The 43,464-nt window shown below is 67.3% G+C and carries 30 protein-coding genes; 14 read left to right on the forward strand and 16 right to left on the reverse strand.

Going from position 1 to position 43,464, the window contains the following annotated elements:
• From B2Y21_RS08455 to B2Y21_RS08470, 4 genes are all read left to right on the forward strand, one after another.
• Positions 1-302, forward strand: a 302-nt coding sequence (locus tag B2Y21_RS08455) for an HlyD family secretion protein (protein ID WP_349679419.1), incomplete at its 5' end; no start/stop codon positions are given.
• A gap of 12 nt (positions 303-314) precedes the next feature.
• The gene (locus B2Y21_RS08460) at positions 315-3,536 is read left to right on the forward strand and encodes an efflux RND transporter permease subunit (RefSeq protein ID WP_292058861.1); all 3,222 of its coding nucleotides are present in this window, start codon (positions 315-317) and stop codon (positions 3,534-3,536) included.
• Positions 3,533-4,150 carry a cation transporter gene (locus B2Y21_RS08465; protein ID WP_292058863.1) on the forward strand — a complete coding sequence of 206 codons (618 nt, stop codon included), beginning with the start codon at positions 3,533-3,535 and terminating at the stop codon, positions 4,148-4,150. The genes B2Y21_RS08460 and B2Y21_RS08465 overlap by 4 nt, the downstream gene beginning before the upstream one ends.
• Before the next feature lie 92 nt (positions 4,151-4,242).
• Positions 4,243-5,076, forward strand: a complete 834-nt coding sequence (locus B2Y21_RS08470; protein WP_292058865.1) for a Ku protein — start codon at positions 4,243-4,245, stop codon at positions 5,074-5,076.
• 3 nt (positions 5,077-5,079) lie between these two features.
• On the opposite strand, the gene ligD is transcribed toward B2Y21_RS08470, so the two are convergent.
• The 4 genes from ligD to B2Y21_RS08490 form a co-directional block, all read right to left on the reverse strand.
• The gene (ligD, locus tag B2Y21_RS08475; RefSeq protein ID WP_292058867.1) at positions 5,080-7,611 is read right to left on the reverse strand and encodes a DNA ligase D; all 2,532 of its coding nucleotides are present in this window, start codon (positions 7,609-7,611) and stop codon (positions 5,080-5,082) included.
• Positions 7,612-7,662: 51 nt separating this feature from the next.
• The gene (locus B2Y21_RS08480) at positions 7,663-9,342 is read right to left on the reverse strand and encodes an alkaline phosphatase D family protein (RefSeq protein ID WP_292058869.1); all 1,680 of its coding nucleotides are present in this window, start codon (positions 9,340-9,342) and stop codon (positions 7,663-7,665) included.
• 11 nt (positions 9,343-9,353) lie between these two features.
• Positions 9,354-11,912, reverse strand: coding sequence for a TonB-dependent receptor (locus B2Y21_RS08485; RefSeq protein WP_292058872.1), 2,559 nt, complete (start codon positions 11,910-11,912; stop codon positions 9,354-9,356).
• Positions 11,913-12,109: 197 nt separating this feature from the next.
• Positions 12,110-14,344, reverse strand: coding sequence for a TonB-dependent receptor (locus tag B2Y21_RS08490; RefSeq protein ID WP_292058874.1), 2,235 nt, complete (start codon positions 14,342-14,344; stop codon positions 12,110-12,112).
• A 198-nt stretch (positions 14,345-14,542) separates the two neighbouring features.
• On the opposite strand from B2Y21_RS08490, the gene B2Y21_RS08495 reads away from it, so the two are divergent.
• Both B2Y21_RS08495 and B2Y21_RS08500 read left to right on the forward strand, forming a co-directional pair.
• Entirely contained in the window at positions 14,543-16,051 is a 1,509-nt protein-coding gene (locus B2Y21_RS08495; RefSeq protein ID WP_292058875.1) for a carboxylesterase/lipase family protein, read from the forward strand.
• A gap of 9 nt (positions 16,052-16,060) precedes the next feature.
• Complete coding sequence (locus B2Y21_RS08500; RefSeq protein WP_292058877.1) at positions 16,061-16,771, forward strand: TetR/AcrR family transcriptional regulator; 711 nt, start codon at positions 16,061-16,063, stop codon at positions 16,769-16,771.
• Between the two features lie 13 nt (positions 16,772-16,784).
• On the opposite strand, the gene B2Y21_RS08505 is transcribed toward B2Y21_RS08500, so the two are convergent.
• From B2Y21_RS08505 to B2Y21_RS08525, 5 genes are all read right to left on the reverse strand, one after another.
• Positions 16,785-17,537: an acid phosphatase gene (locus B2Y21_RS08505; protein WP_292058878.1), complete on the reverse strand. Its 753-nt coding sequence runs from the start codon at positions 17,535-17,537 to the stop codon at positions 16,785-16,787.
• 1 nt (position 17,538) lies between these two features.
• Positions 17,539-19,215: an alkaline phosphatase D family protein gene (locus B2Y21_RS08510; RefSeq protein WP_292058881.1), complete on the reverse strand. Its 1,677-nt coding sequence runs from the start codon at positions 19,213-19,215 to the stop codon at positions 17,539-17,541.
• A gap of 100 nt (positions 19,216-19,315) precedes the next feature.
• Positions 19,316-22,012 carry a TonB-dependent siderophore receptor gene (locus tag B2Y21_RS08515; protein ID WP_292058882.1) on the reverse strand — a complete coding sequence of 899 codons (2,697 nt, stop codon included), beginning with the start codon at positions 22,010-22,012 and terminating at the stop codon, positions 19,316-19,318.
• Positions 22,013-22,141: 129 nt separating this feature from the next.
• Positions 22,142-23,125 (reverse strand): FecR family protein, encoded by a 984-nt coding sequence (locus B2Y21_RS08520; RefSeq protein WP_292058884.1) that lies wholly within the window; start codon positions 23,123-23,125, stop codon positions 22,142-22,144.
• Positions 23,122-23,622, reverse strand: a complete 501-nt coding sequence (locus B2Y21_RS08525) for an RNA polymerase sigma factor (RefSeq protein WP_292058886.1) — start codon at positions 23,620-23,622, stop codon at positions 23,122-23,124. The genes B2Y21_RS08520 and B2Y21_RS08525 overlap by 4 nt, the downstream gene beginning before the upstream one ends.
• 267 nt (positions 23,623-23,889) lie before the next feature.
• Between B2Y21_RS08525 and B2Y21_RS08530 the strand changes: the two genes are divergently transcribed.
• Positions 23,890-24,807, forward strand: a complete 918-nt coding sequence (locus B2Y21_RS08530; RefSeq protein WP_292058888.1) for a hypothetical protein — start codon at positions 23,890-23,892, stop codon at positions 24,805-24,807.
• 12 nt (positions 24,808-24,819) lie between these two features.
• Here B2Y21_RS08530 and B2Y21_RS08535 read toward each other — a convergent pair whose 3' ends face one another.
• The gene (locus tag B2Y21_RS08535; RefSeq protein ID WP_292058890.1) at positions 24,820-25,416 is read right to left on the reverse strand and encodes a TetR/AcrR family transcriptional regulator; all 597 of its coding nucleotides are present in this window, start codon (positions 25,414-25,416) and stop codon (positions 24,820-24,822) included.
• Positions 25,417-25,560: 144 nt separating this feature from the next.
• On the opposite strand from B2Y21_RS08535, the gene B2Y21_RS08540 reads away from it, so the two are divergent.
• A complete protein-coding gene (locus tag B2Y21_RS08540) occupies positions 25,561-26,277 on the forward strand; it encodes a lysozyme inhibitor LprI family protein (RefSeq protein ID WP_292058892.1) in 717 nt (238 codons plus the stop codon).
• A 12-nt stretch (positions 26,278-26,289) separates the two neighbouring features.
• Here B2Y21_RS08540 and B2Y21_RS08545 read toward each other — a convergent pair whose 3' ends face one another.
• The 4 genes from B2Y21_RS08545 to B2Y21_RS08560 are packed head-to-tail and all read right to left on the reverse strand — an operon-like array spanning position 26,290 to position 28,762.
• Entirely contained in the window at positions 26,290-26,802 is a 513-nt protein-coding gene (locus tag B2Y21_RS08545; RefSeq protein ID WP_292058894.1) for a hypothetical protein, read from the reverse strand.
• 38 nt (positions 26,803-26,840) lie between these two features.
• Positions 26,841-27,413 (reverse strand): hypothetical protein, encoded by a 573-nt coding sequence (locus tag B2Y21_RS08550; RefSeq protein ID WP_292058896.1) that lies wholly within the window; start codon positions 27,411-27,413, stop codon positions 26,841-26,843.
• Between the two features lie 50 nt (positions 27,414-27,463).
• Positions 27,464-27,967, reverse strand: a complete 504-nt coding sequence (locus tag B2Y21_RS08555) for a hypothetical protein (protein WP_292058898.1) — start codon at positions 27,965-27,967, stop codon at positions 27,464-27,466.
• A gap of 48 nt (positions 27,968-28,015) precedes the next feature.
• Positions 28,016-28,762 (reverse strand): hypothetical protein, encoded by a 747-nt coding sequence (locus tag B2Y21_RS08560; protein WP_292058901.1) that lies wholly within the window; start codon positions 28,760-28,762, stop codon positions 28,016-28,018.
• A 400-nt stretch (positions 28,763-29,162) separates the two neighbouring features.
• Here B2Y21_RS08560 and B2Y21_RS08565 point away from each other — a divergent pair, with 400 nt between their 5' ends.
• The 6 genes from B2Y21_RS08565 (at position 29,163) to B2Y21_RS08590 (ending at position 42,008) form a co-directional block, all read left to right on the forward strand.
• Positions 29,163-31,673 (forward strand): TonB-dependent receptor, encoded by a 2,511-nt coding sequence (locus tag B2Y21_RS08565; protein ID WP_292058904.1) that lies wholly within the window; start codon positions 29,163-29,165, stop codon positions 31,671-31,673.
• A gap of 24 nt (positions 31,674-31,697) precedes the next feature.
• On the forward strand, positions 31,698-34,307 hold the full coding sequence (locus B2Y21_RS08570; RefSeq protein WP_292058905.1) for a M14 family zinc carboxypeptidase: 2,610 nt from the start codon (positions 31,698-31,700) through the stop codon (positions 34,305-34,307).
• Between the two features lie 153 nt (positions 34,308-34,460).
• Positions 34,461-35,075 (forward strand): glutathione S-transferase family protein, encoded by a 615-nt coding sequence (locus B2Y21_RS08575; protein WP_292058907.1) that lies wholly within the window; start codon positions 34,461-34,463, stop codon positions 35,073-35,075.
• Positions 35,072-36,601 (forward strand): VOC family protein, encoded by a 1,530-nt coding sequence (locus B2Y21_RS08580; RefSeq protein WP_292058909.1) that lies wholly within the window; start codon positions 35,072-35,074, stop codon positions 36,599-36,601. Before B2Y21_RS08575 ends, B2Y21_RS08580 begins: the two co-directional genes overlap by 4 nt.
• Before the next feature lie 303 nt (positions 36,602-36,904).
• Complete coding sequence (locus B2Y21_RS08585; protein ID WP_292058911.1) at positions 36,905-38,698, forward strand: ABC transporter ATP-binding protein; 1,794 nt, start codon at positions 36,905-36,907, stop codon at positions 38,696-38,698.
• A gap of 283 nt (positions 38,699-38,981) precedes the next feature.
• A complete protein-coding gene (locus tag B2Y21_RS08590; protein WP_292058913.1) occupies positions 38,982-42,008 on the forward strand; it encodes a DUF3857 domain-containing protein in 3,027 nt (1,008 codons plus the stop codon).
• On the opposite strand, the gene B2Y21_RS08595 is transcribed toward B2Y21_RS08590, so the two are convergent.
• Both B2Y21_RS08595 and B2Y21_RS08600 read right to left on the reverse strand, forming a co-directional pair.
• The gene (locus B2Y21_RS08595; RefSeq protein ID WP_292058915.1) at positions 41,982-43,109 is read right to left on the reverse strand and encodes a sensor histidine kinase; all 1,128 of its coding nucleotides are present in this window, start codon (positions 43,107-43,109) and stop codon (positions 41,982-41,984) included. The two genes, B2Y21_RS08590 and B2Y21_RS08595, sit on opposite strands and share 27 nt — an antisense overlap.
• Positions 43,110-43,158: 49 nt before the next feature.
• A partial coding sequence (locus tag B2Y21_RS08600; protein ID WP_292058917.1) for a helix-turn-helix domain-containing protein occupies positions 43,159-43,464 on the reverse strand: 306 nt, incomplete at its 5' end.

The raw sequence follows: 43,464 nt of genomic DNA on the forward strand, positions 1-43,464 counted from the left end.
GCCCGGAAAGCGGCCGCCTGCCTCCCGCCGGCTCGCCCGTCACCGGCGCCGTCGTCACCGAAGGCCAGTCCGGCGGCGCCCTGACCGTGCCGTCCGAGGCGGTGCAGACGGTCGACGGCGCCACGGTGGTCTTCGTCCAGGCGGACGGCGGCTTCCGCGCCCAGCCGGTGCTGGCGGGGCGTCAGGCCGGAGGCTCCACCGAGATCCTGCGCGGCCTGACCGGAAGCGAGAAAGTCGCCTCGGCCAACGCCTTCCTGCTCAAGGCCGAACTGGCCAAGGGCGAAGCCGAGCACGGCCACTAAGGGAGGGCGATCATGTTCAAAGCGATCATCGAAGCGTCCGTCCGCTTCCGCTGGTTCATCGTTCTGGCCACGACCCTGGTCGCGGCCTGGGGCTTGTTCCAGCTGACCAAGCTGCCGATCGACGCCGTGCCGGACATCACCAACCGTCAGGTGCAGATCAACACCGTGGCCCCGGCCCTGGCCCCCGAACAGATGGAGCGTCAGGTCACCTACCCGCTGGAAACGGCGATGGCGGGCATTCCTGGAATCCAGAGCACCCGCTCCCTGACCCGCAACGGCTTCAGCCAGGTGACGGTCATCTTCAGCGACGCCACCGACATCTACTTCGCCCGCCAGCAGGTGGCCGAGCGGATGGCCCAGGCGCGTGAGAACCTGCCAGAGGGCGTCGAACCGGCCCTGTCGCCCATCACCACCGGACTGGGCGAAGTCCTGATGTGGACGGTTGATCTCAAGCCTTTCGACGCCAAGACGGCACGGGCGGGTCGGCCCGGCTGGCAACCCGACGGCGCCTATCTGACGCCTGAGGGCGAGCGGCTGGACACGCCCCAGGCGCGCGCCACCTATCTGCGCACCGTGCAGGACTGGATCATCGCCCCCCGGATGCGGACCGCGCCCGGCCTGGCGGGCGTCGACGTCAACGGCGGCTATGTGAAGGAATACGCCGTCCGCCCCGATCCGGCGCGACTGGCGAGTTACGGCCTCAGCTTGAATGATCTGATCCAGGCGCTGGACCGCGCCAACACGCAAGCGGGCGCAGGCTATATCCAGCGCGCGGGCGAGGCTCTGACCGTACGCACCGACGCCCTGGCCCAGACGGTCGAGGATCTGGCCCAGGCGCCCGTGGTCAACCGCAATGGTCTGGTCGTGCGGGTCGCCGATGTGGCGACTGTCGAGATCGGCCAGGCGCCGCGTCTGGGCGGGGCCAGTCGCGACGGCCATGAAGCGGTCATCGGTACGGCCCTGATGCTGGCGGGCGAGAACAGCCGCACCGTGGCCCAGGCCTCCGCCGAACGGCTGGAGCAGATCAGCGCCAGCCTGCCGCCCGACATCGTGGCCGAGCCGGTGCTGAACCGCAGCGCCCTGGTCAACTCGACCATCAAGACGGTGGCCAAGAACCTGACCGAAGGGGCGCTGCTGGTCATCGTCGTGCTGTTCCTGCTGTTGGGGAACATCCGCGCGGCGACGATCACGGCCCTGATGATCCCGATCAGCTTCCTGTTCGCGGTCATCGGCATGAACCGTTTCGGCATCAGCGGAAACCTGATGAGCCTCGGCGCCCTGGACTTCGGCCTGCTGGTCGACGGCGCCGTGGTGGTGGTCGAGAACACCCTGCTGCGGCTGAGCCAGAAACGCGCCGATCTGGGCCGCGCCCTGACCCGCAATGAACGCCTTAGCGTCGCCGCCGGCGCCGCCCGTCAGATGGTCAAGCCCGCCGCCTTCGGCCAGCTGATCATCCTGCTGGTTTTCACCCCCCTGCTGCTGTTGGAAGGGGTCGAAGGCAAGACCTTCATCCCCATGGGCGCCACGGTCATGCTGGCCCTGGTCGGCGCCTTCATCTTCTCCTTCACCTTCGTCCCGGCCATGGCCGCCCTGCTGGTCAAGGAGCCCAAGACCGTCCACGTCGATGAGAACGGCGAGGCGGAGGAGCATGAGACCTTCCTGCTGCGCCACGCGCGCCGCTGGATCGAACCGGCCATCCGCGCCGCCGTTGCGCATCCCAAGACGGTGCTGGCCTCAGCGTTCGGGGCCCTGCTGGTCGGCGCCCTGGCCTTCACCCTGCTGGGGCGCGAGTTCATCCCGACGCTGGATGAAGGCGACATCGCCATGCAGGCGCTGCGCGTGCCCTCGGCCTCGCTGGAACAGTCCCTCGCCATGCAGATGGCGCTCGAGCGGGCCATCAAGGCCCAGCCCGAGGTGAAGACCGTCTTCTCGCGCACCGGCACGGCCGAAGCGGCGGTGGACCCCATGCCGCCGAACATCTCCGACGCCGTCATCGTGCTGAAGAAGCGCAAGGAATGGCCCGATCCGAAGCTGCCGAAGGAGGAGCTGATCGCCCGGATCGAGAAGGCCGCCTCGACCCAGCTGGGCAACGCCTTCGAGTTCAGCCAGCCGATCGAACTGCGCTTCAACGAGCTGATCTCGGGCGTCCGCACCGATCTGGCGGTCATGGTCTATGGCGACGACTTCGCCAAGCTCCAGGCGACGGCGGATCAGGTGGCCAACGCTCTGCGCGACACGCCCGGCTCGGCCGACGTGCGGGTGGAGCAGGCGTCGGGCCTGCCGACCCTGACGGTCAGCGTCGACCGCTTCGCCGCCGCCAACTACGGCCTGTCGGCGGCCGACGTGTCCGAAGCCGTCTCGGCCGCCATCGGCGGCGCCGAGGCGGGTCAGATCTTCGAGGGCGACCGCCGCTTCGACGTGGTGGTCCGTCTGTCGGACGCCGAGCGCAACGACCCCGCCGCCCTGAACGCCCTGCCCGTCACTACGGCGAGCGGCGTGACCATCCCCCTGTCCTCGGTCGCCCGCATTCAGGTGAAGGAGGGCCAGAACCAGATCAGCCGCAACGACGGCAGCCGCCGCATGGTGGTTCAGGCCAATGTGCGCGGCCGCGATCTGGGCGGCTTCGTCGCCGACGCCCAGAAGCAGGTCGATCAGCAGGTCCAACTACCCGCGGGCTATTCGCTCAAATGGGGCGGCCAGTTCGAGAACCTGAAGCGGGCCGAACAGCGGCTGGGTCTGGTCATCCCGGTGGTCTTCGTCCTGATCGGCATCCTGCTGTTCATGGCGCTGGGCTCGTTCGCGGAGGCGGGGCTGGTGTTCGCCTGCGTGCCGCTGGCCCTGGTCGGCGGAGCATTGTCGCTGTTGCTGCGGGGAATGCCCTTCTCGGTCTCGGCGGCGGTCGGCTTCATCGCCGTCTCCGGCGTCGCGACCCTGAACGGCCTGGTGCTGATGCAGGCCATCCGCGAGCGGTTGCAGGCGGGGCAGACGCCGCGCGACGCGGCCCTGCTCGGCGCCTTCAGCCGTCTGAGGGCGGTGCTGACCACGGCCCTGGTCGCCATCGTCGGCTTCATCCCCATGGCCATCGCCACTGGGGCCGGCGCCGAGGTGCAGAAACCCTTGGCCACCGTGGTCATCGGCGGCCTTCTGACGGCCACCGCCCTGACACTGCTGGTGTTGCCGACCTTCGCGGCCAAGGCCGTCAAACACCGTAAGGCGGAAGGCGTGGAAGAATGAGCGGCTCGCATCATGGAGAGGGGCTTCAGCGCCGCACCCTGCTGATCGTGCTGGTGCTGAACGCCCTGCTGTTCGTCATGCTCGGACTCGGCGGCCTGTTCGCCGAGTCCAGCGCCCTGCTGGCCAACGCCGCCGACAACGGCTCGGACGCCATCGTCTATCTGATCAGCTTCCTGGCGGTCGGACGGGCGATGGCGTGGAAGCGCGGCGCCGCCCGGTTGTCGGGGATCATGCTGCTGATCTTCGCCGCAGGCGTCCTTCTGGACGTCGGGCGGCGCTGGATCGTCGGGACTGAGCCGGTCGGCTGGACCATGATGGGCCTGGCCGTCATCGCGGCGGTGGTGAACCTGATCTGCCTGATGCTGATCCGGCGTCAGGGCAGCGACGACGTCAACATGCGCGCGGCCGAGACCTTCAGCTTCAACGACTTCGCCTCGAACGGCGGCATCCTGGTCGCCGGAGGTCTTGTCATGGTGCTGAACCAGGCCTGGCCGGACCTGGTGGTGGGGCTGATCGTGGCGGCCATCGCGGTGAAGGGCGGCGTCGACATCCTCAAGGACGCGCGCGAGAACCAGCCCGCTTCGCAGGAAAACGAGGCGAACGCCGAAACCTGAACTGTCGCGGGCAAGCCGGGGAGCCCCCGCGCTTGCCCGCGACAGCGAACATATGTCGGCGCCGGGCATTTAGCCTGTCGAGGAGAACCAACATGGCCGCTCGCCCCACATGGCAAGGACACCTGAAGCTGTCGCTCGTCACCTGCCCGGTGGCGCTCTACACCGCGACGACCAGCGCCGCCGACGTGCGCTTCCACCTGATCAATCCGGACACCCACAACCGCATCCGCATGGTGCCGACCGACCCCGACGCAGGTCCGGTGGAGCGCAGCCATCTGGTGCGCGGCTATGAGGTGTCCAAGGATGAATACGTCCTGTTCGACGACACCGACTTCGACCAGGTGCGGCTGGACAGCACCAAGACCATCGCCATCGACAAGTTCGTCGACGAGACCGACATCGACCGCCTGTATTGGGACGATCCCTTCTTCGTCGTTCCCGAGAAGGGCGCGGGCGTCGAGGCCTTCGCCGTGATCCGCGACGCCATGCAGAAACAGGGCAAGGTCGCGCTGGGCCAGCTTGTCCTGCGCGGAAAGGAACGCCAGCTGGCGCTGGAGGTGCGCGGCAAGGGCCTGCTGGCCTACACCCTGCGCGCCCATGACGAGGTGCGCGACGCCGACGACTATTTCGACGACATCCCGAAGGTGAAGGCCGACGCCGACATGGTCGAGATCGCCGCCCGCATCATCGCCCAGAAGGAGGCCGACTTCGACCCGACCGCCTTCAAGGACCGCTACGACGACGCCCTGCGAGAGATGATCAAGGCCAAGACCAAGGGCGGCAAGGGTCTGGTCGACGTGGCCGAGCCGGACGACACCAATGTCATCGACCTGATGGCTGCCTTGAAGAACAGTCTGAAGGGTTCGGCCGGCGCCGCGCGCAAGCCGGCAGCCAAGAAACCCGCGCCGCGCAAGAAGACGGCCTGAGCGTCACTCCACGCCCATCTTGCGCAGGGCGGGCCTCAGGCTGACGGCGGCGGCACGGAAATCGACCCAGGGGTCGGGCCGCTGAAGCAGTTCGGGCCAGACCCACAGGTTGAAATCCGCAGGAGCCAGCCCCGGCCTCACCTGGTCCCACGACAGAGGAAAAGCGATCCCCGCTCCCGGCCGCGCGCGCGGCGACCAGGGCGCCACGGCGGTCGCCGTCCGTCCGTTGCGCAGATAGTCGATGAAGATCTTTCCGCCCCGCGCCTTCTTGGCCAGGGTGGTGGTGAAGCGGTCGGGCGCCTCGACCCTGATCGCCTCGGACACGGCCTTGGCGAAGGCCTTGTTCTGCTCCCAGGTCACGCGCGAGCGGCCGTCGGCGCGGATCGGCGCGACCACATGAAGGCCCTTGCCGCCCGTCGTCTTGACGAAAGGCTTGAGCCCCAGCCCCTCCAGCTTTGCCTTCACCACAAGAGACGCCGCGATCACGTCGTCGAAGTCCAAGCCCACGTCGGGGTCCAGGTCGAAGGTGATCTGGTCCGGCGTCTCGGGATCCCCCGGCTTGCAGCCCCAGGGGTGCAGCTCCAGTCCGCCCGACTGGGCGACGGCGACCAGGCCGCCCACATCGACGACGGCGACATAGGGCATGCGCGCCTTGACGTCGATCAACTTCAGACGAGGGTTCGATCCGGTCATGGCGTGGCGCTGGAAGAAAACCTCGCCTTCGATGCCGTCCGGGGCGCGGATGATCGACGTGGGCCGGTCGGCTACATGGGGCAACAGGCGCTCGGCCGCCGCCCCATAATAGCGCGCCAGGTCGGCCTTGGTGATGGGCGGGCGGCCTTCGCTCGCCGGCCACAGCACCTTGTCCGGGCTGGAGATGACGACGCCCGCCACCGTGACCTTGCCGCCCTTTTTCGACGGCGACGGCGACGCGGGCGGCTGGGGCGCCTCGGTGACGTCCTCGGCGGTCTTGTCGTCGCGCAGGCCCTTGAAGGCCGCCTGCCGCAATGAACCTGACTCAGTGTAGCCGCCGTGCTCGATCTCGGCGACCAGCTTGGATTTCACCCAGTGGACGTCCTTGCCGCCGTCGGGCGCGCCTGCGCCGGTGAAGGGGCTCCTGTCCGTCGCCTCGGCTTTCAGCGCGGGGATCAGCAGCCGCGTCGCCGCCTCGCCGAAGCCCGTCCCGACGCGCCCGAGGTATTTCAACCCGCCATTCTCGCGCACCCCGACCAGCAACGACCGGAACCGACTGCCGCCCTCCGACGACCAGCCGCCGATGATGACCTCGTCACGCCCCCGGCACTTGGACTTGACCCAGGTCGAGGAGCGCCCGGCGTGATAAGGCGCGTCCAGCTTCTTGTAGATCACACCCTCCAGATGCATCCGGCAGGCGCTTTCCAGCACCGCCTGCCCCGTCGAGGCGAAGTGCTCGACGTAGCGCAGACGCTCGGCGCCCTCGACGCCAATCCGGTCGATATAGGCCTGCAACCGCGCCTTGCGATGCGACAGCGGCAGCTTGCGCAGATCCTCCGCCCCTTCGAACAGCAGGTCGAAAGCAAAGTAGATCAGCCGCCCCGTATCTCCCTCGGATATCGCCGCCTGAAGCGCGCTGAAGTCCGGCATATCATCCTTGTCCAAGGCGCACAGTTCGCCGTCGATCACCGCATCGGGCCAACCGGCCGCATCCGCCGCCAGTTCCGGAAACCGATCGGTCCAGTCCAGCCCCTTGCGGGTCCGCAGCACCGCCTGGCCGCCGCCGACGCCGATCTGCAGTCGATAGCCGTCGAACTTGATCTCATGCGCCCAACCGGTCGCTGAAGGCGGATGATCGACCGCCTTGCACAGCTGGATCGGCACGAAGGCGTGCGGCCGCTTCGCCTTGGACGCCGCCTTGGACGGCGCGGGCATCGGCGGCGCCTTGCAGCGGGTCGGCTTGGAGGATGTCCATTGCGCGTCGCCCTCGGCGATCTGGGCCAGGGAGCGGCCGGTCGTCACCGAGGCGTCGATCTCGGCCAGGGCGTCGCCCTCGCCGGCGACGGCGTATTCGTCCTTCTCCTTCAGCAGCAGCCAGTTGCTGCGCTTGGACGGCTTGCCCCGATCGCTCTTCAGCCGGATCAGCGCCCATTTGCCCTTCAGCCGCTCGCCATGAAGGATCATCTTGATCTGGCCGCGCGCCCAGGCGGCCTCCAGGTCCGGCTCCTGCGGCTCCCAGGTTCCGATGTCCCATAGCTGCACCGTGCCCGCGCCGTAGTTGCCCGCTGGGATCGTCCCTTCGAAGCCGCCGTAGTCGAGCGGATGATCCTCGACCTCGACCGCCAGGCGCTTGACCGAGGGATCGCGCGACGGGGCCTTAGTCACGGCCCAGGATTTCAGCACCCTGTCCGCCTCGATGCGGAAGTCGTAGTGCAGTCGGGTCGCCGCATGGCGCTGGATCACGAAGCGCCGCGCGCCGTCTCCAGCCCGCTTGGCGCCCTTGGGTTCCGGCGTCTGCTCGAAACGCCGCTTGGCCTGATAGGTCTTCAGCTCGCCGCGCATGGGCGATTAATCCGCCCGCGAGGAAACCGTTGCGCGGGGGGCCGGCGGCGATCAGACGCCCGTGATCGTCCCATCGGCGCGGTTCACGCCGACCCGCTTCAGCGCCGTGACCTCGAACGGCTTGGCGAAGATGGTCGAGACCTGCATCAGGGCCGCCTCGGCCCGGCCCTCGGTCAGGGTCAGCAGGATGAAGCCCTTGGCCGACTGATCGCAGAAACGCACCTCGTCATTGGCCTGCATCAGCGCCGCGCCCAGGGGGAAGCCGCCGATGGCGTCGCCGATCGAGGGGCTGGAGACCGCGCTGGTCCCGAACTCGACCGCCCGGCGCGCGCCGTTCGCGTCCTTCAGATCATTGACCCAGAAGGCATGGCTGTCGCCCGCCAGGACGATGGGCTGCACCCCCGCCTCGGCGAAGGCGGCATAGAGGCGCTCGCGCCCGGCCGGATAGCCGTCCCAGGCGTCGAGGTTGAACGGCAGGCCCATCTTGAACAGGAACAGGGCCTGTTCGAACTGGTCGCGATAGGCTTCGGGGATCTGGGCCATCAGGCCCTGAACCTGGGCCTCGGTCAGGGTGCGCGACACGTCGGGACCGACCACCCGCGCCATGACGACCTGATTGCCCAGCACCTGCCACGGACGGCCCTTGGCCTTGGAGGCGGCCAGTTCGCGCTTCAGCCAGTCGCGCTGCTGCGGCCCCATCAGGTCGCGGGACGGATCGTTCAGCTTGGCGCGGAAGGCCTCCAGGTCCAGCACCGGCTCGCCGTCCGGCCCGTCCTTGGCGGTCAGATCCCTGTCATAGGCCAGCGGTTCGGTGCGGCCGGTCAGGCGGGTCTCGACCATCATCAGGCTGGCCAGATCGCCGAAGTGGAAGCTGCGATGGATCGCCTCCTTCAACGCGCCGGGCGCGGCTTCGCGGATCGGCATCCACTCATAATAGGCTTTCAGCGCCGCCGCCTTGCGCTGGGCGAAGTCGCCTTCGCTCTCGGGCTGGTGGTTCTCGGCGCCGTGCAGCCAGACGTCGTTGGCCGTCTCATGGTCGTCCCAGACGCAGATGAAGGGCGCGCGGGCGTGGGCGGCCTGGAGGTCGGCGTCGCGCTTGTATTGAGCGTGGCGGATTCGATAGTCGGCCAGGGTGACGATCTCGTGCGCCGGCTCGGGCACGCGGCCCAGCTTCGGCCCGGTCGCCATGCCGTAGGCGTCGGAATCCGCCCCGTATTCGTAGATGTAGTCGCCCAGATGGACCACGGCATCCAAGGTGGGCAGGGCGGCGATCGCTTCATAGGCGTTGAACAGGCCGCCGGGATGCAACTGGCACGACACCACCGCCAGATTGACCGGCACCGCGCCCTCCGCCGCCAGGGTGCGGGTGCGGCCCATGGGCGAGCGCGTCTCGCCTACGGCGAAATCGTAGCGATAGTCGCGGCCGGGGCGCAGGCCCGCCGCGTCGACCTTGACCGTATAATCGCGCTCAGGCCCCGTCTCGAACCGGCCCGAGGCGACGACCCGTTCGCCCTGCCCGTCCAGCACGCGCCAGGCGCCCGAGACCGGCCCGACATGACCGTCCGCCGGGGTGACGCGCGTCCACAGAATCACCCGGTCGGTCGCCGGATCGCCCGAGGCCACGCCGTGGGCGAAGGCGACAGCGACGCCCTCGCTCGACGGAAGCGTGGCGCAACCCGCCGCCGCGCCCGCGCCGAACAGGCCCAGAAGGCCGCGACGGTTCATGGTCATCGCTCTGGTCCTCAGTAGCGCAGGGTGAAGGCGACGCCGTAGCTGGCGCCCCGTCCGGCGATGAAGGTCGGCAGGCCCAGCGCATCGCCGGTGTTGCCCGCGTCCTTGATGTATTCCTCGTCCAGGATGTTGTCGCCGAAGGCCTCGACGCCCCAGTTCCCCGACGACGGAGCGTAGCGCACCCGCAGGTTCAGCAGGCCGTAGCCGTCCTGATATTCGTCCTGCACCGTGTCGGCGACGAAATTGCCGGTCTGCAGCTCCGGGCGGTCGTTGTCATCGTCGAAGAAGACCTTGGACTGCCAGGTGTAGGTCGGCTGGACCTCGATGGTCCCGGTCTCGACCGGCAGGCGCCAGGTCGCGCCGATCGAGGCCATGTGGTCCGGCGACAAGCGGAAGCGGTTGCCGTCGCGCGCGCCCCCGTCGAAGCGCGAGTGGTTGTAGCCGTAGGTGCCGAACAGATCGAAGGTCGGTGTCGCCGCGAAGGCGACCTGGCCCTCAAACCCATAGGCGTTGGCCTTGCCCGCATTGACGGTGACGAAGCGGGTGCCGTCCTGCTCGGTCGTCTGGAAGTTGTCGTAGGCGTAGTGGAACACCGCCCCGTCCAGCCGCAGGCGGCGATCCATCAGCGCCGTCTTGTAGCCGACCTCGAAGCTGTCGACGGTTTCGGCGGGGATGACTTCAAAGGTCGGGGCGCCCAGCGGAACGGACGGGCCGCGCACCTCCAGCACCTCGGGGCGACGGCCGCGCGCATAGTTGGCGTACAGGCTGGCGTCGTCCGACAGGGCGTAGCGCGCCGTCAGACGCCAGGTGAAGCCGTCGTCTTCGTGATCCGCCTGGATCAGGTCGCCGTTATTGGCGGTCGGCTGGGCGGTGACGCCGAACAGCGGCAAACCCGAGGCCACGGGCAGATTGGCCGCGCCCGGCGTGGCCAGCCCCGTCAGGATGGCCGTGATCTGCTGCTGCAGCCGCTGAGCGCCCGCCAAGTCGCCGGCCTGGGCCAGACGTTGCGCCTGCACGCCGAGCGTCTGCACCGCCACCAGGCCGCCGGCGATGGAGCGGCCGTTCAGCACCGCCGCGGAATAGCCCGTCGTCTTGTCGTCGCGCGTCCAGCGCACCCCGCCCGAGAACTCCAGACGATCGGTCGCCTTGAAGGTCAGGTCGCCGAACAGGTCATAGGAGGTCAGGTCGGCCCGGTTCGTCGCCGTCTCGATGTGAGCGGGCTTCAGATTGCCGACGATGCCGGGAATCAGCGGATGCGCCGCAGCGGGCAGCATGGACTGGAGGATGCCGCCCATCAGCAACGGCGTCGGCGCGGCGTAGAACATCTTCAGCCGCTGGTCGCCCAGCGGCGTCGCCAGTTGCAGCAGGGCCAGACGCTCGTCGAACTGGGTCGGCATCCGCTGGAAGCCTTCCTCGTTGAAATAGCCTGCGCCGACGAAGCCAGAGAAGCGGCCGCCGTTGTCGAAGTTCAGGCGGAATTCCTGGCTCCACTGCTCGCCATAGGCGTGCTCGGCCGCCGTCAGCAGGGGCAGCGACGTGCCGTCCGGATCGAACACCTCGGTCGAGTCGAACTGGCGATAGGCCGTGGTCGAGTTCAGCGTCAGCGACGGCGACAGATCCCACTTCACCAGGCCCGTCACGCCCCAGACCTCACGATCCAGGCCCAGGCTGGCGCCTCCGTCGAAGTCCGCGCCCGGCGTCAGGGCCGCCCCTTCCCACGGCGCACGACCGCCCAGGGAGGCGCCCGTCCTCGGGTCGAACGGATCATAGGCGATCGACTTGAACGAGGTGCCGCTGGCCGTATCCGTCTGATAGTTGGCGATCAGATCGGCGCGCAGATTGTCGGTCGGCGCCCAGGCGCCCGACAGGCGCAGGGCCTTGGTCTCGATCGAGTTGTAATCCTCGCCGCCAAGCAGGTTCTCGACCGTACCGCCGCGCGTCTTCATCCGGGCCGCCAGGCGCAGGGCGCCGGTCTCGCCCACGGGCGCATTCACGAAACCCTCGACCGCGCGATAGTCCAGGTCACCCGCCTCGATACGGGCGCCGGCGTCGAACTGGCCCGGACGGGCGCGGTTCTGCACCAGATTGACCGCCCCGATCAGGGCACCGCGACCATAGAGGGTCGACTGCGGCCCCTTGGCCACCTCGACCCGCTCCATGTCGAACAGTTCGACATAGGAGCCGCGCGACTTGGAGATCGACACCCCGTCCTGGAACACCGACACGCGCGGCTCGGCGGTGGCGGCGCCCGAGTCCGAGGTGATGCCGCGCATCACGAAGCCCGGATTGTTCGGCGACTGGTTCTGCACCAGAAAGCCCGGCACGAAGGCCGACAGCTGATCGAACTCCTGCACCCCCAGGTTTTCCAGGAAGTCGCCGCTGTAGGCCGTCAGGGCGAAGGGCACCTCGATCGGATCCTGGGCGCGCAGCTGGGCCGTCACCACGATGTCGTCCACCGCGGTCGTCGTCTCGCCCGGCGAAACGCTTTGAGCATGAGCGGCGCCCGCCGCCATCAGGCCCGCGACGGCGGCGCCCGCCAGAAATCCACGCTTGAGGCTGATCGGCTTCATGGTCTTACCCCCTGAGAAAGCAGGGCAGACCTAAAGACGCTGAATGTCGCGGGCGCGACGCGGCGGTCACGGGCGAATGAAGCTGCAACGGCGGATGCGCGAAATTCCCTCGCCCTACGGCGTATCTTTCGGACCCGCGCGCGGATGACAAAAAGCCCCCGCAGCCGGCGCTGCGGGGGCCTTCATGTCAGTCGCTCTTAGAAGCGGGCGGTCACGCTCAGCGTCACCGTGCGCGGCGGGCCGTAGAAGCCGATGACCGAGTCCCCGGTGATGGCGCCGGGGAAGTTGTAGCCGCCGGCGCGATAGCGTTCGTCGCCCAGGTTGCGGCCCGCTAGACTGACGCGATAACGCGCGTCGGGCGAGGTCCACATCAGGGTGGCGTCATACAGCCAGTAAGATCCCTGATCGAGCAGCGGGATCGGCGTCTCGAACATCTGGGTCGCCCCGCGATAGGCGGCGGTCGGCGTGAAGATCACCGAGCCGCGATCGCCCAGGTCGAAGCTGTACGGCAGGGCGAGGCTGGCGGTCCAATCCGGCGTGTTCTGGAAATGGCGCTGATCGGCCATGTTCTCGCGCTTGCCGGTATCCGGGTTCAGCGTGACGAAGTCGTTGAACTTGGCGTCCAGGTAACCCAGCGTCAGGCGCGGTATGAAGCTGTCGGTGATCCGCGCGCTGGCCTCCAGCTCCCAGCCCCAGATCTCGCTGGACCCGGCGTTGTCGACATAGCTGACGACCGAGGTGGGCGGGATGAAGAACTGCGAGGTGATCTGCTGGTCGGTGTATTCCGACTTGAACAGGGCCGTGGCGAAGTTGATGCGGCGATCCAGCAGCGAGCCCTTCAGACCGATCTCATAGGTATCGACCAGTTCCGGCTGATAGCCGTTGACCGTCTCGGGATAGAGGCTGGCGTCGCCGCGCATGTCGAAACCGCCCGACTTGAAGCCCCGCCCGTAAGAGGCATAGCCCGTCAGTTCCGGCGTGAACTTATAGCTGGCGCTGACCCGCGGCGTGAACTCCGAATAGGTGTCCGAGTTGGTGTAATCGGTCGAAGGACGCCCCGCCGGAATGGCGCTGCTGTTGCCGAAGAAGGGGCTCTTGATGCCCAGATAGTTCTGGCGCAGCTGATCGACGCTCTTCTTGTCGCGGGTCCAGCGACCGCCGACCGACAGCGACAGCTGGTCCGTCACATCGTAGCTGAAGTCGGCGAACACGGCGAAGCTCTCGGTGTCCACCTTGCCCCCGGTGAAGGTCGTCAGGCCCGCCGGCAGCCCAGGCCCCATGCTGGGATAAAGGCCGATGACGGTGTCGAAAGCGCCCTCGGCCGAGGCGTCCATGTAGAAGACGCCCGCCACGCCCTGCCAGCGTTCGCCCTGGAACAGCAGCTGGAATTCCTGGGTGAACTGGCTGTCGGCGTAGTAGCCGGGAATGTCGAGGATCGGCTGCGGCAGGCCGTCGAAGTCGATGCCGTCGCCCTTGGTGTCGCCGTCGCGCCAGGCCGTGACCGACTTCAGCGTCACCGCGTCGTTGACGTTCCACTCGCCGGTCAGCGACAGGCCGCGCGTGCGGACATAGCCGTCGTCGCCGATGCCCGCGCGGGTGTCATAGACGTCATCCGTCGTCGGCGCCTTCAGGCGATAGCCGTGGCGGGCGTTGGACTCGTCCTCGGTGATGTCCCCCGCCAGGCGGAAGAACAGGTCGTCGCGCGGCGTCCACTCGATGCTCAACCGGCCCGCCGTGACGTCCTTGTTGTAGTGCTCGGCCCCGGTGTTCAGGTTCGTGCCGTACCCGTCGCGGGTATAGCGCGCGATCGCACCGCCGATCCGCAGGGTCTCGGTGATCGGCGCCGAGCCGGAGGCGATCAGATCGACCTGATTATAGCTGCCGTAGGCGCCCTTCAGCGTCAGTTCCGGGTCCGGCCCCAGGCGCTTGGTGACGTATTTGATCGCCCCGCCGATGGTGTTGCGGCCGTAAAGCGTGCCCTGCGGCCCGCGCAGGACTTCCAGCCGCTCGATGTCGAAGATGTCCAGCACCGCGCCCTGCGGGCGGGCCACATAGACGTCGTCGACATAGAGGCCGACGCCCGGCTCGAAGCCCCACAGCGGGTCTTGCTGGCCAACGCCGCGAATGAAGGTCGTCAGGGTCGAATTGGTGCCGCGCGCCACCTGAACCGTGGCGTTCGGCGTCTGCGCCTGCAAGGTGGTGATGTCGGCCGCGCCGGTCTGTTCCAGGCGCTCGCTGCTGACGGCGGTCACGGCGACCGGCACGTCCTTCAGGCTTTCCTCGCGGCGGCGCGCGGTGACGACGACGTCGTCCACGTTCGAGGCCTGCTCGGTCTGCGTCGCCTGCTGAGCCAGGGTCGGCGCCGCGCACAGCGAGGCGGTGATGAAGGCGCTGGTCATCAGCGCCAGACGCAACTGTCCTGTCGATCGCATTCTCGTTTCCTCTCCACGCGCGGTCGTTTGCTCGCCGCTGATCTGTGTTGGAGCGACGGTGATCCGCGAACGGCCTCGCTGTCAACATCATTCATTCTTGCATGAATGATGTTTCACGAAGCGGCTCGACAGCCGAACGCGCATTCTTCATTCTCAAATGAACGAGCACGGCGAAGATCGCGCCTGAAGGGACGAAACATGGATCAGCTCCACCAAGGCGCGGCGCATCCCGTCGCGCACACGCCGTCCGGCGCTCTACGGGGCCGTCGCGAAGGCCCGGCGAACGTCTTTCGCGGCGTGCCCTACGCCGCCGCGCCGATCGGCGAACTGCGTTGGCGGGCCCCTCGCCCCTTCCCGGCCTGGGAGGGCGTGCGCGAAGCCGCCGCCTTCGGCCCTTCGGCGCCCCAGGCGGGACCGGCGGACGTGGCCGACATCGTCGCCATCGGCGGCGCGCCCGAGCCCACCGGCGAGGACTGCCTGACGCTGAACCTCTGGGCGCCGGTCGAGATGACAGGTCTGGCGCCGATCATGGTCTGGCTGCACGGCGGCTCGAACCGGATGGGCGCGGGCTCCCTGCCCTTCTATGACGGCGCCGCCTTCGCCCGCGACGGCGTGATGCTGGTCAGCGTCAACTACCGTCTGGGCCAGCTCGGCTTCTTCGCCCATTCGGCGCTGACGGCCGAGACCCCCGCAGACGAGCCCCTGGGCAACCAGGCCCTGCTGGATCAGATCGCGGCGCTGGAGTGGGTGCACGACCACGCCGCCAGCTTCGGCGGCGACCCGGCCAACGTCACCCTGTTCGGAGAATCCGCCGGAGGCCTCGACATCCTGGCCCTGATGACGGCCAGGCGAGCGCGCGGCCTGTTCCACAAGGCCGTCGTCCAATCCGGCGGCGGCTGGCTGCCCGCCACGCCGCTGAAGACCGCATATGAGCGGAGCGCCGCGACAGCGACCGCCCTCGGCCTGAGCGCCCCAGACGCCGCCGCCCTGCGCGCCGTCGCACCCCAGCGGCTGACCGCCATCGAGAGCGCCTTCGGCCCGGTGATCGACGACCGCCTGCTGGATCGCGACCCGATCAGCGCCTTCGCGCGGGGCGACTTCGCCGACGTGCCGCTGATGATCGGCGTCAACAGCGGCGAGGATTCCCTGCTCAACTACGGCGGCGGGCTGGAACGCTTCGGCAAGCTGATCAAGCCGAACGCCGCCCTGACCCGCCTCTATCCGCAGGCGAACGGCGATGAGGAGCAGTTGATCCGCCACGGCTTCCGCGACTTCGCATTCGCCGCCCCAGCGCGCTGGATCGCATCGCGCCCGCGCCAGTCGAAGGCATGGCTCTATGCTTTTGATTATGTAGAAAAAGCACGACGCGACACCATGCCCCGCGCCGCCCACGCCGCCGAGATCTTCCACGTCTTCGAGACCCTGGACCATCGCCCCGACGGCGCCCCGCCCGCGACCGAAGCCGACCGCGCCGTCAGCGCCGCCATGCACGCCCGCTGGGTCGCCTTCGCCAAGACAGGCGCGCCCGGCGCCGACTGGCCCGCCTATACTCCCGCCGACGACGCCTGGATGGTGTTCAACGCCACGCCCGGCGGCGAAGTAAAGCGCGGTTGGTGGAAGGCGGCGCTGGACCATCACGGACGCAAGGGCGGGTTGCTGGTCCTGCTGATGCGGCTGCGGGATCGTTTGCGACGGATGTTCGGGTAAACTGCGCCCATGACCACAACCGAGTCCAAGCCGCGCGCCAAGGCGTCCGCAAAGCCCAAGGCGCCGCCCAAACCCAAGGCCCAGCGCCGCGAGGAAACGACCACCCGCATCCTCGACGTGGCCGAAGCCCTGTTCGCACGCGACGGCCTGCACGGCGTCACCCTGAAGGCGGTAGCCAAGGAGGCGGGCGTCGATACGGCCCTGCTGCACTATTATTTCGACGACAAGAACCGGCTGTTCTCAACTGTCTTCGGCCGCCGCGCCGAGGTGGTGAACCAGCTGCGCCTGGACAGCCTGGACCGTTATGAGGCCGAGCACGGCGACGCCATGACCGTCAGCGGCGCCATCGACGCCTTCCTGCGCCCGCTGTTCGTCCTGTTCGAGGACGGCGATCCGGCCTGGTTGAACTACGGCGCCCTGGTCGCACAGGTGAACAACACCCCGGCCTGGGGCGGCGACACCATGCACCAGCATTTCGACCCGGTGATCCACCGCTTCATTGACGTCCTGAAGCGCATCGCGCCTGACGCCACCGAGCGGCAGATCTATTGGTTCTATCACCTGCTGTCGGGGTCGCTGACCCTGTCCCTGGCGCAGACAGGGCGCATCGACGTCCTGTCCGGCGGCCTGTGCAAGTCGTCGGAAATGACCGCCATATGCGACGCGATGGAGGTCATCTTCACCGGCGGCTTCGAAGCCCTGAACCGCCTGCCGAAATAGGTCAGCCTCGCGATTACGGCTGTCTCGTAAGGCTGCGTCGCCATTCGGCTTTAGCCCGTTCAAAGTCCCGCGCGAAGGCCGGCTCCGCCTTCAGGCGGGCGACGAGCGCCGCACCGACCAGCCGCCCCGCCTCTACGTCGCTGACGTAATGGACGCCGCAGATCACGCGGCTGTCCCCATAGGCCAGCCCCCGCGCCAGGATCGCCTCGGCGCGGCCCGGCTCCAATTCGGACAATACCAGCGCCCAGGCCCACCCCATCGCCGCATGACCCGACGGATAGGAACCGCTTGCCGCGAGCCATGGCGCGGCATCGACGCAGATATCGGCGGGCTCGGACACGAAGGGCCGCGGCCGGGCGTGGCTCGCCTTGGCCGAAGCCTGGATCGTCTCAAGATCCGCGTGCATCCGCCCCAGCAGCAGAGCCAGCGTCGGCGTCTGTTCAGGGTCGAACGGCGCGCCCAGCGCCTCGCTGAACACGCTCGGCGCCGAGGGCGTGACGATCTCGGCGTCGGCCGCCGCCTGAAGCCAGCGTGGCTGGCCCTTCAACGCCCGCGTCGCGCGATAGACGGCCAGGTCGTTCTGCGCCGTCAAGGAACCGGCTTGCGGCGGAGGCGGCAGAAAGGCGAGCGCCTCAAAGCGGCTATCCGCTCCCAGATACCCCTGCGGATGGTCGGCATAGCCCTGCCACAACGACGCCTCAGGGACTGAAGCGCACGCCGAAAGCGCCAGACTGAGCGCCGCCGTCCCCACGATCAGCAAACGCATCTCAGCCCTCCTGCACCTGGAAGCCGCCTGCGCGGTCGGTCGTGATGCGGGCGAAGCGCCAGGCCCGGCCGTCGCGGGTCTGGATATCGGCGACCTGATGATAGTCGCATGTCAGGGCCGCCTTGGTGATCTCGACGATCAGGAAGCCATGGTCGCGGACATGGGCGAAACGGACGTCCGGGTTCCTGGCGACCAGCGCCTTTTCGGCGATCTCATAGATGCGGGGATCGGGGCTGATGGTCTCATAGCCGCCGGGCGAGGTGACGCTGCCGGTTCCGAACTCGACGCCGACGAAGCTTTCGTCGCGCGGGTCGTGCAGACGATTGCCCCAGAACATGTGCGTGTCGCCGCTGAGCACAGCCAGGTTGGCGCCGCTGCGCCGGGCGGCGTCATACAGGCGCAGGCGCGCCGCCGGATAGCCGTCCCACGCGTCCAGATTGATCGGCAGGCCCAGACGGGTGCTTTCCAGCCAGCGACGCGAGCCGGGCCGCGACATCGCCTCCTGCAACAGGTCTTCGGGCATGACGGACATGAAGTCCGGCGCCCGCATCCGGGCCACGACGACCTGATTGGCCAGCATCTGCCACGTCGCTCCCCGCTGGACCGAGGCGCTCAGGACGTCTTCCAGCCATAGCTCCTGCGCCGCGCCCATCATGGAGCGTTCGGGGCGGTTCAGCACCTCGGCCTCAAAGCGGGCGGCGTCGGGACGACCCTGCGCGTCGAAGATCATCTCGCGTGAGGCGCTGGGCGCCTGGGTGCGGCCGGTCAGGCGCGTCTCCACCGCAATCAGCGACAGCAGGTCGCCGAAGTCATAGACGCGGTTCAGCACATGGGCGGGACGCCCCGGCGCCGGATCCCGCATCGGCAGCCATTCGAAATAGGCCTGGATCGCCGCGTCGCGGCGGCGGTCCCACGGACCTTCCGTATCTTCGTCATGGGCGGACGATCCGCCCATCCAGCTGTTGTTCGCCGTCTCGTGATCGTCCCAGACGGTGATGAAGGCGGCGCGGGCGTGGGCGGCCTGAAGGTCGGGGTCGGCGCGATACTGGGCGAAGCGGCGACGATAGTCGTCCAGGGTGACGATCTCATGCGCCGGATCGTGTTCACGGCCCAGGGCGCGGCTTTCCGGCCCGCCATAGCCGTCGACGCCGTATTCATAGATGTAGTCGCCCAGATGGACGACGGCGTCCACCGGCGCTTCCAGATCGGCGATGGCGCGATAGGCGTTGAAATAGCCGAAGCCGTAGTGGGAACAGGACACCACCGCCAGCCGCGCCTGCTCGACATCCCCGCCCGGCAGGGTGCGCGCGCGCCCGACCGGCGAGACGGCGTCGGCGCTGTGGAAGCGATAGAAGTATTCACGCCCGGCGCGCAAACCCGTCACATCGACCTTGGCGGTGTGGTCGCGCGCGGCCGTCGCCTGAACCGTGCCGGTCTGGACGATGCGGGTAAACCCGGCGTCCTCGGCCGCCTCCCAGCGCAGGGTGACGACGCCGCCCGCGCCTGTCGCGCGGGTCCAGATCACGAACCCCGTCCGCGTCGGATCACCGGCCGCAATGCCGTGAGTGAAGACGGCCGGATCGACCGAGGCACGCGCGGCGGCGGGGCCGGCCAGCGCCGCGCCTCCGCTCATCAGGGCCAGAGCGCCGCGGCGCGACAGACGAAGGTTCTGCGTCATCGAACATACTCTTTTCGTTCGAGATTCGCCGTGCAGACGGCGCGGAATAAAGCATTCCGGCGGCCGGTCATCCCGGCCGCCGGATGGAGTGTCTCAGGCTTTAGAAGCGATAGGCCAGATTCACCCGGAACATGCGCGGCAGGCCGGGCATGACGGCGACTTCCTTGTAGACCTCGGCCGAGGGGGTGAAATATTCCTCGTCGAACAGGTTATCGATGTTGGCCGAGACGGTGACGTTGCGCACCTTCACATAGGCCGCCGCCTTGGCCAGCGTATAGCCGGGCAGACGCAGGCTGCTTTCCAGAATGCCGCCCGTTTCCGAGACATAGGTGGCCCCGGCGGTGAAGCCCGCGCTGGCCTCGGCGCCCATCAGGTTGAACGGTTCGGTAGTGTAGGCGCCGAACAGGCTGAACACCGTGTCGGGCATGGTGCGCACGACATAGCCGTTGGCCAGTTCTGGGAAGCTGCCCGCATTGTTCACCGCAAAGGTGCCGCCGTAGGCCAGGACCGGATCAAAGCCCAGCTGTTCGGGCCGCAGTTCCAGATACTCGCCCTTGCCCTTGCCCGGCGCATCCACGCGGGTTTCCTGCAACGTCAGCGCCGTGGTGAAGCTGAGCTTATCGCTGGCCAGCCAGTGGGCCTCCAGCTCAAAACCGTCCGAGGTGGTGCCGCTGACATTGCCCATGATGTCGGTCTGGCGGCGGAACTGCTCATAATAGGCCGCGCCGCCGAACAGGGCGCCGTCGAACAGCGAGAACTTGACCCCGACCTCCTTCAGCTCTGACGGCGAGATGAACAGATTGCTGGACGCCGTGCCGACCGACACGCCGCCGGTCTGGGTCGATTCCAGCGAGCGCGGCTCAGCGAAGGTGACATAGGGGGTCAGACCCCACGGCGTCTCATAGCGGGCCGACAGCGACCAGGTGACGGCGTCCTTGCTGTTCTCGACCCAGGTATCCTTCAGGCCGAAGACCGTCTCGCCCTTGTTGATCGCCTTCACGTCGTAATCGTCCCAGCGCAGCCCGGCCAGGATGCTGAAACGATCGAAGACGGTGATGTCGCTCATGGCGAAGACCGAGCGGCTGTTCCACTCCATCTCGTGCCGCGAGTCCCACATCTGGACCCCGTCCTTCATCAGCGGGGCGGCGATGCGATCGCCCGCCGTCGAGCCATGCGACAGGTCGCGACGGTTCAGGGCGATATAGCCGGACAGGAAGCTTTCATACTGCTTGGCCGTATGGTCGCGATAACCGGCGCCGACGACGGTGTCGACGCTGACATGCTGGCCGAAACGCGAGGGGAAGCTGTAGGTCACGCGGCCTTCGATGGCGCGGGCGTCATAGTCGGCGGCGAAACCGAAGCTGTTGAAACGCTGGTTCTCGATGTCGTCCATGAAGGCCTTGAAGGCCAGCACCGAGCCGTTCGCCATCTGCTTCTGCAGGCCCGCATAGGCGGTGAAGGTGCGGCTGTCGTTATAGTCGGCGTCGTCAGCCATGACGTTGCGGCGGCTCAGCTTGGTCGTGCCGACGCCTTCATCAAGGGCGAACTTCGGATTGTTCTTGCCGCCGTATTCCAAGATCTGGCGGATGTTGGACGTGCCGCCCCATGCGCCGAACGCGGCGTCGATCTCGCCGTATTCGATCATGCCCGAGCCATCCAGATCGATCAGATCGGTATCGCGTCCGGTGATGTAGACGCCGTTGTCGATCAGGTTCTGCGTCACCCGGTTCCAGCCCGGCGACTGGATGCGGCCTGACTCCTTGAAGTGCATCAGATTGACTTCGCCCGACCAGCCGTTGCCGAAATCGCCGACATAGGTGGCCTGAAGGTTCAGGTGCTCAGGGTGGACGTTGCGATAATAGGAGTCGGAATCCTCGCGCTCGACATAGAAGGCGAAGCCGCCCTCGCCCACCGGCACGACGATGTCCGCCGCCGCATTGCGCCGTCCGTACGAGCCGACCGTGATGTTGACGCCGCCGCTCATCTCATCGGCATAGCGGGCATCGACGCCGCGCGCCGACTTGGGCACGAAGTTCAGCAGCCCCCCGACCTTGCCGGGACCATAGATGGGCGAGGACGGCCCGCGCAGCACCTCGACATAGGCGGCGGCGCCCAGGTTGGACGAAAAGCTGCCGCGGTTCTCGATCCGCTTGAAGCCCTGAAAATAGGTGTCGGCCAGGGTGCCGCGCACGTTCAGATTGCCCGGCACGCCGAAAAAGCTGGCCGTATAGGCGCCCGGCACGGCGGCGACCAGGTCGTCGACGTTCTCCATCCCATAGCGGGCGATGGTGTCCGAGCTGACGCGCGAGGCCGAGCGCGGCGTCTCCAGCAGCGAACGGTCCAGCCCGGTGAAGCTGTCGGTCGCGCCCTTCTGAAGGCGGCTCAGCGGATCAAAGCGTGCGGTGACGACCACGTCGCCGATCTGGGTCGTCTCAGCCCGCGCCTCGGCGGCCGACACGATGACGAAGGCGCCGTTCGGGTCGCGCCGGAACGTCAGGTTGGCGCCTTCCAGCAGACGCGCCAACGCTTCCGCCGCCGTCATCGAGCCGGTCAGCACGCTTGAACGACGGTTGTCCAGCGTCACGCCCGCAGCCACGATCACCGTCCCCGTCTGTTCGGCCAGGGCGACCACCGCCCGGTCCAGCGACTGGGCCTCGATGCGGATGGCGTGAACCTGTGCGGCGGCGGCCGGGCGGGATGGGGCCTGAGCCATGGCGGGCATGGCGGCGGCGGCAAGCACGAAAACGGCGGCGGAAGACGTGGCGACAGCCTTCAGCCTCGAACGATGAATGGTCAACTCTATCCCCTGGACGTTGCGTGAAGCCTGCAGCCGACGCGGCCCCCAACAGCTTCAACACCGCCTAGACGCAAGCCGACGCTCGCCCTTCCAGCCCGCCTGTCGATTTCACTAAAGCTTCAAGATAACTCAGCTTTTCAGCATCATTTGAATTTCGCCCTCGGCGTTTCGACGGCGCACCAGATGGCCGCCTAGCTCCTGCGCCAGACTCTCCAGCGCCTGCGGAATCTGCTCGATGGTGAAGGCGGCGGTCACCTTGCGCGCGCCCAGCTGCGGCGAGGCGATCGTCACGCCGGGTCGGTAATAGCGGTTCACCTCGGCCACGACTTCGGACAACGGCTGGTCGATGAAGCTGAAACGCTGACGCCGCCAGGGCGCGACCCCCGCCGGATTGATCGCCGCCCGTTTCAGCGTCCCGCCGCGCAAAGCCGCGCGCTCACCTGCGCCGATGACGGTCTGCTCGCCCGTGGCGGTGGCGGTCACGCGCACCCGCCCCTCTTCGACGAAGACTTCCGGCCCGTGGTCGCCCAAACGCACCTCAAAGGCGGTGCCCAGCGCCTCGGCCTTCAGCCCCGCGCCGATCACGGTGAAGACCCGCGTCTCATCGTGCGCCACATCAAAGAAGGCTTCGCCTGCGTCCAACCGCATGTGGCGCACCCGGTCGCCGACGCGCGTCGCCAGAACCGAACGCCCGCCCAGGGACACGCGCGAGCCGTCCTCCAACGACAGATGACGGATCTCGCCCACCTCGGTCTCGAACCGGCGCCGCTCACCGCTGGACAGGTGCAGCGCCAACGGCGTCAGCGCGGCCGCGCCAAGCCCGGCCGCCATGGCCATGAGCCCTCGCCGCGACGGCAGCGCCTTTCGACGCATCATTGGCTTTGGCGCAGACACCTCGACCGCACTGCTCAAGCTCTGCTGGTTCAGCGCCTCCGACCAGTCCAGCCGCGCCCACAGCGCCTCAGCCTCGGCATAGGCCACCGCATGATCCGGCGACGCCGCCAACCAGGTCTCGAACGCCCGGCGATCCGCCGCGCTGGTCTGGCCGCCACAGCGCAGCGCCAGCCATTCCAGCGCCTGCTCGATCGGCGGCGCATCCTTCTGCGCCGTCATGCCGCCTCCGTCCCGCACACCTGAATGGCGCGCCGCAATTCGATCAGCGTCCGCGCGATCGTGCGGCTGATGTCGGCCGAAGATCGTCCCGTCAATCGCGAGATCTCCACATAGGTCAGGCCTTCAATGCGGCTCATCCTGAGCAGTTCACGCGCGTCCGGGTCCAACGCCTGAATTTCACGATCCAGGGCTTCCTGCTCCTCGCGCCTCAACAGAGCCTCCTCCGGACTGATTTCATGCTGCGGCGGCGTAGCCTCGGCCAAAGCCTTCCACCGTCGCTTCTGGCTGTCGGCGCGGCGAATGGCGTCCCTTAGGGCGTTGCGCGCCATGACGAACAAAAAAGCGCGCGGGTCTGCGACCTTGTCCTGGTTTTCCAGCGTGCTGAACCGCAGGAAAGCCTGCTGCAGGGCGTCATCCACCCCATCCTGCTGAGCACCATAGCGACGCACCAGCGCCGTGCGGATCTCTACGCCATAGCGCGCCAGCAGATAGTTCAAGGAGCGCCCCTCGCGCCGCCCCTTCGCCTGTCTTCCGTCCGCCATGACCCTGCCAGAACGCCATCCCCGCGCCTGACTTGCCCCGTCGAGACGACAGAATGCTCACCGTCTCGCGCCAGTTTCGTGAAGACCGCATCCAACACAGGGGCTATCCGGCGATACGAACGCCCCATGGCGGTGTGAGGGCGACGATACGCCCGCGCGTAACCATCAGACGCGCGGCGTCCAGCCGAGCCCGCCTTGCCTTGCGTCCGGTGAACCGATTTCATGCAGCCCATCACGCTCGACCGTCGATCCGCCGCCCTGTCCTATGCTGCGGCCTTCGCCTTCATCATCGCCATGACGGCCGTCGCCCAGCTGCTGAACGATCGCGAGATCATCCTGCCGGAAATCGCGGCCATGGCCGTCGCCCTGTGGGCCTGGCGCGACCAGGCCTGGATGCGGCGGCCCGAAGCGATCTTCCTGTGGCCTTCGCTGACGGCATTGGGCGGTTTCGCCGTCAACCTGCTGGCCATTCCCTTCACCGCCAAGCTGGCGATCCTGCTGGTCGGGATGCTGGGGCTGTTTCTGATCTTCCGTTACAGTCTGCCGCCCGCCCTGGCCACCGGCTTCCTGCCCATCGTCACCAACGCCGTCGAACTGTCGTTCCTGATTTCCATCGGCGTCACCACCCTGGCGCTGATGCTCGGCGTCATGCTGTTTCGCCTGCGCGCTCCAGCCGAGCGCAGCGCGCCGCTCGATCGCTCCGCCATGACCGCCTATCTGCTGATCAGCGGCGCCGGGATCGCCCTGGCCGCCCTCGCGGGTTATCCGCAGTTGGGCCTCATCCCGCCCGTGACCGTCGTGGTCTATGAGTCCTTGCACATGAAGATGTATTCGGCGCGCATGGCGCTGAAGCAGACGGTCGTACTGACCCTGTCGGCGGTGATCGGGGCGGGCCTGTTCCAGGCCCTGTATTCCTGGCCATTGATCGCAGCCCTGGACATGGCTGCGGTCTTCCTGCTGCTACGCCTGTTCAAGATGCGGATGCCGGCGGCCTACGCCTTCCCGCTGCTGCCCTTCGTCTTCCCGCCCGAGGTCGCGTCGCTGCTGCCCGTCGCCGCCCTCGCCGCCTGCGCCGTCTCCTTCAGCCTGACGCTGGCCTATCATCGCGCGCGGCGACGTCTTGTCGCCGGCTCAGCCTGAAGTCGTCGATCGCTAGGCCGCACAGGCCTGAGACAGGCTTTCACGGACACGTTCCAGCGCCAGTTCGACAGGCTCTTCGATGCTCATCAGGGCGAAGCTGCCGTTAAGGTCGAAGACGCAGTGGCCGTGGACCACGGCGATCAACGAACGCGCCAGGCGCGGCGCGCCCGCCTGCGCCTTCGCCGGCAAGACAGCCGTCACCTCGTTGACGATGATCTGGGTCAGATCGCCGCGACGCTGGTTCTGTTCGTCGGTCAAGGCGACGTCCGGGGGCAAATGGTGCTCGTAGATGGCGCGCCAGCTATGGGGGTTGGCGCGCGCGAAGCCGAAATAGGCCTCGACCAGACATCGGATACGGTCTGGGCCGCTGCCTTCCAGCGCCTGACGCACCTCTTCGGCCCAGAGCTGGAAGGTCCGCGTGTTGATGGCGATCAGCAGCTGATCCAGCGTACCGAACACATTGTAGAGGGTGCCGATCGAATAGCCGACGCGCTTGGCCACTTCGCGCGCCGAGAAGCGCGCAAAGCCCACTTCGGCCATGTGCTTGTGGCCTTCGACCACAAAAAGCCGCTCCAGCTCCTGCCGCGTATGATCCGATCGCCTGCCCATTAACCCTGCATAGCAGAAGCTGTGCAGAGAGCGGGAAGAAACGTCTGTTTTCGTTTTTTATTGATCAACGCTCATTTGAAGGTATGAATTGCGATCGACAGGACGCCTTTCGCGCCCGTCCCTGCATCTGTCTTGAGGCTTCCCATGACCCCGCTTCGCTTCCCGTCGTCCGCTGCAGCGGCCGCCCTGCTTCTCGGCGCCGCCCTGGCGACCTCGATGGCCGCGCCTGCAACCGCCGAAAGCGCCGATTGTCGCCGCGCCTCCGGTCCGGTCGAGACCGCCATCTGTTCGACGCCGTCCCTGACGGCATTGGATGCGAAGATCGCCGAACACTATGGAACCGCGATCAGAGGCTATGACGCCGCAAGCGCCGAAGCGCTGCGTCGCGACCAGCGCGCCTTTCTCTCGGCCCGCGATCAGGTCGGCGCGCGGCTGACGGGCGCCGACCTGATCGAAGAACTGACCGATCAACTGACGCGGCGTGAAGCATTCCTGACCGATCTGGGCAACGACCCGCTGGTCAGCGTGGTCGGGCGTTGGCGCAATCTCAACGGCGAGATCGTCGTCAACCAATGGGCGACCGGCGTCCTGACGTTCACGGCCACGGCTGCCGACCCGCGCGGCGGTGGCTGGTCCTGCGAGGCGGACGGCAGCGGCGACTGGATCGACGAAGACGAAGCCCGTTTTGACGACATCGGCGGCGCCGCCGCGTGGTCGCTGAACGTGAAGGCCCAGGGTGCGACGCTTATCGTCAAGGAAACGATCGAGAACGGCGCCGGCGCCGCCCCCTATTGCGGTTCGGGCGGTACGCTCTCGGGAACCTATTTCCAGGCGGTGCGTCTGCCGGACCCGTCGCGCTGACCCGCACAGCCTCTAGGGGATGGTTCTCGGGCTGGCGAGAACGCCTGGGCTGATGAACTGCCGACGCCCCGTCCACGTCAGCAGCTTGACCAGGGTTCCGCCCGGCTTGGCGAAGTCTTCGCACGTTTCGAGGCGAGGCGGCTCAGGCGCGGCGGCGACCAGCGCGCCCTGCCGCAGCCCTTCGTAGTAGAGGGCGAAATCCGCCTGCTGCGCTTCGGACAGCACGGACTGGCCGAACACCATCTCTTCGCGGGCGTTGTCGATGATCAGGCGACTGTCGTCCTCCGACAGCCGCTCACACAGCAGCCCGATCATGACCAATCGCTCGATACGGACCGCTAGGCCAGCCTGAGCCTTGACCAGGTCGTACTGTAGCTTCGCGTACTCGGGGCTGGCCGCCATCCATTCCTTCAGGGCGGCCCTGGCGGCCTCTTCGTCGACCCCGGCGGGTTGAGCCGCGGCGACGCCGGCCGCGCTCATGACCAACGTCGCAACCAACCCGCTCGCGAAACGACGAAGCGCCATCAGATGCCCCTTGCAATACATACGCGCCTTCCCCGGCCTCAGCCCGGAATGGGGCCGATCGGCCAGTTGCTCAGCGATTCCATATCGCCTTCCTCGGAGGGACAGGGCGTATAGAGGGTGAAGGCCACATCGCCCTCGAAATACCAGTCGGCGCCCTTCTCATAACCGACGATGCCGGTGGAGTAGCAGACCGCCGCCTTGCTGCCGTCCGGGATCATCAGGATGGCCCAGTTGGTCGACCCGGCGCCCGCCGGATCATAGCCGTGAAGCAGCAGACGCCCGCGCGTCTCCGTCACCACGCCGACGACGTTGCCGTCAAAGACGATGGACTTCTGGATGTCGCGATCCACGCCCGAGGCGACCATGGCCGCGCGCACGTCCGGATGCTGGAAGAAGGTGACGCCCTGCACCGGCTCGGTCGGATGCTTGCCGACATAGGCCGACAGCGGCGGCGCCTCGCCGTTCCGGTCAGGCGCAGCGGCCGGTACGACCACTGGCGCAGAAGCATTGGCTTCAGCCGGGGCCGGCGCGGCGGCCGCCCCTTCTTCGGCCTGCGAGCAGGCGGCGAGCGTCGCCGCCAGGGCGAGCGCGAGCGGGGTTCTCAGGGTCATGCACATTTCCTTCAACGCTTAAGCGACAGATCCTCCCCCCAAGGGCAGGATTATTGATCCACGGCGCGCATCTCGATCGTCAGCGGTTCTTCGGCGGTTCCACGCCCGAAGAGGCTGGCGGTGATCGTCTGCCCTTGCGACGCCGCAAACGGCGCGCTCTTCATCGAACGGCCGCCGTCAAGTTCATCGTCGAACACGGTGAAGCGCGTGCACGTCGCCTGGCTCAGGCGATCGGCGAACGCCTGATCGATCTCGCCGCGCCAGCCCGGCAGGCTCGTCGGCGCGGACAGCTCGATCGTCTTGCCGACGATCCGGCCATCGCGCCGCCAGCTGTAGCTCACCCCATCCGACGCCACGGCCGTGCAACCCGTCCGGCCGCAATGCAGGGTGCCCACGGGCGCTTGCTCGCGAAGCTGCCGCTGTTGCGCCTGCGACAGCGTCTGGCCGATGGACAGGTCGCCCTTGTCCAGCGACGTACAGACGGCGCTTTGAGCGAGGGCGCCCGTCGCCGCCAGGGAAGCGGCCGCAGTCAGGCTCATCATGAAAATACGCACGCAGACCTCCTTGGTCTCTAGCGCCGCCGCGGCGACGTCGATGTCGTCTTAGCAGGCGGGAACGCGGCTCTGGCCGTCCAGTCGAAACTGGCCGTCGGCGCCGCGCGTGTAGGTCTCTTTGAAACTGGCGGAGCCGCTGTAGGACACCGTGAAGCTGCGGCCCTGGTCGGCGGCCGTGATCACCCCGTCGACGCCCGCCTCGCCGTCATCGGCGCTGGCGTCGGAAAAATAGGTCTGGATGCGTGCGATCTGCACCGGCCCGGCCGGGGTCAACTCGGTCAGCACGGCATAGCCGCACCCGCGCCCCTGCCACACCCCGCCAGCCTCGGTATAGAGAACCGGATTGGCCGCGATCGCCTTCGTCCAGCCCCATCGCAGAGCCGGATTGCCGACCACGCCCGCCGCGCCGACATCCAGCCACTCGCCCTGAAGCGTATAGGGATAGCGCGGCGCACCGGCGTCATGACCCAGGTAATGGACTGCATTCATGCCGCTGCAGGCCTGTCCCGTGCATTCATTGGCGCCCGTGCTCACCAGGGCGACGCGCGTGTCGGACAGCGGGATGAAGGCCAGCGGCACGAAGCTGTAGGTATCGTCGCCGACCGCTCGCACGGCCTCGTTCCGCTGAGCCTCGGGAAAGGCGACGACAAAGGCGGCCGGCGTTCCCGCCAGGACGTTGTCACGATCCACATCCTGGATTTCGATCAACGACTGAGCCGACGCCGGCAGCGCCGCGACCATGGCTGAAGCGAACGTGGCGAAACACACGGCGGCGATGGTCTTTGAGGATGGCATACGAGGCTCGTTTCTCGACAGAAGGCTGAAATCCGTTGCCGCCGAACTTATGGCGCACAGACAATTAAACACTGTTCACAATCTATGACAACCCGACTTTTTCGTCACCTGGCCAGAATTTGCGCGCCCGGATCAGCGGCCTGCCCACCGCACGATTCAGGCTACGAAATCTCGCTATGGGGTTAGAAATTCTACATTAGAAACGCGCCGTTCACGTGCCTTATTGCGCGCCCAATTCTGACTTTTATTGCGGTGCAGCATTCCTATGATCAGGCCATCCCTGACCGTTCTCGCCTTCTTCTCTGCCGCTGGAGTTTGCAGCGCCGCACATGGGGAAACCTCTGAAAATCTAACGGATCAAACGGGACCAGCGTCCCCCTACTCGGTCTCGGATGTCGTGGTGACGGGCTCGAACATCCGGCGCGCCAACACCGAAGGCTTCAACCCGGTCCAGGTGATCGGGCGCGAAGAACTGGAAAGCTCGGGCAAGTCGACCACGGCGGACCTGCTGCGCTCGATCTCGGCCAATACCGGCAACGGCTCGAACGAGACTCAGAACAGCGGCTGGTCGTCCGGCGCGGCGGGCATCGGCCTGCGCGGTCTGTCGCAGAAGAACACCCTGGTGCTGCTGAACGGGCGCCGCGTGGCCAACTACGGCTTCCCCGGCGGCGGCCTGTCGGACACCTTCGTCAACCTGAACGCCCTGCCGATGGTGGCGACCCAGCGGCTGGAGGTGCTGAAGGACGGCGCCTCGGCCGTCTATGGCTCGGACGCGGTGGCGGGCGTCACCAACATCATCACCCGCCAGAATTTCCAGGGTCTGGAGTTCGGCGCCAGCTATGGCGTCGCCGGTCAGGGCGGGCTGGAGACCTCGACCGCCAAACTGGTCGCCGGCCACGGCGATCTGGAGACGGACGGCTACAACATCCTGCTGTCGCTGGAGGCCTATACCCGCAACCGGCTGGATCAGGACCAGCGCGACCTGACCAAATCGGGCATCTACACCGACCTGCCCGGCGGCCGCTGGAACGGCTGGTCGGCCAAAGGCGCGCGCTTCCTGGTCGACGGCAAGTCCGTGCCCTTCCTCGACGCCCAGGGCCAGTGCCCCGAAGGCATGGTGCTGACCGCCAGCGCCCCGATTGACGGCCTGGCCGGCGACACCTGCGCCATCAACCTGGCGCCGCACACGACCCTGATCCCCTCGACCGACCGCTATCAGGCCTATCTGTTCGGGACCAAGCGCCTGACGCCGCAGATCGAGGCCTTCGGCGAGGTGCTCTATTCCTATGTCGAGGGGGCGTCCCTGTTCGGATCCAGCCCCTTCTTCACGCTGGAAGGCGGGCGGTTCGCGCTGAACGCCGAGACCGGGCTGGCCGAGCCGGTGTCGAACCTGCTGCCCGCCAATAATCCCTACAATCCCTACGGCGTCGCCACGCCCATCGAATACACCTTCTTCGACCTGGGCCGGACGCTGAAGACCAATGAGTCCAAGTCCTATCGCGCCCTGGCCGGCGTGCGCGGCCGCCATGACCGCTTCGACTGGGAAGCCGCGGTCTTCGCCTCGGGCAGCGACGAGCGCGAGACGGTGTCGGGCGGCTTCGCCCATCGCTGGAACCTGGCCGACGCCCTGGCCAACGGCACGCTGAACCTGCACGATCCGGGCGCCACGCCGCAGGCCGTGCTGGACGGCATCCGCCTGTCGACCCTGCGTCCGGCGGAGTCGCGCCTCTATGGGGCCGACTTCAAGATCTCCGGCGAGCTGTTCAACCTGCCCGCCGGTCAGGTCGGCTACGCCGCCGGGGTCGAATTCCGCCATGAGAGCCTGGTCTCCAGCAATCCGTGGCAGATCGACGCCGGGCTGCAGATCCGCCCCGCCATCGCCGCAGTGGACGGCGAGCGCGACGTCTGGGCCGCCTATGCCGAATTCAACATCCCCGTCCTGAGCAATCTGGACATCCAGGTCGCGGCGCGGGCGGACGAATACAGCGACTTCGGCAGCGCCTTCTCGCCCAAGGCGGGCGTGCGGTGGAAGCCGCTGGAGTGGCTGGCGCTGCGGGCCTCGGCCTCACGCGGTTTCCGGGCGCCGTCGCTGTCGGAGAACTCCGCCTCGACCATGATCTCCTACGGTTCGGTCATCGACCCCTATGATCCCGACCTGCCCAATTCGCGCCAGAGCCCGACCTTCTTCACCGTCGGCAATACCAATCTGGAACCGGAAAAGACCCGCTCCTACAATCTGGGCGTCGTCTTCACCCCGACGCGCGACACGGCGCTGAGCATCGACTGGTATCAGATCAAGCTCGACAACCTGATCGGCACGGGAAACACCACCGCCATCATCCAGCAGAACGATCCCGCCGACGTCATCCGCGACGAACGCGGCAAGCTGCAGGCCGTCTACAACCGCTATCGCAATCTGTCAGCGCTGGAGACGTCGGGCATCGACGTGGACTTCAGCCAGCGCTGGCGCACCGACGATTGGGGGACGTTCACCGCCTCCAGCGCCTATACGCACCTGCTGGAATACAAGCGGCCGAACGCGGCGGGCGGTCCTTTGCTGGACTACGCCGGATCGAACCGGGGCTCGACCCTGCCGGCGCACAAGGCGACGACGCGGCTGGCCTGGAACCGCGACGTCTTCGACGCCAACCTGACCTGGTATTATACCTCCGGCTATGATCAGGTGCCGGTTGTCGGGGGACAATCGCGCGTGGACGCCTATCACCAATTCGATCTGTATGCGGCGTGGTCCGGGCTGGAGCGCGTGACGCTCTACGCCAAGGTCGAGAACCTGCTGGACGAAGCGCCGCCGCACGACGCCTCCTTCCCCGGCGTCCGCGCCCCCTACGACTTCGGCCAGTACGATCTGCGCGGGCGCTATTTCCGCGTCGGCTTCGACGTCCGCTTCTGATCCCTTGCATCGAGACCTGACATCATGAGCGTTCAACACGCCCGTTCATCCATCCGGCGCATCCTCGCCAACGGCGCGGCGGCGGCGATCCTGCTGGGCGGCGTCGCCCTGACGGCGCCCGCGCCCGCCCTGGCCCAGAGCGCCTACTTCTTCCCACAGGCGGCGGCCGGGGACTTCGACCCCGCCATTCCGACGCCCGAAGCCTTCCTCGGCTATCCGATCGGCACCCACTACACCCGCCACGATCGCATCGTGGACTATCTGCGCGAACTGGCCCGCCTGTCGGACCGGGTGACGGTCGAGGAGATCGGCCGCAGCTATGAAGAGCGGCCCCTGCTGTCCATGGTCATCACCTCGGGCGCTAATCAGGGCCGGATCGACCAGATCCAGCGCGCCCATATCGCCGCGGGCGATCCCGGCGGCCCGGCCGCCACGGCCGACGCACCGGTGGTCGTCGGCCTGTTCTACAGCGTCCACGGCAATGAGACCTCCAGCGGCGAGGCGGCCCTGCTGACCGCCTACTACCTCGCCGCCGGGCGCTCGCCCGAGGTGCTGGACTGGCTGGACAAGGCCGTGGTCGTCATCGACCCGGCCCAGAACCCGGACGGCCGCGACCGCGCCGCCAACTGGCACAACGCCTGGAAGAACCAGCCCGCCGTCTCGGACCCGCTGGACAAGGAACACGTCGAGGCCTGGCCCGCCGGGCGCACCAACCACTATTTCACCGACCTGAACCGCGACTGGCTGGCGGTGACTCAGAAGGAGACGCGCGCCAAGCTGGAGGCCTTCCACCGCTGGCGCCCCAACATCCAGATCGACTTCCACGAAATGGGCGCGGGCAGCACCTATTATTTCGAGCCCTCGCCCGCCAGCATGGAAAGCCCGCTGCTGCCGCGCGCCAGCTATGAGTGGAACGTGACGCTGGCCCGCTATCACGCACATGCGCTGGATAGCCTCGGCTCGCTCTATTACACGCGCGAGACGTTCGACAACTTTTCGCCGGTCTATGGCTCGACCTATCCCGACTTCCACGGCGGGGTCGGGGTGACGGTCGAACAGGCCAGTTCGCGCGGGCTGGTGCAGGACACGGCCAACGGCCCGCTGACCTTCCCCTTCACCATCCGCAACCAGACCAATGTCGGCCTGGCCACCATCCGCGGCGCCGTGGCCGAGCGCGCCGGACTGCAAGCCTTCCAGCGCGACTTCTTCCGCTCGGCCGTCGAACAGGGACGCCGCCACTCCAGCCAGGCCTTCGTCTTCGGCGATGCGGCCGATCCGGGTCTGACGCGCCAGACCCTAGACCTGCTGCTGACCCACCACATTCAGGTCCATCCGCTGACCGAGCGGGTGACGCAGAACGGCCGCGCCTATGAGCCGGGCAGCGCCTATGTCGTGCCCTCGGCCCAGCCGCAGTTCCGCCTGGTGCATTCCATCTTCGACCGGACGCCCCCGACCAAGGGCAGCGTCTACGGCAGCACCTCCTATTCGGTCGCCCTGGCCTATGGGTTGAAAAGCGACGGCCTGCGCCGCGTCCCCGCCCACGGATCCGCCGTGACCGAAGCCCCCGTCGCGAACGGTGGCGTCAGCGGGCCGCAGGACGCCTACGCCTATGTCGTCGACTGGCGCGACCTGAACGCCCCGCGCGTTCTGGCGGCCCTGTTGCGTCAGGACGTGCGCGTCCGCGCCGCGTTCGAACCGCTGACCGCGCGAACGGCGGCCGGCGACAGCGCCTTCGGGCGCGGCTCCCTGGTCGTCACCACAGCGGGACAATCGCTGGACGCCGCCGCCCTGCGCGCCGCCGTCGACACCGCCGCGCGCGAGGCCGGCGTGGTCGCCCACGCCGTCTCGACCGGCCAAAGCGTCGCGGGCGTCGATCTGGGCAGCGACAATGTGAAGGTCGTGCGCGCGCCGCGCATCGCCCTGGTCATGGGCGAAGGCGTCAACGCCACCGAGATCGGCGCGACCTGGTTCGCCCTCAGCGAGCGGCTGAACTATCCGGCGACACGGCTGGACCCGTCGCAACTAGGCCGCGTGCCGCTGGGCGACTATGACAGCATCGTCCTGTCCGGCGGCCGCTACGACAACCTGAGCCAGCCGACGGTGGACGCCTTGAAAACCTGGGTGCGGGCGGGCGGCTCTCTGGTGGTGTTCGGCAGCGCCGCGCGCTGGGCCGCCGCCAACGGCCTGGCCCCGCAAACCGCCTCCGAAGACGAGAAGAAGGCCGAGGTCGAGCACCGCGACTACGCCGACCGTAGCGCGATCCAGGGCGAGCAGCGCACGGCGGGCAACGCCCTCTCGGCCGACGTCGACATTAGCCACCCGCTGGCCTTCGGCCTGTCGCGCCGCGACCTGTTCGTGAACAAGGAGACGGACGTGGTCCTGGCCCCCGTGGCCGATCCCTTCGCCAATGTGGTGCGGATCGAGAACAGCCCGCAGGTCAACGGCTACCTGCCCGAAGCCTTGCGCGCCCGCTCGGCCGGTTCGGTCTGGGCCCAGGTGAACCCGATAGGGGCGGGCAACGTCGTCCTGTTCGCCGACGACCCGGCCCATCGCAAATACTGGCTGGGGACCGAGCGTCTGCTGATCAACGCCCTGTTCCTGTCGAACCATCTGGGCGGTTCCGGACGGCGCTAGACGAACGATCCAGAGCGGTAGCGCCTTTCGAGCGCTGCCGCTCAAGCCACGTTGCGCGGGGCCTGAGCCCGATCATCTTCTCCGTCCAGAGGCGGTTCCACGCCTGGCCCTTCGGCGCTAGTCTCGGGCCAAATCGCAACTGGATCTGTTTTTATGACCACCCTGTATTTCGCGCCCGGCGCCTGCTCCTTGGCCCCTCACATCGTTCTGGAATGGATCGGCGCGCCCTATTCGGCGGTGAAGGTGGGCTATGGCTCGCCCGAGCTGCTGGCCGTGAACCCGGCCGGCGCAGTGCCGACCCTGATCGAAGACGACGGCTGGCTGCTGACCCAGGCCGGAGCGGTGCTGGACTACCTTGCCGGCAAACACCCCGAGGCTGACCTGGCCGGCGGCGACAGTCTGCGCGAAGTCGCTGAAACCCACCGCTGGTCGTCCTTCTTCACGGGCGATCTGCACCCGGCCTTCTTCCCGATCTTCATGCCCTATCGCTACACCACCGGCGGCGAGGCTGAACGCGCGCAGGTGGTCGAGGCCGGTCACGCCCTGGTGCGCAAGCAACTGACCATCCTGAACAACCATCTGGCCGACAAGGAATGGGTGCTGGGCCGCCGCTCGGTGATCGACGCCTATGCCTTCCCGATGATCCGCTGGGCCATCGCCCGCGTGCCGGGCGGTCTGACCGACTTCCCGCACGTTCAGGCCCTGCACGACCGCCTGGCCGCCGATCCTGCCGTTCAGAAGGTTCTGGCCGACGAGGCCGCAGCGTGACCTCAGGCCTGCACCACGTCACCGCCATCACCGCGTGCGTCCAGGCCAACGTCGACTTCTATGTCGGCTTTATGGGGTTGAAGCTGATCAAGCGGACCGGCGGCTATGAAGACGCTGAACAGCTTCACCTCTTCTACGGCGACGCCGTCGGCAGCCCCGGCAGCGTCGTCACCTTCCTGGTCTGGGAGGACGGCGCATCCGGCCGTGTCGGCCATGGCCAGGCGGCCGAGATCGCCTTCGCCGTGCCGCCGGCCAGCATCGGCGACTGGCTGACCCGCGCCATGACCGCCCGCATCCCTGTCGAAGGCCCGACGCGCGAGTTCGGCGAGCCGGTGCTGAGGCTGAAAGACCCGGACGGCGGCATCATCAAGCTGGTGGGCGCCGCCCTGCCCGCCGCCGCGCCGCTGGCCGATCCGATCGCTCCGACGCGCCTGCGCGCCGTCACCCTGTTCACCGAAAAACCGGAAGAGACTGCCGACTTCGTGGCCCGTTTCGGCTATCGCCGCGGCCCGGTCGAGGGCGCCGTTCAGCGCATGATCTCAGACACGGACGTCGTCGATGTGCGCGCCGTCACTGGCTATGTGCCGGGCGTTCCGGGCGCCGGAACCATCGACCATACAGCCTTCCGTGCGTTGGACGTTGACGCCGTTCGCGCCATGCGCCTGTCGTTGGGCAAGGCCAACGGCGTCACCAATGTCCATGACCGGCAGTATTTCCTGTCGCTGTATGTCCGCGACCCAGCCGGCCTACTGATGGAATACGCCACCGACGCGCCCGGCTATACGGCGGATGAGCCGCTGGAAACCTTGGGCCAGGCCCTACTCATGCCGCCCGGCGACGCCGCCCGCGCCGAAGACCTGAAGGTCATGCTGCCGCAGTTCGCCCTGCCGGGAGAGCCGCGCCTGCCGCACCGCGACCTGCCCTTCGTGCATCGCTTCCATACGCCCGAAGATCCCGACGGTTCGGTCACCATCCTGTTGCACGGCACGGGCGGCAATGAAGCGGACCTGATGCCGCTGGCCCATCGCTTGAACCCGCGCGCCACCCTTCTGGGCGCACGCGGCCGCGCGACCGAGGAAGGCGTCAACCGCTGGTTCCGACGCTTCGATCCGACCCGCTACGATCAGGCCGACATTCGTGCAGAAGCGGCGGCGTTCGCCGCCTTCGTCGATGGCGCTATCGGCGGCTATGGGCTGGACTCCGAGCGTCTGACGTTCCTCGGATTCTCCAACGGAGCCAACCTGCTGGGCGCCATTCTGCAACTGCACCCCGGCCTCGTTCGCCGCGCCATCCTGATCCGCGCCATTCAGGTGCTGGAGACGACCCCGGCGGCCGACCTGGCCGGAACCCGCGTGCTGTTGTTGACCGGCGCACACGACCCCTTCGCCGAGATGGCCGCCGGACTGGAGACCGCCTTACGGCAGGATGGAGCCGAACTCGACGCCCGTATCATCGAGGCCGGCCACGCTTTGGCTCCAGACGACCTCGCCGCCGCGCGGGATTGGTTCTCGACCGTCGAGCCCTGATCAAGGCGCCCTGAAGGGACGTTGGCGCGACAGCCGCAGTTTCCAGGCCGCCATCCAGCTAGACAAACCGCCGCACGGTCAGGGCGCAGGAAGGCATTGTCGTCGAAATCTGGACCTGCTAGCTGTGAAGCGTCCAACTAATCAAGGGAAGGAGGGCATGATGATTGACAAGACCACGCCCGTCCGCGGGTTCCCAACAGTTCTCGGTCGCCGCGACCGCTGACGCCCCTTCGGCTCTGTGTTGAGCCGCTCCCCTGATCATTGCTGACACAAGGACCGCGCGGATCTGCGTGGTTATTTCTCATGACAGACCATGACGACGCCGACGCGCGCCTGCGCGCGTCCGTGCTGCGCAAGGTGCTCGCCTTCACCTTCCGCCTGTGGCGCCGAACACCCTTGCTGGCCGTCGCCTGCGCCGGGACGATGCTGCTGGCGACCCTCACGGAAGTCTTCGCCCCGCTCTACGCCGGGCGCATCATCGACGCAGCGGGCCGCGGCGACGTCGGCGCCGCCTGGGCGGCCTTCGCCGTCATCACCGCCCTGGGCGCCGCGATGGTCGTGCTGCGCCACCTCGGCTGGTGGGCGATCACGCCCCTGACGCTGAAGATGATGCAGGATGTGACGCAGGAAGGCTTCGCGCGCGTCCAGCGGCTGTCGACCGACTGGCACGCCAACGCCTTCTCGGGTTCGACCGTCCGACGGATCACGCGGGGCATGTGGGCGCTCGACACCCTGAACGACGTGCTGCTGCTCTCGCTTCTGCCGTCGCTGACGGTGCTGGCGGGGACCGTCGTCCTGCTGGCGCTGCACTGGCCGATCCTGGGGCTGGTGATGGGCGTCGGCGCGATCGCCTACATCGCCCTGACCGTCGGTCTGGCGACGCAGGTGCTGGCGCCGACCGCGCGCCTGTCGAACCAGTGGGACACCCGGATCGGCGGCGTATTGGCCGACGCCATCGGCGCCAACGCCGTGGTCAAGGCTTTCGGCGGCGAGGCGCGCGAGGAGGCCCTGCTGGCGAAGACCGTCGCCAAGTGGCGCAAGCGGACGCACCGGACCTGGATGGCCTTCACCTGGGCCGGCTCGGGGCAGATCGCGCTTCTGTGGCTAATCCGACTGGCGGTCACGGGCGTGGCGCTGTGGCTGTGGATGCGCGGCCAGGCCAGCGCCGGCGACATGGCCTATGTCATCACCAGCTATCTGGTCCTGAACGGCTATCTGCGCGACATCGGCATGCATATTCACCAGCTTCAGCGTTCGGTGAATGAGATGGAGGAGCTGGTTCAGCTTCACCAGGAGCCGCTGGGCGTCCCCGACCAGACCGGCGCCCAGCCGATCCAGGTCAGGCACGGCGCCATCCGCTTCGACGACGTCACCTTCCACTACGCCGGACAGGAAAGGCCGTTGTTCCGAAACCTCGACGTCGCCATTCCTGCGGGTCAGCGCGTCGGACTGGTAGGACGCTCAGGCTCGGGCAAGACCAGCTTCGTCAAGCTGGTCCAGCGCCTCTATGACGTCGATGACGGCCGAGTGATGATCGACGGGCAGGACGTGGCCCACGCGACCCAGGCGTCCCTGCGCCGCCAGGTCGCGATCGTGCCGCAGGAACCGATCCTCTTCCATCGGTCGATCGCGGACAACATCGGCTATGGCCGTCCCGGCGCCACGGCCGAAGACATCGAGCGAGCCGCGCGCCTCGCCAATGCGCACGACTTCATCGCCCGCCTGCCGAAGGGGTATCAGACCCTGGTGGGCGAGCGAGGGGTCAAGCTGTCCGGCGGCGAACGCCAGCGCGTGGCCATCGCGCGGGCCTTCCTGGCGGACGCGCCGATCCTGATCCTGGACGAGGCGACCTCCAGCCTGGATTCCGAGAGCGAGGCGGCGATCCAGGAGGCGATGGAACGGCTGCTGATCGGCCGCACCGCCATCGTCATCGCCCACCGGCTGTCGACCGTTCGGGCGCTGGACCGCATCCTGGTCTTCTCGGGCGGCGAGATCGTCGAAGACGGAACCCATGACGACCTGCTCCAGGCCGGCGACGGCCACTATCGGCGCCTGTTCGAACGGCAGTCAGGCAAGACTCCCGAGATCATGGAGTAAGCAAGGCGACGAGGGCGTGATTTCCGGCGCTTCTCAGACATCAGCAGGCCCCGCAACCTCGGCGGCGGGGCCTGCCGCTCAGTTCGCCGCCCTGCAACAGGCGCACGGTAACGGATGCTCAGCGCATCAGTCGTGAAGACCTGACCCGCAAACGCGCACCAGACCTCTATTCCCCCCCCTGCCGGTCTGCTATTTAGATTTCAACGATACTTAAGAATGAGGAAACGTCTTGAAAAACAAGCTAATATTGGCGACTTTAGCCTGTTTTCTAAGCACTTCCGCCATGGCCGGCGAAACGATCTTGCGCGGCCCAGCGCCCGACTGGCTTCCTGTCGTTGCGCCGCATCTGTCCAACAAGCCGGACAACCCTTCTCAGCACGTGCGCTATGAAATGGTCGAAAGCCATGTGCGCGCCTTCGGCGACCATACCGAAACCTATGTGCGCATGCGGCTGCGGGTGCTGTCGCCCCTGGGTCTGCAACAGGCTTCGCAGCTAGGACTGGAGTGGAACCCGGCCTTGCAGACGCCTACCGTCCACCACGCCCGCATCATCCGCGCAGGTGAAACCACCGACATTCTGGACAAGGCCGATTTCACCATCCTCCGCCGCGAGGCGGCGCTGGAGCAGTCGCTGCAGATCAATGGCGTTCTGACGGGCGTTCTGGTCAATCCCGACATTCGCGTCGGCGACATCATCGACTTCGCCTATTCCTTCCACACGCAGTTCGACGTCTTCAACAACCCGATCGAAGCGCTGGCCTATTCCTACTCCCCGATCCCGGTGGATCTGGGCGTAACAACGATCAGCTGGCCGACATCGATGAACGTGCAGACTCGCGCCGGGCGCCACGCCGCCATTCCCCCAATCACCCAGCAGGGCGACTTCAAGGTTCTGGTCAATCGTCTGACCGACGCCGAAGGGGAAACCTATCCGAGCGCCATCGCCGTCCGCTCTCTTCCCGACTATGGCTGGCAGATCAGCAGCATCCCGCAATGGGGAACTGTTGCGGAGCACATTCGCCCCGCCTTCGATCAAGCCAGCGCCCTGCCGGATGCCGCCGATCTGGCGGCCCATGTGGCGCGAATAAAGTCCGAGCATACAGCCCCGGAAGCCCGCGCCTTGGCGGCGCTGCGACTGGTTCAGGACGAAGTGCGCTACATGGCCCTGACGCTCGGCGAAGGCGGTTGGCTTCCAGCCTCGGCCAGCGAGGTCTGGGCCAGGCGTCAAGGCGACTGCAAGGGCAAGACCGTGCTTCTGATCGCCCTGCTGAGAGAACTGGGGATCGACGCAGTTCCGGTACTGGTGTCCTCAGACAACCTGCCGCTCGATAAGTACTTGCCGATGGTCAGCGTGTTCGACCATGTGATCGTGAAGGCTCGCATCAACGGTGAAACCTATCTGATGGACGGGGCGCGCATCGGCGACCGCAGTCTGACGCCGGACGTTCCACTGGTTCATGAGTACGTTCTGCCCATCGTGGAGCGCGCACGCCTGGAGCAAATCCCGCTCAAGACGCCGCCGCGTCCAACCGGTACGATGCATATCGAGATCGATCTTTCCGACGGTATCTACAGCCCTGCGCGCGTTACGCTGACAGATACCGACCGAGGCGCCAGCGCCACTGAGATGCAGGCCGGCGTGGCCCAGGTTCCTGCCGCCGAACTGACCCGCCTATATGACGAACGCTGGAACCTGTTCCTGAAGGAATTCGGTCAGGTTTCAGACATCAAGAGCCAGTGGGAGTACCGCGAAGACACTCACGAGTTTATCGCCCGTGCGACAGCTCGCATTGCTTTCGACTGGGGCGACGGACCGGTCAATATTCCCTTAGCCCACGTCACGTGGAAAGGGCTTGAGCCGCACACGAACGAGAAGTTCAAGGACGCGGATTACAGCAAGAACTTCCCCAGTTCGTCCTCATTCCGCACTACGGTCATCCTGCCCGCAGGCGAGGACGTCGTTGATCTGTCGGTCCAGCCCTATGAAGTCGAGGCTGGCGCGACCCGTTATTTCCGCACCGTCCAACGCAATGGCAACCGGTTGGAGACGGATCGCGGCTCGATCACTCTGCGCCCCTACGCCACAGCGGCGGAGGTTCAGACCGAGCAGGCGGGCATGGACAGCTTCAAAGACCTGAAGGCCACCATGCAGGTGAAGCGAGGCTACACCCTGACGGCGGCCGACCGACAGACGCTGACGACAGCCCCCGAGGGCGACCCCGAGGTGGCTCTGCGCCGCGGCTACTCCCTTTACGACGTAGGCGATCATGTCGGCGCCATCGCCCAGTTCGACGCCGCCATCGCGGGCTTTCCTTCGCCCCATGCCAACGCCCTGGCCAATCGCGCCCTGGCCTATCTGGCGTTGAATGATCTGGAAAAAGCCCGCGCCGACATCGCGGCTGGCGAGGCCGTCGATCCGAACGAAACGATGCTGTTCCACGCGAAGGGGCGTCTGGCCGAAATCGAAGAAGACGATCTGGAGGCCGTTCTGGCCTTCACCGGCGCTCTTCGGTCGTGGCCCGAGAACAGCCACGCCCTTTACCGCCGCGCCGCCGCCTATGAGCGGATGGGGCAATCCGCTCGCGCCCTCGCCGATCTGGAGCGGCTCATCACATTGGAGCCGCAGGAAATGGAAGCTAAGGGCGCCTTGGCGACCCAGTTGCTCCGAATGGGCCGCACCGAACAGGCCTATGAACAGGCTGGCCTGATGGCGCAGACCGCCGGCTATCCCGACGCCAAGGCCCAGATTTTCATCGGCATGGCACAGGCTCTGGCGTCCAATCTCAAGGCATCAGATCCCGCCAAAGCCGAGACCGCGCTGACCAACGCCCTGTCGATGGAAAGCGACTTCCCCGCCCTGCTGATCGATCGTGCAGGCATCCGCGCGATGCAGGGCGACAGTCGGGGCGCGGCCGCCGATATGGCGCGCTTCAAACAACTGACCCGCATCAACCTTGATGACCCCGCACAGGCCTGCGTCTCACGGTCCCTATTCCGGCACAGCCGCGACGCCGCACTGGCCATGTGCGACAAGGCCATTGAGCGAGAAGAAGACGACGCTGCCCTGCACATACGGCGCGGCTATCTGCTGCACGCCCTGAACCGCGAGAATGAGGCTGCCGCCGCCTATCGCACAGCGACAGAACTGGCCCCTTCCAACCCGAAGGCCAAATACGGTCTGGGCAAGATGCTCAAGAGCGCCGGCCAGACCGCAGAGGGCGACGCCCTCATGACTGAAGCCTTGAGCTCCGATCCAAGGGCCGGCGAAGATTATAACACGCCTCTATATGAGGTCAGCGGCAACGCGTAGGTTGGCAGACAGCGTGCTGGCATGCGACCGCAGGCTCAGCTGGAACACGGTCGCCGGAGTCCGCTCAAGGGTCAGGGCGCCGCCGTGGGCGTGGGCGATCTGGCGGGCCAGGCTGAGGCCGATGCCCGAACCGTTCGGCTTGGTGGTCACGAAGGGGCGAAAGATACGTTCGGCGTCAGCCGGCGATACGCCGGGGCCGTCGTCGGCGACCTCGATCACCAGCGTCTCGTCGGCCCGCTTGACCGATAGCCGAACCGCGCCGGACGGCGCGCCGCCAATCTGCGTCGCCTCGGCGGCGTTCTGAAGCAGCGCCCACACAGCCTGGTGCATCTGATCCCGGTCCAAGGCCCAGGACAGGTCTTCCGGCGCATCCACATGCAGGGTCGCCGCTGGCCAGCGGCTGGCGAACAGGCGCGCCAGATCGTCCGCCATCTCGCGCACGGACACAGGCCGCCGGATCGGCTCCGGCAAGCGAGCTAGCGTGCGATAGGCCTCGGCGAACCGCTGCAGGCCGTCGGCGCGGCGCGCCAGGACGCCCAGGATTTCGCGCAGCAAATCCGGATCGTCGTGCGCCCCGTCCAAAACGTCTAGGGCGCTTTCCGAGAGGGAGGCGATCGGCGCCAGACCGTTGAGCAATTCGTGGCCCAGCACCTCGACCAGTTCGGCCGTCACACGGGCCTCGGCGACACGCTCTTCCTGCTCCACGTCGATCAGGGCCGCCAAGGACGAGCCGCCCTCGGACGCCAATTCGACGCGATCCAGCCGCCAGCGTCGACCGGACTGGCGGAAGTGGGCGACCTCGCGATCGAACAGGGCCGGCGGCGGCGGCAGGATGCGGTCTTCGGCGCTGAAAAGGTCGCGCGCTGCGCGGTTCAAGGCCCTGGCCGTCGTCCCCTCGACGCCGACCAGGGGCGTCGGCGCGGCGTCCAGCAACACCCGCAGCGCCATCGCCTCCGCCTCTTCAGGCGCCGCCGCCGCGACAGACGCAGGCGGACGCCTGTCCCACATCCGCGCGTTCAGAACGCTGAGCCAGACCGCCGCAAGCGCCGCGCCGGTCAGCGCGCCCCACATGCCGGATCGCCAGGCCAGAACAGCCGCCACGCCGCTGGCCGTCAGGCCGAGCGCGCAGGCGAGCGCTGACGCAGTCCGCCTAGAGACCATGACGCGCCATACGCCGATAGAGCGCCCCTCGGCTCAGCCCCAGCGCCGCCGCAGCCTGAGAGACATTGTGCCGATGTTCACGCAACGCTGCGGCGATGATCGCCTTCTCGGCGTCGCCGAGATCGAAGGCGTTGTCGGCAGGCGTATCCAGCGCATCCAACACCGGCGACGGCGGAGCAGCGACGGCCGCCGCTTCGATCTTGCCGTCCTCCGACAACAGCACCGCGCGCTCGACCGCCAGGGCTAGGCCGCGCGCCTCGTCGGGCCACGCGGCCGCGCGGATCGCCGCCTCCGC

Source organism: Brevundimonas sp. UBA5936 (assembly GCA_002430835.1).
Classification (GTDB): Bacteria; Pseudomonadota; Alphaproteobacteria; order Caulobacterales; family Caulobacteraceae; genus Brevundimonas.

Coding starts and splice junctions, on each gene's coding strand:
- B2Y21_RS08530 (WP_292058888.1), top strand. CDS start 23,890: ATGCAGCCCATCACGCTCGACCGTCGATCCGCCGCCCTGTCCTATGCT.
- B2Y21_RS08520 (WP_292058884.1), bottom strand. CDS start 23,125: ATGACGGCGCAGAAGGATGCGCCGCCGATCGAGCAGGCGCTGGAATGG.
- B2Y21_RS08465 (WP_292058863.1), top strand. CDS start 3,533: ATGAGCGGCTCGCATCATGGAGAGGGGCTTCAGCGCCGCACCCTGCTG.
- B2Y21_RS08585 (WP_292058911.1), top strand. CDS start 36,905: ATGACAGACCATGACGACGCCGACGCGCGCCTGCGCGCGTCCGTGCTG.
- ligD (WP_292058867.1), bottom strand. CDS start 7,611: ATGCGCGGCGAGCTGAAGACCTATCAGGCCAAGCGGCGTTTCGAGCAG.
- B2Y21_RS08590 (WP_292058913.1), top strand. CDS start 38,982: ATGGCCGGCGAAACGATCTTGCGCGGCCCAGCGCCCGACTGGCTTCCT.
- B2Y21_RS08490 (WP_292058874.1), bottom strand. CDS start 14,344: ATGCGATCGACAGGACAGTTGCGTCTGGCGCTGATGACCAGCGCCTTC.
- B2Y21_RS08560 (WP_292058901.1), bottom strand. CDS start 28,762: ATGCCATCCTCAAAGACCATCGCCGCCGTGTGTTTCGCCACGTTCGCT.
- B2Y21_RS08510 (WP_292058881.1), bottom strand. CDS start 19,215: ATGACGCAGAACCTTCGTCTGTCGCGCCGCGGCGCTCTGGCCCTGATG.
- B2Y21_RS08540 (WP_292058892.1), top strand. CDS start 25,561: ATGACCCCGCTTCGCTTCCCGTCGTCCGCTGCAGCGGCCGCCCTGCTT.
- B2Y21_RS08535 (WP_292058890.1), bottom strand. CDS start 25,416: ATGGGCAGGCGATCGGATCATACGCGGCAGGAGCTGGAGCGGCTTTTT.
- B2Y21_RS08570 (WP_292058905.1), top strand. CDS start 31,698: ATGAGCGTTCAACACGCCCGTTCATCCATCCGGCGCATCCTCGCCAAC.
- B2Y21_RS08485 (WP_292058872.1), bottom strand. CDS start 11,912: ATGAAGCCGATCAGCCTCAAGCGTGGATTTCTGGCGGGCGCCGCCGTC.
- B2Y21_RS08480 (WP_292058869.1), bottom strand. CDS start 9,342: ATGACCATGAACCGTCGCGGCCTTCTGGGCCTGTTCGGCGCGGGCGCG.
- B2Y21_RS08500 (WP_292058877.1), top strand. CDS start 16,061: ATGACCACAACCGAGTCCAAGCCGCGCGCCAAGGCGTCCGCAAAGCCC.
- B2Y21_RS08550 (WP_292058896.1), bottom strand. CDS start 27,413: ATGACCCTGAGAACCCCGCTCGCGCTCGCCCTGGCGGCGACGCTCGCC.
- B2Y21_RS08460 (WP_292058861.1), top strand. CDS start 315: ATGTTCAAAGCGATCATCGAAGCGTCCGTCCGCTTCCGCTGGTTCATC.
- B2Y21_RS08470 (WP_292058865.1), top strand. CDS start 4,243: ATGGCCGCTCGCCCCACATGGCAAGGACACCTGAAGCTGTCGCTCGTC.
- B2Y21_RS08575 (WP_292058907.1), top strand. CDS start 34,461: ATGACCACCCTGTATTTCGCGCCCGGCGCCTGCTCCTTGGCCCCTCAC.
- B2Y21_RS08545 (WP_292058894.1), bottom strand. CDS start 26,802: ATGGCGCTTCGTCGTTTCGCGAGCGGGTTGGTTGCGACGTTGGTCATG.
- B2Y21_RS08495 (WP_292058875.1), top strand. CDS start 14,543: ATGGATCAGCTCCACCAAGGCGCGGCGCATCCCGTCGCGCACACGCCG.
- B2Y21_RS08505 (WP_292058878.1), bottom strand. CDS start 17,537: ATGCGTTTGCTGATCGTGGGGACGGCGGCGCTCAGTCTGGCGCTTTCG.